The organism is Halorubrum sp. GN12_10-3_MGM, from assembly GCF_005435235.1.
GTDB classification, from domain to species: Archaea; Halobacteriota; Halobacteria; order Halobacteriales; family Haloferacaceae; genus Halorubrum; species Halorubrum ezzemoulense.
Map to the genome: position 1 here is coordinate 1 of NZ_SGUB01000020.1, position 55634 is coordinate 55634.

General features: G+C 70.7%; 58 protein-coding genes and 1 tRNA gene (1 of these 59 running past the window's edge). 29 read left to right on the forward strand and 30 right to left on the reverse strand.

Annotated elements, in window-relative coordinates; genetic code table 11:
* Positions 1 to 169: 169 nt before the first annotated feature.
* From mtnP to EXE47_RS19020, 12 genes are all read right to left on the reverse strand, one after another.
* On the reverse strand, positions 170 to 1048 hold the full coding sequence (gene mtnP / locus EXE47_RS13605; protein ID WP_094519460.1) for an S-methyl-5'-thioadenosine phosphorylase: 879 nt from the start codon (positions 1046 to 1048) through the stop codon (positions 170 to 172).
* 100 nt (positions 1049 to 1148) lie between these two features.
* Positions 1149 to 2147 (reverse strand): YeiH family protein, encoded by a 999-nt coding sequence (locus EXE47_RS13610; RefSeq protein WP_049931496.1) that lies wholly within the window; start codon positions 2145 to 2147, stop codon positions 1149 to 1151.
* Entirely contained in the window at positions 2144 to 2296 is a 153-nt protein-coding gene (locus tag EXE47_RS18770; protein ID WP_176454917.1) for a hypothetical protein, read from the reverse strand. Before EXE47_RS18770 ends, EXE47_RS13610 begins: the two co-directional genes overlap by 4 nt.
* 128 nt (positions 2297 to 2424) lie before the next feature.
* A complete protein-coding gene (locus EXE47_RS13615; RefSeq protein ID WP_137708435.1) occupies positions 2425 to 3093 on the reverse strand; it encodes an HD family hydrolase in 669 nt (222 codons plus the stop codon).
* Positions 3094 to 3105: 12 nt separating this feature from the next.
* Positions 3106 to 3801, reverse strand: coding sequence for a phosphoribosyltransferase (locus EXE47_RS13620; RefSeq protein WP_049931497.1), 696 nt, complete (start codon positions 3799 to 3801; stop codon positions 3106 to 3108).
* Positions 3802 to 3867: 66 nt separating this feature from the next.
* On the reverse strand, positions 3868 to 4833 hold the full coding sequence (gene kdgK1 / locus EXE47_RS13625) for a bifunctional 2-dehydro-3-deoxygluconokinase/2-dehydro-3-deoxygalactonokinase (protein WP_199237904.1): 966 nt from the start codon (positions 4831 to 4833) through the stop codon (positions 3868 to 3870).
* 97 nt (positions 4834 to 4930) lie between these two features.
* Positions 4931 to 5575, reverse strand: coding sequence for a hypothetical protein (locus EXE47_RS13630; protein ID WP_137708437.1), 645 nt, complete (start codon positions 5573 to 5575; stop codon positions 4931 to 4933).
* Complete coding sequence (locus tag EXE47_RS13635; protein WP_137708438.1) at positions 5515 to 6924, reverse strand: DUF58 domain-containing protein; 1410 nt, start codon at positions 6922 to 6924, stop codon at positions 5515 to 5517. The genes EXE47_RS13630 and EXE47_RS13635 overlap by 61 nt, the downstream gene beginning before the upstream one ends.
* The gene (locus EXE47_RS13640; protein WP_086216739.1) at positions 6921 to 7472 is read right to left on the reverse strand and encodes a hypothetical protein; all 552 of its coding nucleotides are present in this window, start codon (positions 7470 to 7472) and stop codon (positions 6921 to 6923) included. The genes EXE47_RS13635 and EXE47_RS13640 overlap by 4 nt, the downstream gene beginning before the upstream one ends.
* 58 nt (positions 7473 to 7530) lie before the next feature.
* Entirely contained in the window at positions 7531 to 8472 is a 942-nt protein-coding gene (locus EXE47_RS13645) for a DUF4129 domain-containing protein (RefSeq protein WP_086216740.1), read from the reverse strand.
* Positions 8473 to 8557: 85 nt separating this feature from the next.
* Positions 8558 to 9607, reverse strand: a complete 1050-nt coding sequence (locus EXE47_RS13650) for an MBL fold metallo-hydrolase (RefSeq protein WP_137708439.1) — start codon at positions 9605 to 9607, stop codon at positions 8558 to 8560.
* Between the two features lie 64 nt (positions 9608 to 9671).
* Positions 9672 to 10232, reverse strand: a complete 561-nt coding sequence (locus tag EXE47_RS19020) for a sensor histidine kinase (RefSeq protein ID WP_394338083.1) — start codon at positions 10230 to 10232, stop codon at positions 9672 to 9674.
* Between the two features lie 95 nt (positions 10233 to 10327).
* On the opposite strand from EXE47_RS19020, the gene EXE47_RS13660 reads away from it, so the two are divergent.
* From EXE47_RS13660 to EXE47_RS13670, 3 genes are all read left to right on the forward strand, one after another.
* A complete protein-coding gene (locus EXE47_RS13660; protein WP_137708441.1) occupies positions 10328 to 10705 on the forward strand; it encodes a hypothetical protein in 378 nt (125 codons plus the stop codon).
* A 455-nt stretch (positions 10706 to 11160) separates the two neighbouring features.
* Positions 11161 to 13449: a phosphoribosylformylglycinamidine synthase subunit PurL gene (purL, locus tag EXE47_RS13665; RefSeq protein WP_094495415.1), complete on the forward strand. Its 2289-nt coding sequence runs from the start codon at positions 11161 to 11163 to the stop codon at positions 13447 to 13449.
* A gap of 159 nt (positions 13450 to 13608) precedes the next feature.
* Positions 13609 to 14796, forward strand: a complete 1188-nt coding sequence (locus EXE47_RS13670; RefSeq protein ID WP_137708442.1) for an ABC transporter ATP-binding protein — start codon at positions 13609 to 13611, stop codon at positions 14794 to 14796.
* A 55-nt stretch (positions 14797 to 14851) separates the two neighbouring features.
* On the opposite strand, the gene EXE47_RS18775 is transcribed toward EXE47_RS13670, so the two are convergent.
* The 3 genes from EXE47_RS18775 to EXE47_RS13680 form a co-directional block, all read right to left on the reverse strand.
* Positions 14852 to 15001 (reverse strand): hypothetical protein, encoded by a 150-nt coding sequence (locus tag EXE47_RS18775; protein WP_167373067.1) that lies wholly within the window; start codon positions 14999 to 15001, stop codon positions 14852 to 14854.
* A gap of 85 nt (positions 15002 to 15086) precedes the next feature.
* Positions 15087 to 17282, reverse strand: a complete 2196-nt coding sequence (locus EXE47_RS13675; RefSeq protein ID WP_137708443.1) for an LUD domain-containing protein — start codon at positions 17280 to 17282, stop codon at positions 15087 to 15089.
* A complete protein-coding gene (locus EXE47_RS13680) occupies positions 17283 to 17789 on the reverse strand; it encodes a lactate utilization protein C (protein WP_049931506.1) in 507 nt (168 codons plus the stop codon).
* A 185-nt stretch (positions 17790 to 17974) separates the two neighbouring features.
* Between EXE47_RS13680 and EXE47_RS13685 the strand changes: the two genes are divergently transcribed.
* Together EXE47_RS13685 and EXE47_RS13690 are read left to right on the forward strand one after the other, a co-directional pair.
* Entirely contained in the window at positions 17975 to 19687 is a 1713-nt protein-coding gene (locus EXE47_RS13685; RefSeq protein ID WP_137708444.1) for an L-lactate permease, read from the forward strand.
* A gap of 69 nt (positions 19688 to 19756) precedes the next feature.
* On the forward strand, positions 19757 to 20035 hold the full coding sequence (locus EXE47_RS13690; RefSeq protein ID WP_137708445.1) for a hypothetical protein: 279 nt from the start codon (positions 19757 to 19759) through the stop codon (positions 20033 to 20035).
* 160 nt (positions 20036 to 20195) lie between these two features.
* On the opposite strand, the gene EXE47_RS19380 is transcribed toward EXE47_RS13690, so the two are convergent.
* The 4 genes from EXE47_RS19380 to EXE47_RS13710 form a co-directional block, all read right to left on the reverse strand.
* Positions 20196 to 20447 (reverse strand): DUF3368 domain-containing protein, encoded by a 252-nt coding sequence (locus EXE47_RS19380; RefSeq protein ID WP_241997588.1) that lies wholly within the window; start codon positions 20445 to 20447, stop codon positions 20196 to 20198.
* A 262-nt stretch (positions 20448 to 20709) separates the two neighbouring features.
* Positions 20710 to 21000, reverse strand: coding sequence for a UPF0175 family protein (locus EXE47_RS13700; RefSeq protein WP_137708446.1), 291 nt, complete (start codon positions 20998 to 21000; stop codon positions 20710 to 20712).
* A 57-nt stretch (positions 21001 to 21057) separates the two neighbouring features.
* Positions 21058 to 21903, reverse strand: a complete 846-nt coding sequence (locus tag EXE47_RS13705) for a hypothetical protein (protein ID WP_137708447.1) — start codon at positions 21901 to 21903, stop codon at positions 21058 to 21060.
* A 101-nt stretch (positions 21904 to 22004) separates the two neighbouring features.
* Positions 22005 to 22586 (reverse strand): hypothetical protein, encoded by a 582-nt coding sequence (locus EXE47_RS13710; RefSeq protein ID WP_137708448.1) that lies wholly within the window; start codon positions 22584 to 22586, stop codon positions 22005 to 22007.
* A gap of 457 nt (positions 22587 to 23043) precedes the next feature.
* On the opposite strand from EXE47_RS13710, the gene EXE47_RS13715 reads away from it, so the two are divergent.
* The 8 genes from EXE47_RS13715 (at position 23044) to EXE47_RS13750 (ending at position 32448) form a co-directional block, all read left to right on the forward strand.
* The gene (locus EXE47_RS13715; protein WP_137708449.1) at positions 23044 to 23781 is read left to right on the forward strand and encodes a hypothetical protein; all 738 of its coding nucleotides are present in this window, start codon (positions 23044 to 23046) and stop codon (positions 23779 to 23781) included.
* Positions 23782 to 23807: 26 nt separating this feature from the next.
* Complete coding sequence (locus tag EXE47_RS13720; RefSeq protein WP_137708450.1) at positions 23808 to 24392, forward strand: hypothetical protein; 585 nt, start codon at positions 23808 to 23810, stop codon at positions 24390 to 24392.
* Positions 24393 to 24467: 75 nt separating this feature from the next.
* Positions 24468 to 24989, forward strand: coding sequence for a hypothetical protein (locus EXE47_RS13725; protein ID WP_137708451.1), 522 nt, complete (start codon positions 24468 to 24470; stop codon positions 24987 to 24989).
* Positions 24990 to 27092 carry a right-handed parallel beta-helix repeat-containing protein gene (locus EXE47_RS13730; RefSeq protein WP_137708452.1) on the forward strand — a complete coding sequence of 701 codons (2103 nt, stop codon included), beginning with the start codon at positions 24990 to 24992 and terminating at the stop codon, positions 27090 to 27092.
* A 180-nt stretch (positions 27093 to 27272) separates the two neighbouring features.
* The gene (locus EXE47_RS13735) at positions 27273 to 28856 is read left to right on the forward strand and encodes a CARDB domain-containing protein (RefSeq protein WP_137708453.1); all 1584 of its coding nucleotides are present in this window, start codon (positions 27273 to 27275) and stop codon (positions 28854 to 28856) included.
* Between the two features lie 64 nt (positions 28857 to 28920).
* Positions 28921 to 29841, forward strand: a complete 921-nt coding sequence (locus EXE47_RS13740; RefSeq protein WP_049932333.1) for a hypothetical protein — start codon at positions 28921 to 28923, stop codon at positions 29839 to 29841.
* Between the two features lie 156 nt (positions 29842 to 29997).
* The gene (locus EXE47_RS13745; protein WP_137708454.1) at positions 29998 to 31161 is read left to right on the forward strand and encodes a signal peptidase I; all 1164 of its coding nucleotides are present in this window, start codon (positions 29998 to 30000) and stop codon (positions 31159 to 31161) included.
* A 3-nt stretch (positions 31162 to 31164) separates the two neighbouring features.
* Positions 31165 to 32448, forward strand: coding sequence for a DUF5305 domain-containing protein (locus EXE47_RS13750; RefSeq protein ID WP_049932335.1), 1284 nt, complete (start codon positions 31165 to 31167; stop codon positions 32446 to 32448).
* A 50-nt stretch (positions 32449 to 32498) separates the two neighbouring features.
* Here EXE47_RS13750 and EXE47_RS13755 read toward each other — a convergent pair whose 3' ends face one another.
* Positions 32499 to 33395, reverse strand: coding sequence for an NAD(P)-dependent oxidoreductase (locus EXE47_RS13755; RefSeq protein ID WP_137708455.1), 897 nt, complete (start codon positions 33393 to 33395; stop codon positions 32499 to 32501).
* Positions 33396 to 33470: 75 nt separating this feature from the next.
* A complete protein-coding gene (locus EXE47_RS13760; protein ID WP_007344879.1) occupies positions 33471 to 33665 on the reverse strand; it encodes a heavy-metal-associated domain-containing protein in 195 nt (64 codons plus the stop codon).
* 156 nt (positions 33666 to 33821) lie between these two features.
* Between EXE47_RS13760 and EXE47_RS13765 the strand changes: the two genes are divergently transcribed.
* Both EXE47_RS13765 and EXE47_RS18515 read left to right on the forward strand, forming a co-directional pair.
* Positions 33822 to 34412, forward strand: coding sequence for an AsnC family transcriptional regulator (locus tag EXE47_RS13765; RefSeq protein ID WP_049932338.1), 591 nt, complete (start codon positions 33822 to 33824; stop codon positions 34410 to 34412).
* A 67-nt stretch (positions 34413 to 34479) separates the two neighbouring features.
* Positions 34480 to 34630: transfer RNA gene (locus tag EXE47_RS18515), tRNA-Gln, on the forward strand.
* A gap of 250 nt (positions 34631 to 34880) precedes the next feature.
* Here the strand turns inward: EXE47_RS18515 and EXE47_RS13770 are convergent.
* Complete coding sequence (locus tag EXE47_RS13770) at positions 34881 to 35306, reverse strand: low molecular weight phosphatase family protein (RefSeq protein ID WP_094521395.1); 426 nt, start codon at positions 35304 to 35306, stop codon at positions 34881 to 34883.
* Positions 35307 to 35454: 148 nt separating this feature from the next.
* On the opposite strand from EXE47_RS13770, the gene EXE47_RS13775 reads away from it, so the two are divergent.
* A complete protein-coding gene (locus tag EXE47_RS13775) occupies positions 35455 to 35943 on the forward strand; it encodes a hypothetical protein (protein WP_137692752.1) in 489 nt (162 codons plus the stop codon).
* A 52-nt stretch (positions 35944 to 35995) separates the two neighbouring features.
* Here the strand turns inward: EXE47_RS13775 and EXE47_RS13780 are convergent, their stop codons facing one another.
* Positions 35996 to 36454 carry a hypothetical protein gene (locus tag EXE47_RS13780; protein WP_049932345.1) on the reverse strand — a complete coding sequence of 153 codons (459 nt, stop codon included), beginning with the start codon at positions 36452 to 36454 and terminating at the stop codon, positions 35996 to 35998.
* A 98-nt stretch (positions 36455 to 36552) separates the two neighbouring features.
* Here EXE47_RS13780 and EXE47_RS13785 point away from each other — a divergent pair, with 98 nt between their 5' ends.
* From EXE47_RS13785 to EXE47_RS13805, 5 genes are read left to right on the forward strand one after another with little or no spacing between them, the layout of a single operon-like run.
* Entirely contained in the window at positions 36553 to 37107 is a 555-nt protein-coding gene (locus tag EXE47_RS13785; protein ID WP_086220313.1) for a helix-hairpin-helix domain-containing protein, read from the forward strand.
* A gap of 59 nt (positions 37108 to 37166) precedes the next feature.
* Complete coding sequence (locus tag EXE47_RS13790; RefSeq protein WP_137708456.1) at positions 37167 to 38828, forward strand: anthranilate synthase component I family protein; 1662 nt, start codon at positions 37167 to 37169, stop codon at positions 38826 to 38828.
* Positions 38825 to 39496 carry an aminodeoxychorismate/anthranilate synthase component II gene (locus EXE47_RS13795; RefSeq protein ID WP_241897931.1) on the forward strand — a complete coding sequence of 224 codons (672 nt, stop codon included), beginning with the start codon at positions 38825 to 38827 and terminating at the stop codon, positions 39494 to 39496. The genes EXE47_RS13790 and EXE47_RS13795 overlap by 4 nt, the downstream gene beginning before the upstream one ends.
* Positions 39489 to 40427, forward strand: a complete 939-nt coding sequence (locus EXE47_RS13800) for an aminotransferase class IV (protein WP_137708457.1) — start codon at positions 39489 to 39491, stop codon at positions 40425 to 40427. Before EXE47_RS13795 ends, EXE47_RS13800 begins: the two co-directional genes overlap by 8 nt.
* Before the next feature lie 56 nt (positions 40428 to 40483).
* Positions 40484 to 40954 (forward strand): Rieske 2Fe-2S domain-containing protein, encoded by a 471-nt coding sequence (locus EXE47_RS13805; RefSeq protein WP_049932353.1) that lies wholly within the window; start codon positions 40484 to 40486, stop codon positions 40952 to 40954.
* Between the two features lie 38 nt (positions 40955 to 40992).
* On the opposite strand, the gene EXE47_RS13810 is transcribed toward EXE47_RS13805, so the two are convergent.
* A complete protein-coding gene (locus EXE47_RS13810) occupies positions 40993 to 41436 on the reverse strand; it encodes a DUF5788 family protein (protein ID WP_049932494.1) in 444 nt (147 codons plus the stop codon).
* Positions 41437 to 41552: 116 nt separating this feature from the next.
* Here EXE47_RS13810 and EXE47_RS13815 point away from each other — a divergent pair, with 116 nt between their 5' ends.
* Entirely contained in the window at positions 41553 to 42347 is a 795-nt protein-coding gene (locus EXE47_RS13815) for a YkgJ family cysteine cluster protein (protein WP_137708458.1), read from the forward strand.
* A gap of 54 nt (positions 42348 to 42401) precedes the next feature.
* Here the strand turns inward: EXE47_RS13815 and EXE47_RS13820 are convergent, their stop codons facing one another.
* From EXE47_RS13820 to EXE47_RS13830, 3 genes are all read right to left on the reverse strand, one after another.
* Positions 42402 to 43307 (reverse strand): dihydrodipicolinate synthase family protein, encoded by a 906-nt coding sequence (locus EXE47_RS13820; protein ID WP_137708459.1) that lies wholly within the window; start codon positions 43305 to 43307, stop codon positions 42402 to 42404.
* A gap of 85 nt (positions 43308 to 43392) precedes the next feature.
* A complete protein-coding gene (locus EXE47_RS13825) occupies positions 43393 to 44496 on the reverse strand; it encodes a polymer-forming cytoskeletal protein (protein WP_137708460.1) in 1104 nt (367 codons plus the stop codon).
* A gap of 38 nt (positions 44497 to 44534) precedes the next feature.
* Positions 44535 to 46139: a cytochrome P450 gene (locus tag EXE47_RS13830; RefSeq protein WP_137708461.1), complete on the reverse strand. Its 1605-nt coding sequence runs from the start codon at positions 46137 to 46139 to the stop codon at positions 44535 to 44537.
* A gap of 91 nt (positions 46140 to 46230) precedes the next feature.
* Between EXE47_RS13830 and EXE47_RS13835 the strand changes: the two genes are divergently transcribed.
* Both EXE47_RS13835 and EXE47_RS13840 read left to right on the forward strand, forming a co-directional pair.
* Positions 46231 to 46887, forward strand: coding sequence for a helix-turn-helix domain-containing protein (locus EXE47_RS13835; protein ID WP_086216530.1), 657 nt, complete (start codon positions 46231 to 46233; stop codon positions 46885 to 46887).
* Positions 46888 to 47002: 115 nt separating this feature from the next.
* Positions 47003 to 47413 carry a TRAM domain-containing protein gene (locus tag EXE47_RS13840; protein WP_049932362.1) on the forward strand — a complete coding sequence of 137 codons (411 nt, stop codon included), beginning with the start codon at positions 47003 to 47005 and terminating at the stop codon, positions 47411 to 47413.
* An 85-nt stretch (positions 47414 to 47498) separates the two neighbouring features.
* Here the strand turns inward: EXE47_RS13840 and EXE47_RS13845 are convergent, their stop codons facing one another.
* Together EXE47_RS13845 and EXE47_RS13850 are read right to left on the reverse strand one after the other, a co-directional pair.
* Complete coding sequence (locus EXE47_RS13845) at positions 47499 to 48218, reverse strand: class I SAM-dependent methyltransferase (protein ID WP_049932363.1); 720 nt, start codon at positions 48216 to 48218, stop codon at positions 47499 to 47501.
* A gap of 133 nt (positions 48219 to 48351) precedes the next feature.
* A complete protein-coding gene (locus EXE47_RS13850) occupies positions 48352 to 48744 on the reverse strand; it encodes a PPOX class F420-dependent oxidoreductase (RefSeq protein ID WP_049932365.1) in 393 nt (130 codons plus the stop codon).
* Positions 48745 to 48895: 151 nt separating this feature from the next.
* On the opposite strand from EXE47_RS13850, the gene EXE47_RS13855 reads away from it, so the two are divergent.
* The 4 genes from EXE47_RS13855 (at position 48896) to EXE47_RS13870 (ending at position 51508) form a co-directional block, all read left to right on the forward strand.
* Positions 48896 to 49168 carry a helix-turn-helix domain-containing protein gene (locus EXE47_RS13855; protein WP_008004753.1) on the forward strand — a complete coding sequence of 91 codons (273 nt, stop codon included), beginning with the start codon at positions 48896 to 48898 and terminating at the stop codon, positions 49166 to 49168.
* Positions 49169 to 49271: 103 nt separating this feature from the next.
* Complete coding sequence (locus EXE47_RS13860) at positions 49272 to 50360, forward strand: glycosyltransferase (RefSeq protein WP_137708462.1); 1089 nt, start codon at positions 49272 to 49274, stop codon at positions 50358 to 50360.
* Positions 50361 to 50406: 46 nt separating this feature from the next.
* Positions 50407 to 51225: an imidazole glycerol phosphate synthase subunit HisF gene (gene hisF, locus EXE47_RS13865; RefSeq protein ID WP_049932368.1), complete on the forward strand. Its 819-nt coding sequence runs from the start codon at positions 50407 to 50409 to the stop codon at positions 51223 to 51225.
* A 94-nt stretch (positions 51226 to 51319) separates the two neighbouring features.
* Positions 51320 to 51508, forward strand: coding sequence for a hypothetical protein (locus EXE47_RS13870; protein WP_137708463.1), 189 nt, complete (start codon positions 51320 to 51322; stop codon positions 51506 to 51508).
* Between the two features lie 298 nt (positions 51509 to 51806).
* Here the strand turns inward: EXE47_RS13870 and EXE47_RS13875 are convergent, their stop codons facing one another.
* Complete coding sequence (locus EXE47_RS13875; protein ID WP_137708464.1) at positions 51807 to 53975, reverse strand: glucan 1,4-alpha-glucosidase; 2169 nt, start codon at positions 53973 to 53975, stop codon at positions 51807 to 51809.
* Positions 53976 to 54079: 104 nt separating this feature from the next.
* Between EXE47_RS13875 and EXE47_RS13880 the strand changes: the two genes are divergently transcribed.
* Positions 54080 to 55634, forward strand: partial view of an alpha-amylase family glycosyl hydrolase gene (locus tag EXE47_RS13880; RefSeq protein WP_137708465.1) — the 5' portion only. The gene runs 740 nt beyond the window's last position; the window shows 1555 of its 2295 coding nt (coding positions 1–1555); the start codon lies at positions 54080 to 54082; its stop codon lies beyond the right edge, outside the window.

Genomic DNA, 55634 nt, shown 5'->3' on the forward strand with positions numbered 1-55634 from the left:
GCCCCACACCGCTCCCGCACCTCACACCGCCTCCGCACCTCACACCTCCCCAGCCTCGTCGGTCGCCCTCCGCGCTGCTCCGGGCGACCGACTCCCTCGCGCGTGCTCCTCGTGGCCGCCGCTTCGCTCCGGCCGCTCACAGGCACGCGCCACCGCACGGCGCGTCTATTTACAAGTAGTCGCCGAGCAGGGGCTCAACGCGCTCCTTCGTCTCCTCGGGGATCGCCTCCGTCGGCGTGTTGACGGTGCCTTCGAGCGACGTGTGCGCGTCACACTCCAAGTCCTCGGGCAGGGTCCGCACGGCCTCCTCGACGGCGGCCTTGATCGCCGCCTGGTTCTGCTCGGCGTTCTCGAGCACCTCTTCGAGCGTCACCTCGCTGTCCGCCTTCCACACGTCGTAGTCGGTGACGCCGGCGATCGTCGCGTACGCGATCTCGGCCTCGCGGGCCAGCTTCGCCTCCGGGATCGCGGTCATGCCGACGAGGTCCCAGCCTTGGCTCTTGTAGAACTCCGACTCCGCGCGCGTCGAGTACTGCGGCCCCTCGATACAGACGTAGGTGCCGCCCTTCACGACGTCCGTGCCGTCGTCCCCCTCGCCGCCGACGGCGGACTCGGCCGCCTCGGTGAGGTGGTCGACGAGCTCGGGGCTGTACGGGTCCGCGAACGGCTGGTGGACGACGACCCCGTCGCCGTAGAAGGAGAGGTCGCGGTGTTTCGTCCGGTCGTAGATCTGGTCGGGAACGACGAGCGTGCCGGGCGCTAACTCCTCCTTCAGGCTCCCCACCGCGTTCGACGCGAACACGTGGGTGACCCCCGCCTGCTTCAGGGCGTACATATTGGCGCGGTACGGGAGGTCGGTCGGCGAGACGCCGTGGTTCGATCCGTGGCGCGGGAGGAAGGCTACCTCGCGGCCCGTGTCGCCGAACTCGCCGATCGTCACCGCGTCGCTCGGCTCGCCGTACGGCGTGTCGAACGCGACCTCGCGCACGTCGTTGAGGGGGAGCGCCTCGTAGATGCCGCTGCCGCCGATGAATCCGATGGTTCCCATACCCCGAGTGCGCCCGCTCGCTACTTATAAGGAGTGAACGCGGTCGGCGGCCGCGGTCGACGGCCCGGCGCGTCGTCGACGGCTCCGCGGAGAACCCGTCTCACAGCAGCCAGCGGACCGCCGCGAGCGCCACCGCGCTCACGGCGAGGAGGTGGACGAGCACCGCGCCCACGGGCGCGGCGCCCACCGCACGCATGTCGTCGACCCGGATCGAGAGCCCGAGGCCGACGAACGCCAGCGCGAACAGCGCGTCCGACACGCGCCCGATCGACGCCAGCGCGGCCGGCGAGAGCAGCCCGCTGTTGGCGACCGCCGCCACGGCGAGGAAGCCGAGCAGGAACTTCGGGAACTCCGCCCACAGCCGCCGGACGCCGGGGTCGGCGGCCGACCGCGCCGCGTACGCCAGCGAGTACGCGACCGCGACGCCGCCAAGGAGCGAGTTGCGCGCCAGTTTCGTCACGGTCGCCCACTGCCCCGCCTCGGGCGAGTAGGCGAACCCGGCGGCCGCGACGGGGCCGGTCGAGAACATGCTCACGCCCGCCCAGACGCCGAACTGTCGACCGGTGAGGCCGAGCCACTCGCCCGCGAGCGGGAACGCGACGAGCGTCGCGGCGTCGAACAGCAGGATCGTCGCGGCCGCGAAGGTGATCGCGGTCCCGCGCGCGTCCAGCACCCGGCCGATTGCGACGACCGCGGAGACCCCGCAGATGCTCGCGCCGGCCGCCAACAGGGAGGACGTGGGCGACCCGATCCGGAAGAGCCCGCGCGCGACGACCTCCGCGAACAGGAGCCCGCCGGCGACGACCGCCACCACGAGCCCGAGGACGGTCGGTCCCGCGGCGAGGAACTCCTCGACCGCCACCGCCGCGCCGAGCAGCACGATGCCGGTCTCTAAGAACAGCTTGTCGGCGCTCACGCCCGGCTCCGCGATCTCGGGGATCCCGACGGTGTTGCCGAGCCCGACGCCGATCCCGACGGCGACGACGAGCGGCTGGAGGCCGGGGACCGCGTCCGCGACGAGCGTCGCGGCGACCGCGCCGCCCGCGAGCAGCGCGAGGCCGGGCAGGTACGCGCGGACCGCCTCGCCGATCCCCGTCACAGCGCCTGCCCGACGAGGTGCGCGGCGACGATCCCGAGCCCCAGCGCGAGCGCCTGCCAGCCGCGGTCGAGCGCGGTCCAGCGGTCGACGAGGCCGGTTCCGGTCGCCGGGCCGTCTGACGCGACCCCGTCGTCGCGGTTCGATGCCATGGCCCGAATCGGTCCGGCCGACACTTACTGGTGTCGCTCGCGCCGGTGACGGTCGAGCGCCGTCCCGTCGATGGCCTCGCAACCGCTGAACGGTCGGGGTCGCGGGCGCTACCGGACTGCGAGAGCGCTTACCGGTCGCGCGCCGCCCGGTACCGCTCGCGGATCGACGCGAACAGCTCCTCCCCGGCGTCGGTCCGGAGCCGCGGCTCGCTCGTCGCGAAGAACTCGTCGAGGTCGTCGTACTCGCGGAACGCATTGGGATCGCCGCGCTCCGGGTCGTACCGGTCGCCGCGCTCGTAACGCAGGGCTTGGAGGCAGGTGTCCAGCAGGTCGCACTCCTTGACGAGGACCGCCTCCGGCGAATTGCGGGCCTCGTACGCCTCCCACGCGTCTCGCACGCGCTCCGGGAGCGGGCCGGCGAGGTCGCGCATGGCCTCTCGCTCGGCGGCGACCTTCGCCTCGCGATCGACCGCGTCCCCGGCCGCGTCGTCGTCGGCCGTCACGTCGGCCGCCCGCGTCGCCACGTCGCCCGTCTCCGCCTCGGCGACGTCGTGGACGACCGCCAGCCGGAGGGCGCGGTCGCGGTCGACGCCCGGGAGGTCCTCGCGGAACCGGTCCCCGAGCGTCAACACGAGGTACGCGACGCCCCACGAGTGGGCGGCGACGGACTCGGGCTCGTCGACCCCGCGGAGCTGCCACCCCGTGCGCCGCTCGTCTTTGAGCGCGTAGGCGTCGAGGAGGGCGTCGAGCGCCGCGTCGTCTGCGGGGTCAGCGTCGGCGTCGTCTCCGGGGGCCATCGCTCGGTCCGGCTACTCGGCGAGCGCCCACGTCTCGTCGCCGACGGGCTCGGCCACGTCCCGCCGGACCATCTCGTCGATGACCTCGTCGAGGCGGCCGGGCTGGGCGACCTCCATCTCGATCCGGCCGATGCCGTGGTACTCCTCTAAGTAGTGCCGGAGGTCCTCCCGCGAGAACGTCGAGTCGTCGGCGCGCTCCATGGCGCCCTCCGTGAGGTCGATCATGTCTTCGAGGAAGTTCCACGGGTAGACGACCCACGTCCACTGTTCGAGCCGTTCGCCCACGAAGTCGGGCTGGAACTCGGAGGTGCCCAAGAGCTGGAGGGTCGCGGTGCGGACCTCGCCCGCGCCGCGGTCCTCGACGTACTCCTCGGCGCGGCTGATCGAGCCGCCGGTGTCGGCGATGTCGTCGATGATGAGGACGTTCTTGTCCTCCACGCTCCCCTCGGGCATCGGGTAGCGGATCTGCGGTTCGTCGCTCTTCTCGGCCGCCCCCACGTAGTGTTCCATCTTGAGGCTAGTGAGGTCGTTGAGCCCGAGGAAGTCGCAGATACACCGCCCCGCGAACCAGCCGCCGCGGGCGAGGGCGACGACCACGTCCGGCTCGAAGTCGGCCCGCTTCACCGCGTCGGAGACGTTGCGGCAGAGCCCGTAGATGTACTCCCAGTTGGTGAGCGTGCAGTCGAAGTCGTCCGGGAGGTCGCTCATACGGGCGTACCTGCCACCCGCGCGCTGATAAGGGTTTAGCTCCGGCGCTCGCCCCGCGCCGGTCGACTACCGATCGATGCCGCCGCCGCCGGCCACCACGCCCTCGACCTCCCCGGGCGTGACGACGGCGACGTCGCCCGCGACGGTGCGTTTCAGCGCCGCGACCGCGGCCGCCCACTCCAGCGCGGCCGGGAGGTCGCCGCCGTCGATCCGCTTCGCGAGGTAGCCCGCGACGAACGCGTCTCCGGTGCCGATCGCGTCGATCGTTTCCGCGTCGAAGACGCCCTGCTCGTACACCTCGCCGTCGCGCAGCGCGACCGCGCCCTCCGTCCCGCGGGTGACGACGACCGTCTCGACGCCGAACTCCGCGGCCAGTCCGTGCGCGATCGCGACCGCGTCGCCCTCGCGGTCCAGCACCTCGCGGGCGTCCCGCCGCGGGACGAACAGCGTGTCGACGTGCTCGAACAGGCCCTCGTAGGCCGCTCGCGCGGTCTCCGGGTCCCAGAGCTTCTCCCGGTAGTTCAGGTCGAACGAGCGAGTGAGCCCCGCGTCGCCCGCCTCGCGCAGCAGCGCGGCCGCCGTCTCCGCGGCGCGGTCGGACAGCGCGGGCGTGATCCCGGAGGTGTGGAACCGGCTCGCGTCCGCGAACGACGCCGTCGACAGGTCCCCGGGCGTCACCGTCGTGATCGCGGCGTCCCCGCGGTCGTACACGACGTTCGACCCCCGCGGCGTGCCGCCGCGTTCGAGGTAATACGTCCCGACGCGGCCCTCAGCCGGGTCGGTCCACGCCACCTCGGGCGTCACTCCGTGGCTCCGCAGCTCGTTCGTCACTCGGCGCCCCGGCGGGGAGTCCGGCAGCTTCGAGAGCCAGACGGCGTCGACGCCGAGCCGCGACGCGCCGACCGCCACGTTGCTCTCGGCGCCGCCTGCCTGAACGTCGAGCGAGTCCGTCGTCTCCAGCCGCTCGCCGCGCGGGGGCGACAGGCGGAGCATCGTCTCGCCGAACGTCACGAGGTCGGTCACGCCGACCACCCTTCGGTTCGCATACTCGGCCGTCGCCGGGCCAGCACAAAAGCGTCCGCGATCGCCGCGCAGCGCGCGCGGCCCGGTAAACCTGGCGCTCGCACTGTCACCGCAGCGCGGAGATCAGCGCGATACCGCCCGCCAAGAGGAGCGCGAGCGCGGCCACGGGCTGGCCGCCGCCGACCGCGAGCGAGACGCCGTACACGAGGCCGGCCGCGAGCGCGCCGACGAGCAGGCTCGCCCCCGCGTGGACCGCGGCGTTCCGCCGGACCCGAGCGCCCCGTCCGACCTGCTCCCCGAGGCCGACCCCGTGGTCGGCGACGTCCCACGCGACCGCCAGCCCGACGGCGGCGACGAGCAGGGCTTCGGGCGGGGCGCCGCGGTACCCCGCGAGCGCGATCCCCGCCACGCCCGCGGTCGCGCCCCACGTCAGGACTCGCGCCGACCCCCGGAGCGAGCCGCCGAGGAACGCGAGCGCGCCGACCCCGACCAGCGCGCCGCCCGTCGGACTCGCTATCAGCGCGGCGGTCGCCGCGACGCCCGCGGCGGCGAGGCTCGCGACGACCGCGACCGTCGGGGGCCGGGCGTCCGCCTCGTGGAAGTCGGCTGGCGCTTCGGACGCCGACTCGTCGCCCCCCGTCGCAATCGCGGATCCGTCGCCAGTCGTTCCGGGCGCCGAGCCGTCGCCGCTCATCGCGACCACCGCCTCGTCGCGGCCGCGACCGCGGCCGGGAAGGAGTCGTCGCCCCACTCCAGCGCGCGGATCCCGCCCGCCCGGAGCGCCCGGAGCCGCTGGCGGCGCTCGAAGGCGGTCAACCGTTCGCCCGCCGTCTCGGCCGTCGTCGGGTCCGGCGAGAGGACCGTCACGAGGTGACCGTGCGCGTCGACGCGCCGCGCGATCGCCGTCGCGGTTTCGTCGACGAGGGGGGTGAAGAAGAGCACCTGCGCGTCGGCCGGGAGCCGCCGCCGGAACCGCCGGAGCCACAGCGACCGGTAGAACCGGTCGTCGCTCGGCGTCGGCGCCAGCGCGGGGTCGGTCGCGAGCGTCTCGCGCCCGCGGGCCGCGTGGACGGTCCCGCTGCCGGGCGGCAGCCAGCAGTCGATCGGCGACAGCGCCGCGATCCCGACCCGGTCGCCCCCGTCGAGGAGCGCGGAGAACGCCTGTCCCGCGGCCGCGACGCTCGCCTCCACCGCCGTCTCGGCGTCCGGGTCGGCGGCGACGTACGCGGACTCGCGGGTGTCGACGACCAGCACGACCGTCGCGGAGCGCTCCTCGCGTAGTTCGACGGTGGACAGCTCCCCCGTCCGCGCCCGCCGGTTCCAGTCGATCCGCTTGAGCGGATCGCCGCGGCGGTACTCCCGGGTGGCGTGGAACTCAACGCCGGCGCCGCCCACGTCGGTCGGCACCCGACCGTGGTGGACGGTCGTCAGCCCGCGCAGCGGGAGGTCGCCGCCGGCGGACAGCTCCGGCGTACAGGCGATCGCGGTCGGCGCGTCGAGCGCGGTCGTGCGCTCGCGGGCGCCGGCCGCGTCGCGGGTGATCGCCGTCAGCGGCTCCCACTCGTGGTCGCCCCGGGCCGCGCGCACCGTGTACTCGAACGTCACCGCCGTCCCGGGTCGCAGCGCCGTCGCGACCCGAGCGGGGCCGTCGACGACCGCCAACCCCGGCGGGACCCCGTCGACGAGCCGGAGGTCCGGCAGGGCCTCCTCGCCGACGTTCTCCGCCCGGACGGTCACGCTGACCTCGTCGCCCGGCTCCGGGGCCTCGTCGCTCACCGTCCGCGTCACCGCGAGCGCCGGCGCCGACGCGTCGCCCGCCCGCGCGTACACCGCGTACCCGGCGCCCACCGAGCCGGCGAGCACGAGCGACGACTGCCGGACGAGCACGCCGAGGCCGACCAGCGCCAGCGCCGCCCCCGCCACCCCCAGCCAGCGCTCCGTCTCGATCGCTCGGCGGTGTTCCCGGTCGCTCGGAGCGCCGGCGGATTCAGTCTCGGTCGCGTCGCGGTCGCGTCCGACCGCGTCGCCGTCTCGTCCGGTCGCCTCACCGTCGGTCGATGCCGGCTCGGACGCGGCGGCGCCGCTTGAGGGGTCGCTCACGCCGCACCCCCCTCTATCCGCTCGATCTCGCCGATCGCGGCGCGGAGCCCGTACCAGTAGTTCGACCGTCCCCGGACCCCGGCGGAGAGCCGGACCCGGACGGGATAGGCGGTCCGGGTGTCGAAGAACGCGGCGGCGGCCGCGTCGTCCGTCCACGTCCCGTCGTCGACGGCCGTCGCCGCCGCCTCCCGCGAGCAGTTGCGGTCGCGGGCGACGGCGTCCACGGCGACCTCCCGGACCCGGTCGCGGAGGGCGCGACGGTTCCGGTAACCCCCCGGCGCCGGACTGGCCACGCGGGCGATCCGCTCGTCGAGGTCGGCACCGGGCACCGCGGCGGGCGCGCGCCGCTCCGGCTCTCCGGTGTCTGTCGGCATCCGCCGGCGGTCCCGACGCGCGTTCGCGTATCGAATCCCCTGAACCACGCCGAGGACGCCGATCAGCGTGACGACCGCCGACGTGGGGGAGAGGACCGACGCCACGCCGCGGTCGAGCGCCGCGAGGATGCCGACGGCGACCGCCAGCACTCCCGCGACGGCGAGCGGCCGCACTACCGACCACCACCGTCGGTTCCCACCGTCTCGCCCGCGCTCTCCGTCAGAGCGCGCGTCACGAGTCGCCTCCGTGCCGCTCCTCGATCCGACGCAGCGCCTCGACGGCGCGGCGCTCCCGGTCGTCGGTCGCGTCCTCGCCGCCGTATCGGACCCGCTCGAACACCTCGGTGAGCGCGGTCACCGGCTCCTCGGCGACGCCCGCGTCGACCGCGGCGGCCGCGAACTCCGCGGGCGTCGAGGAGTCCGGCCGGTCGACGTCGAGGACGTCGGTCATGTCGCGCCACGCGCGGTACACCTCGTTGTCCGCGTCCGAGGACTCGATCCGGTCCGCGACCTCGCCGGCCGTCCGCCCGACCGCGGCGAGGTCCGGCGGCTCCTCGACCGGTTCGTCGGTCCGGTCGCCGCCGCCGTCCGCCTCGTCGTCGCCGCCGGCGAGGAGCAGCGCGGCGACGCTCGCGATCACCGCGGCGACGACGACGACCGCGAACAGGATCTGCGGCGCCGACGCCGCGCCCTCGCCGCTGCCGAGCCCGCCGCCGGCCGCGCCGGTCGACAGTAACTCCGTCCCGTTGCTGCCCATCCCGAGCGAGGTGGAGACGTTCTCCGCGACCGACCGGCACGTCGACAGCACCCAGAACAGGACCGCGATCGGGGCGCCCATCACGCCGGCGACGGCGACGCTCGCGAACGGCGACCCGGTGTCGCGATAGGTGACCCCCGCGAGCAGCGTCAGGCCGACGAGCAGCGCGATCACGGCGGGCGGCTCCCTGAGGAACGGCAGACAGAGCCCCGGCGCGGAGAAGTCGCCCGCCTCCCCCGACGACGTGAGGACGCCGGGGTCGCCCGTGTCAGATCCGACGCTCGGGGCGTCTCCGCCGCTCCCGCCGAACCCGCCGCCGCCGGTGTCGACGGCGGTGTCCAGCGTCGCGGCCGCGACGCCGAGCGCGACGAGGGCGAGGAGGGCGACCGCGACCGCGACGAGGGCGTCCCGCTTCACGTCCCGGACTACGCCGGCCGCCGGGAATAGCTTTCGGCGGCGGTCGGTTTCGGGGTCGCGCCGGAACGCCCCCGGTTCTCTCCGCCTACGCGTCGTCGCTCCCGTCGACGACGTCGTCGAGCGGCGTCGTCGGGAACAGGGCGCCGACGTCGGGGTCGGGGTCGACGAGTCGGTAGGCGGTCCCGTCGGGCTCGACGACGCCGGCGTCGGCGAGGTGGTCGAGGTGCGAGAACGCCTCGCCGGGACCGTGGAGGACGTGGATGTCCTCCAGCGAGCCGAACAGCGCGGCCGACACCTCCCACGCGGTCGCCGGCCCCGAGTTGTCGAGGACCCCGATCACCCGGCGGGTCCGGTGCCGATGGTGGTCGAGGATCGTCGCCGCGCGGCGGCTCGGCTCGTCGATCCGCTGACGGTGCCCCGGATGCGCGGCGTCGAAGTCGCGGTCGACGATCCGCGCGAGGCTCTCGGCGTAGGCCGCGAGCGCACCCTCGACGCGGATGTCGGCGCCGCCGACGTTGGGGGTGTACTTCGGGAGCAGCGCGTCGCCCGTGAACGCCTCCTCGGTCGCGTCTTCGCCAGCGATGGGGTCGTGGTCCGACACAGCCCGCGGGTCGAACGCGAACCCGGAGAGTCCCGCGGTGTGGCCGGGAAGGTGGAGGGCTTCGAGTTCGACGCCGCCGGCCTCGATCGCGTCGCCGTCCGCGAAGGTCGTCACGTCGGCCGGTCGCCCCGAGAGGTCCACGCTGACGGCGTCGAAGAACTCGGTCAGCCGCTCCTGGTCGGCGGCGGGCATCCCCCACCGCTCGAACGTCTCGCGCTGGAGGTCGCGGTCGGCGAACAGCGGCGTCTCCGTTCCGTCGACGAGGCCGGCGTCGGCCTCGTGGACGTACACGTCGGCGCCGCCCTCGGCCTGGACCTCGCCGGCGAGTCCCGCGTGGTCCGGGTGCCAGTGGGTGAGGACGACCGCGTCCACGTCGCCGAACGCGTGCCCGTACTCGGCGAGGCCGTCGGCCAACTCCTCGCGGACCTCGGGGAGCGCGACCCCGGTGTCGACGAGCGCCGTCGTCTCCCCGTCCAGTAGGTACACGTCGTTTTCGCCCTCGAAGACGGTGTTGCCGAGCTGAATCCGTTTCACACAGCCACGTCGGCTGCCGGGCATTTCACCGTTTCCACCGCCGGCTCCCGCCCCGGCGGCGCCGTCACTCGATACCGACGCCGGTGAACTCGGAGCGCGCCCCGCCGTCCGGACCGTCGGTGACGCGTACTGCCCAGCCGTGCGCCTCGCCGACCCGCTCGACGATGGCGAGGCCGAAGCCGGTCCCGTTCGAGTCGGTCGTGTGGCCGGCCTCGAAGACCTCGCCGCGCTCGTCTTCGGGGAGTCCGGGGCCGGCGTCCGCGACGTAGAACCCGCCGTCGAGGTCGCCGACGGTGACCGTCACGTCCGCGCCGCCGTGCGAGACGGCGTTCCGCAGGAGGTTCTCCAGCACCTGTTTGAGCCGACTACGGTCCGCGCGGACCGTCGCCGTCGCCTCCGCGCGCACTGTCGCGTCCGCGGTCTCGACGCTCCGCCAGCACTCCTCCGCAATCGCTCCGAGGTCGACCGGTTCGAGCGACTCCAGTATCGTCTCGTACCGTCCCAGGTCCCGCGCTCGACGGTCCGGGTCTCGGTCGCCCGTCGCGTTCGATCCCCCGTTCCGGGCGGCCGATAATGAACCGTCGCTCGGCGTCGGCGAGTCGAGAGACGAGCGTCGGCCGGTCAAGCGACGGGCGTCGGCGGGTCGGTCGCTCGGGGGTAGCGGTACCGGTCGCCGGAGCGATCCGTTGAGGCTTTGCTTCTGCCGCTCTTTCCGATCCCATGGAGTATCAACCGGGCGTGTGTAACATCGGACCGACACAGCAGCGACGGCGGCTCCTCCTCGGCGTCGGGTCGCTCGCGCTCGCGGCCGCGTTCGTCGCGGCGGCCGTCTCGTTCGCGTGGCCGCGCTGGTCGCTCATCCTCTCCGTCTTCCCGCTGTACGGCGCCGCGATGGGCGCGTTACAGTACCGCGAGCGGTTCTGTATCGGCTTCGCCGGCATCGGCGTCTTCGACGTGGGCGGGGGGACGAGCGAGATCGAAAACGAGGAGGCGCTCGCCGCCGACCGCAGGAAGGCGGTCAAGCTCAACGCGAAGGCGATGGCGCTCGCCGCGGCCGGGACGGTCGTCGTCTTCGCCGCGGTGACCGTTCTGGCATAAATCTCGCTCGGCGTTCCGGCCGTTTAGTTATAACCAGACCACTCTGGCTAAATCGCCGTCGGCAGACCGACGACGAACACTGCTGACGATCCGGCCGGTCATTCGTGACTGATTGCCGGCGGATCGGTCGTGGGAACCTCCTCGAAAGCTCCACCCGCTCGGCTATAGATCGTTGCGGCCGTGAGAGCCTCCTCCAAAGCCCAGCCTCCCGGCTGCCCCTTTGAGTCCCACTCCGCACAGCCCCGCACCTCACACCTCCCCAGCCTCGTCGGTGGTCCTCCGCTTCGCTTCGGCCCACCGACTCCCTCGCGCGTGCTGGCTTCGCGGCCGCCGGTGGCGGCCGCTCGCAGGCACGCGCCTCCGAGACCGCTAACTGTGCGGGATCCCGCTCGGGGTATCACCACGAACGTGCGTATAGAAAAGCATTAGAACCGGCTCGATGACCACGTAAGTGAATGAGTCTGTCCGATGCGGACCACGAGCTCGTGACCGCGGAGCTCGGCCGCGAGCCGACGGCGGCGGAGGCCGCGCTGTTCGAGAACCTCTGGAGCGAGCACTGCGCGTACCGCTCCTCGCGGCCCCTCCTGTCGGCGTTCGACAGCGAGGGCGACCAGGTCGTGGTCGGCCCGGGCGACGACGCCGCGGTCCTCGCGCTGCCCGAGCCGGACGCGGCTGACGACCCCGCGGCCGAGCGCGACGCCGACGACTACGGCGACACCTACGTCACCTTCGGCGTCGAGAGCCACAACCACCCCTCCTTCGTCGACCCGTTCGACGGCGCCGCGACGGGCGTCGGCGGCATCGTCCGCGACACGATGAGCATGGGCGCGTACCCGATCGGCCTCCTCGACTCGCTGTACTTCGGCGGCTTCGACCGCGAGCGCTCCCGGTACCTCTTCGAGGGCGTCGTCGAGGGCATCTCCCACTACGGCAACTGTATCGGCGTCCCGACGGTCGGCGGCAGCGTCGCCTTCCACGGCGGCTACGAGGGGAACCCCCTCGTCAACGTCGCCTGCGTCGGCCTCACGAACGAGGACCGACTCGTCACGGCGACCGCACAGGAGCCCGGGAACAAGTTGGTCCTCGTCGGGAACGGCACCGGCCGCGACGGGCTCGGCGGCGCGTCCTTCGCGAGCGAGGACCTCGCCGAGGACGCCGAGACCGAGGACCGCCCCGCGGTCCAGGTGGGCGACCCCTACGCCGAGAAGCGCCTGATCGAGTGTAACGAGGCGCTGATCGACGAGGACCTCGTCCGCTCGGCCCGCGACCTCGGCGCGGCCGGCCTCGGCGGCGCCTCCTCTGAACTCGTCGCGAAGGGCGGCCTCGGTGCGCGGATCGACCTCGACGCGGTCCACCAGCGCGAGCCGAACATGAACGCCACCGAGATCCTGCTTGCCGAGAGCCAGGAGCGGATGTGCTACGAGGTCGCCCCGGACGACGTCGAGCGCGTCGCCGACCTCGCCGAGCGGTTCGACCTCGGCTGCTCGGTCATCGGCGAGGTGACCGACGGCAACTACGTCTGCGAGTTCGCCGGCGGCGCGGACGGCGAGGGCGGCGCGGACGCCGACGGCGCGACCGACCGCGACCCCGAGACCGTCGTCGACGCGCCCGCCGAGTTCCTCGCGGACGGCGCGCCGATGAACGACCTCGAAAGCGAGCCGCCGAGCGAGCCCGACCGAGACTTGCCCGCCGACGAGCCCTCGCTCGACGAGGCGGTCGCGGCCGTCCTCTCGGCCCCGTCCACCGCGAGCAAGCGCTGGGTGTACCGCCAGTACGACCACGAGGTCGGGACGCGCACGGCCGTGAAGCCCGGCGACGACGCCGCGCTGCTCGCGGTCCGCGAGACGGAGCCGACCGACGAAGCGAGCGAAACGGCCGCCTCCGCCGACGGCGTCGGCCTCGCGCTCGCCTCTGGCGCGAACCCGAAGTGGACCGCGGTCGCGCCGTACGAGGGCGCCCGAGCCGTCGCCCTCGAGAACGCGACGAACCTCGCCGCGACCGGCGCGGTCCCGCTCGCCGCGGTCGACTGTCTCAACGGCGGCAACCCGGAGAAGCCCGACGTGTACGGCGCGTTCGAGGGGATCGTCGACGGCCTCGCGGACGCCTGCGCCGCGCTCGACGCGCCCGTCGTCGGCGGCAACGTCTCCCTGTACAACGACAGCGTCGAGGGGCCGATCCCCCCGACGCCGACGCTCGCGGTGCTGGGCACGCGGCGCGGCTACGACGCCCCGCCCGCCGCGCTCGACGCCGACCGCGCGGCCGACTCCGTGCTTCTGCTGGTCGGGTCCGGCGGCGACGCGCTCGGCGGCTCCGAGTACCTCGCGCACGCCGGTGGCGGCGACCGGTTCCCGACCCTACCCGACGAGTCCGGGGCGGCCGACGACCTCGGGGGCCTCGTCGCGTCGCTCGCGGCCGCCGCCCGCCACGAGTCGACGCTCGCGGCCCACGACGTGAGCGAGGGCGGGCTCGCGGTCGCGCTCGCCGAGCTCGTGACCGACGACGCGGGCGTCGACGCGACCCTCCCGGACCGCGTCGCGGCCTTCGACGAGACGCCCGGCCGCCTGCTGGTCCAGACGACCGAACCCGAGGCGGTCGCGGCCGCGGTCGGCGACCTTCCCGTCTTCCGGCTCGGCGACGTGACGACCGACGGGGCCCTCTCGCTCACCGTCGGCGACGAGTCGGTCGCGCTCTCCGCCGCGGCGGTGCGGGACCACCGCGACGTGATCGAGCGCGAACTGGCCTGAGCCGTCGCTGTGCGCGCGGTGAGCGGCGAGACGGTGCTACATCACCGCGCGGTCACTCGATTTCGACGCCCCGAGAGCGAGCGATACGCTTTTAGGTGCTCCTAAAGTATGTGGCGGCAACCGCGGGACGCCGGCCATTCCGGTGCCCGCCCCTCATCGATGGCATCCACGGAACCAGTCGGCACGACGCGCTCGACCGAGTCGGACGACGCGACGGCCGATCGATCGGACGACTCCGCGACCGACCACCGGGCGAGCGCCGCCGCCGACGACGGGGCGACCGCCGCCGCGGACCCCGTCCTGTCACTGTCCGAGGTCACGAAGGTGTTCGGCCCCGAGACCGCCGTCGACGACGTCTCGCTCGACGTGCGGTCCGGGGAACTGCTGACGTTCCTCGGCCCCTCCGGGTGCGGCAAGACGACGACGCTGCGCACCATCGCCGGCCTCGAAGAGCCGACTGAGGGGCAAATCACCCTCGGCGACGAGGTCGTCGCCGGCGACGGGTCGTTCGTCCCGCCGGAGCGGCGCGACGTGGGCATCGTCTTCCAGAACTTCGCGCTGTTCCCCCACCTCACCGTCCGCGAGAACATCGCGTTCGGGCTGACCGACGCCGACGCCGCCGAGAGCGAGGCGCGCGTCGACGAGCTGCTCGAACTGGTCGAGATGACCAACCACGGCGAGAAGACGCCCGACCAGCTCTCCGGCGGGCAGAAGCAGCGCGTCGCGCTCGCGCGTTCGCTCGCCCCCGAGCCCGAGGTACTCCTCCTCGACGAGCCCTTCTCGAACCTCGACGTGCGCCTCCGCGTCGAGATGCGCGAGGAGGTCCGCCGCATCCTGAAGGAGGCGGGCGTCACCGCCGTCTCGGTCACGCACGACCAGGAGGAGGCGCTCTCCATCTCCGACCGCGTCGCGGTGATGAGCGACGGCCGGATCGAGCAGGTCGGCCGCCCCGAGTCCGTCTTCGAGCGCCCCGAGTCGAAGTTCGTCGCCTCCTTCCTCGGGCGGGCGTCGTTCCTCGAAGGAGAGCTCCGCGACGGGAAGGTCGACACCGGCATCGGCCGGTTCAACGCCGTGACGCTGGAGGGATACGACACCGTCTACGACGGCGCGCCGGTCGACGTGCTCGTGCGCCCGGACGACCTCCGCGCGACCCCCGCGACCTCCGAACTCGCCGACGGCGTCGTCACCTCGCGGCAGTACGTCGGGCCCTCCTTCGTCTACCGGGTCGAACTCGACTCCGGCGAGGCGGTCCACTGCCTCCACAACCACGTCGAGGAGTTCGACCTCGACGAGCCCGTCTCCCTCGAACTCACCGCGGACCACCCGCTCGCCTGGTACCCGCGCTAGGCGAGTCGCTGCCGGCGGCCGAACGACTACGGAAAAACGCGACGAGCGACGGCGTTCAGAAGGTCGCGAGGAACGGGACGGCGTACGCGATCAGCAGGCCGACCAGCGTGACGGCCGCGCCGACGCCGACCTCGCGGCTCCCGAATTCCTGCATCGGTGCGGTCACGCGCTTGTCCGGGTCGGGCTCGTGCGAGTGGTCGTCCATAGTCCCGGATCCGACCGGGGAACATATAAGCCCACCTGAACTCGACGGCCCCGACTCGCGGAGCGACGCGCCCGGAGCGGGCGCGTCAGCGACGGTCACGCCGCGCGTCGAGGAGCCGGACCGGATGCGCGGGCCGCCGCGTGAGCAGGGCGTCGAGCTGTTCGAGACAGGACGTGCCGCTGGCGACCACCGTCCGGTCCGCGGTCTCGTCCGTCGTGAACTGGTCCGCGAGCGTCTCGCCGACGTCGACGCTGAGGTCGTAGTACTCGGACTTGTAGCCGAAACTGCCGGCCATTCCGCAACACTCCACGTCGGAGGTCACCACGTCGAACCCCGCGTCGTCGAGGACCGCCGTCGTGTACGGCTCCAGGTCCAGCGTGCGCTGCTGGCAGTGGCTGTGGTAGGCGATCCGTTCGCCGTCGCCGTCGGGGAGCGCGCCGAGGGCGGCGCCGTTCTCCAGCAGGCCGTACACGTACTCCATCACCTCGTAGCTGCGCTCCTTCAGCGCCTCGTGTTCCTCCGTCGGGAGGAGCCGACCGTACTCGCGGTGGAACATCGCGAGGTCGGAGGGCTCGATGACGACGACGTCCCGGCCCGCCGCGACGGCCGGCGCGAGCGACTCGTACACGGCCTCGGCGTTCGACCGCGCGGTCGCGACCATCCCCTGCGAGAGCGGCGCGCGTCCGCTCTCGCCGGCCGCCGGCACGTCGACGTGGACGCCGAGCGACTCGAGGACCCGGACGGCCGCCTTCCCCCGCTCGGTGCGCACGTAGTTGGTGTACGCATCGGGGTACAGCGTCACGCGCTCGCGAGCGGCGTCAGAGTCGACCCGCGAGCCCCGGTCCGCGAACCAGTCGACGAGCGACTCGCGCTCGAACCGCGGGAGCTCGCGGCGGCTGTCGACGCCGAGCGTCCGTTCCAGCACCGATCGGGCGGGCCCGGCCTCCGCGACCCAGTTCGACAGCGGCGCGAACGCCGACCCGAGCTTCGCCAGCGTGTCGAAGTTCCCGAACAGGCGCTTCTGGAGGTCGATCCCGCCCGGATCCGCGTCCGGCGTGAGCCCCTCGACGAGGAAGTCGAGGTCGCTGTCCGTCCCGCGGTTGATGCGGTCGCGGACGACGGTGTTGATCCACGGGATGTCGATCTTCACCGGACACTGGTTCACGCACCGGCTACACCCCGTACAGAGGTCGTTGAACTCGGCGGCGCTCTCCTCGCCGTGGACGCCCGCCTCCCAGCCGGTCGCGATTCCGCCGGAGTACGTCTCGCCGCCGAAGGCGTGGCCGCCCACGTGCTGGAAGTTCGCACAGGAGTTCGCGCACGCCGAACACCGGATGCAGTACAGCGTCTCCCGGAGCTGGTCGTCGTCGCGCATCTCCATCCGGCCGTTGTCGATTAACACGAGATGGAAGTCGCGCTCGTCGCCGGAGCCGAGCGCCTTGTCGCCGAACGTCGGGGAGTCGGTCGGCGGGGTGAGAAGCGAGACGTAGGAGGTGATGTCCTGGCCGGTCCCCGACCGACCGATGAGCTCCACGAACGGCTGGAGGTCCTCGACGCTGGGGATCACCTTCTCGACGCCCGCGACCGCGACGTGGGTGTCGGTCGCCTGAACGCACTTCCGGGCGTTGCCCTCGCTCGTCACCAGCGCGAGCGTCCCGGTGTCGGCGGTGACGAAGTTCGCGCCCGTCATCCCGACGTCGGCGTCGCGGATCTTCTCGCCGAGGTGTTCGCGGGCGAACCGGGTCAGCTCCTCGGCGGTCTCCGGGGGGTCCTCGGGCTCGAACACCTCGTCGAACAGCGCGGCGATCTCCTCCCGCGACTTGTGGATGGCCGGGGCGACGATGTGCGACGGGGCCTCGTCGGCGATCTGGAGGACGAACTCGGCGAGGTCGGTCTCCCACACGTCGGCGCCGTCCGCCTCGAGGGCCTCGTTCACCTCGATCTCCTCGCTGGTCATCGACTTCGACTTCACGGCTGTGCGGCCGTCGACGACCTCCGTGATGTAGCGGTTCGCGTCCGCGGCGTCGTCGGCGAGGTACACCGTGCCGCCGTTGGCCTCGACGGCCTCGGTCACCTCGTCGATGAGCTCCGGCAGCCGCTCGATCGCGTCCTCCTTGATCGCCCGCGCCTCGTCTTTCAGCCGCTCGTAGTCGTCGAGGCCGCCGGTCGACTCGTAGCGTCCCTCGTTGAACACGCGCGTGTTCTGCTGGACGCTGTCGCCCTCGGTGTCGAGGATGTGGCGGATGTGTTCGGCCTTCCGCCGTCGGTTCTCGGCGCTCATCTACCTGTCCTCCACCAGCACGACGGTCACGTCCATCGGCCCGTGCGCCCCCTTCACGAGCGCGCCCATGTCCGCGGTGGCGCTCGGTCCGGTCGCGATGATCGACTGCCCCGCGCCGTCGCGGACGTCCGCGGCGAGGCGGTCGAACGCGGCGTCCATGTCCGGCAGGACGTCGTCCGCGGCGACGACCGCGACGTGCTCGTCTGCGTACAGGCTCACCGGCTCCTCGCCGGCGGCCCCGCCCTGAATCACCACGGAGCCGTAGTCGGCGATGCCGTATCCGGCGGCGGTGACGCCCGTCGCCGCGGCTTCGAGCTCGGCGACGGTCGGGTCGGTGTTCACCGCGTCCGGGAGCGAGACCCCGTCGAACGGGAGCGGCGCGCCGACCGCCGGGTCGTCGAGCAGCGGCGCCAGCGCCGACTCGAACCCGTCGGCGGTCGTCCGGACGCACTCGACGCCGACCTCGTCGAGCGACGACTCGAAGGTCGCGATTGACTCGACTGACATACGCCGTGGTTGCTGTAACAGCCTAATGGGTGTTTCCCTATACGCAGTTTCCTAACGGGATACATAACGTATCTTTCTCATCGGACGCCCGGCCAGTACCCAACTCCTCGCCAGTAATATCGTCAAAAAAGAAAGTTACATATGGATCGTTGTGAGACGCCCAAACACGGTCGAAAGACATACTCATGACAAACGTACTCTCACTGGCGTTCGTCGGCGTCATTCCGATCGGCGTCGCGTTCGTCCTGCTCGCCGGACTCAGGTGGTCCGCCGCCCGCGCGATGGGGGTCGGGTGGCTGCTCGCCGGGGGGATCGGACTCACCTACTGGGGCATGGAGATCGACTGGCTGGCCGCGTCGGCCGTCTACGGTGCGTTCCAGGCGGTCGACATCATCCTGATCGTCTTCGGCGCCATCCTCCTGATGAACTACCTCGAGGGGAGCGGCGCCATCGCCACTATCAGGTGGTACTTCGGACAGATCGAAGAGGACAGACGCATTCAAGTCCTGCTCATCGGGCTCGGCTTCATGACGATCATCGAGGGCGCCGCCGGGTTCGGGACGCCCGGGGCGCTCGCCGCGCCGCTCTTTATCGGCCTCGGCTTCCCGCCGCTGGCCGCCGCGGTGTTCGGGCTGTTCTTCAACGCGCCGAACCCGCCGTTCGGCGCCGCGGGGACCCCCGTCATCGGCGGCACCGGCGCCGTCATCGACCCGGCGCTCTCCGGCTCGATGGGGGTCTCCGAGTTCCTCTCGATGGTCTCCGCGTGGTCCGGCATCGTCACGGGCGTGACGTACGTGTTCTGGGGGCTGCTCGGCGTGTTCTTCCTGACGTACTGGTTCGGTGACGCCGACGGCGGCCGGAGCGTCGGCGGCGCCGTCCGCGACACGCTCCCCATCGCTCCGTTCGCGCTCCTCCTCGGCGGCGTCACCGGCGGGACGCAGCTGGTGGTCGCGTGGTTCGTCGGGCCCGCGCTCCCCGACATCGCGGCCGGGTTCGTCGTCCTCGGCGTGGGGCTCCTGCTCGCGAACAACAATATCCTCATCCCCGACCGCGAGTGGGACTTCCCGACCGACTCGCAGTGGAGCGACACCTGGCTCGGCGGCCTCGAACTCGACGAGATCTCCCGCGACCAGCCACAAAAAGAGATGTCGGTGCTGCTGGCGTGGACGCCGTACCTCCTCGTCGCGCTCGCGCTGCTCGCCACGCGGTGGCCCGACCTCACGGTCGCCGGCACCGCCGTGCTCCCGTGGATCCAGAGCTTCACCGTCGGCATCGACTCGATCCTCGGCACCGAGCTCGGGTACACGCTCCAGTACCTCTACCTCCCGGGCACGATGCCGTTCATCCCGATCGCCGTCCTCACGGGCCTCATCCACAAGATGAACGTCGACGAGATGGGCGCGGCGTGGCGGCGCTCTGCGGAGCAGGTCGCGCCCGCCGCGCTCACGCTGATCATCGCGGTGTCGATGACGCAGGTGATGATCCAGTCGCAGACGAACACCGCGGGCCTCCTCGGCATGATGGAGGCGCTCAGCCGCGCGCTCGCGATCGGCGCGGGCGGCCTGCTCCCGATGATCTCGCCGTGGATCGGCGCCATCGGCTCGTTCATGACCGGGAGCAACACCTCCTCGAACATCCTGTTCAGCGTGCTCCAGTACAACGCCGCCGAGACGGTCGAACTCTCCCGGACGATCGCCGTCAGCCTCCAGAACGTCGGCGGCGGCCTCGGCAACATGGTCTCGGTGCTGAACGTCGCCGCCATCTGCGGCGTCGTCGGAATCACCGGCCGCGAGGGCGACCTGCTCCGGAAGGCGATCGTCCCGATGGCCCTGTTCGCGCTGTTCGCCGGGCTGTTCGGAATGCTCCTGAGCTACGTCCTCGTGCCCGGGCTGTTCTGATCCTCCCGGAAACGCTTTCCCGCGACCGCCTCGGAAGACAGGTCGAACGACTCGACGTCGAAGACCGCTATGAGCGACTCACGAACGCCTGAAGAGGGCCCGGCCGAAAGCGATGACGGCCCCCAGCGACCGCCCCGCTACGAGCAGGTGATCCGGTGGGCCGAGTACATCAAGGCACAGCCGCCGGAGGTGTGGGGTCCACAGCAGAACGCGGTCGTGAACGGCCAGATCGAGAGCGCGCAGGCGGTCGACGTGAGCGTCGAGGAGAAACAGGTGATTCGGGAGTTCGCGGACGAGACGTTGCGGGCCGAAGGTGAGCCCGACGAGGAAAATAACGGCGAGGAGTAGATCGACGCCCGAGCTCAGCCGTAGAGTCTCTCGTCGATGTCTGCCTCGTCGGTCGCGACCCCGGAACTGACTCGGCCGCGCCGCATTCGTTCCTTTTCTTCCTCTGATAACGGGAGCGGCGATGCCATAGCAAGGACTCTCTCACGAGCCGTACTAGTCGTTACTCGAACGACTCCAGTTTCCCGACGATCCTCGTGTACACGTCCGGCGCGACGTACCAGCTGTGGTCGATCATCGCGTCGATTGCGTCACGCCCCTCCGCTTTCGACAGCTGCCCGCCTTTCACGGCCGCGAAGACGAGATACGCGGTCCCGCGCGTCTCGACGCCCTCCACTTCGGCCGCGGAGCGCCCGGCGGACTCGTCCATCACGGCCACCGCGTCGCGTGCGTCCGCGCAGGTGAGGACCGCCACGTCCGCGTCGCTCAGTCCCGGGTGTCGCGCGAGCCGCGTCGCGACCGGCGAGTCGTCGAAGTCGACCTCGACGACGTTGAGGCCTCCGTCCTCGGCAGCCCGCTCGATCCGTCGCGCGTCGTCGCAGCCCGCTTCGATCCCCTCGGTTACGGCCTCGTGGTCACCCGTTCGAGGACGAGTCGGGGTTCCGAGAGGGTCTCCACGACCCCGAGTCGCTCGACTTTCGCGAGAGAGGTCAGTGGGGTCGCGTCGAAGACCCAGCTCACAGGTCGTCGAGGTCGGCTTCGAGGTGGTCGTCCGAAACCCACGGGCGGTCGGACGCCTCGGCGAGCCGCGCGAACTCCCAGACCGACAGGTCAGCGAGCTCGGCCGCTTTCGCGAACGAAACTTCGCCGTCCGCGAACCGTTCGAGCGCCCGCTCTCTGCGCCACTCGTCGAGCCCCTCCGAGAGGAGCTTCCTGACCGCCGTGCTCCGGTCAAGGCGCTCGAACTCGAGGTACGCCTCGAGTTCGGCTTCGAGGTCGTCGGGGATTCGGGTGGAGATTGTGGGCATAGCGTTTGCTGTGTGTGCAATGTACACAAATGTTCGGACGGCCAATCGCAGGGAAGCTTAGGCCGAATCGTCTTCGGTGTTATCGACGATGTTCCCACTTCCGGGATCTGGATTCTCGAAGGTGCCGCCCCCGTCAATCTCGACTTTTGCTATCGGTTTCTCGAGATCATCATCGTGGAAATCGTCGATCCACACATCCGTGTTTACTTGGACTTCTTCGAAGTTCTCGCTAACGTTTTTTCCTTCGTCACCGCAGTACAGCTTTGCATCAACGACACCCCCTATCCCGTTGCCCCCGCCTCCGTTCTCGGTCGTGAGGATACGGACCTTCTTGCCGCCCCCGGTGAACTTCACTCTCTTGACGTGATCTTTCACGTTCTCCTCTGATCTGTTACTGTCGTCGTCCTCGTCGCACCCGACCGTAAACGTCCGTGTCTTATCGACGGTCGTTCCGGTGTTTACGACCTCGCCCGAGAAGGTGAATGTGAGGCCTAGCGTTCCGCCGCTGTCGCATTCGGCGGTCACGTCGACGGAATTCCCTGTGCCTATCGTAACGTCGGCACGGTTGTCGCCGTCCGATGCCTCGCCATCCTCGCTACCTTCGTCCGACTCGCCCTCGATCTCGACCTCGATATCACCGTCGTCCGCTTCGACCCCAACCGCTCCGGTCGCCGATTCGAGTTCTGCGGTGACGGTTAGCTCGAGTTTTCCGGCAAATTGATTCTTGATTCGTACAACACCCTCCTTAATTTCCCCCTCAAGCCCCAGATACGCCTTCTCGTCCTCGACGACGTTCACGCTCACTCCTCGCTCGGCCTCGACACTGCTGAACGCGCCGGTGCCGACGCTCATCGCACCGGAACTCGCGCCGCCGAGCAGCAGGATGAGGGTTCGTCGTTTCATACTGAGGGTGTCGTCACGCGTCGTTTGTCGTTTATAGCCCGTTTCGATCCTAAGTTATGCGGCGCCGGAACCGCAGAAGGCACCGCCTGAACCGCTGCGCCCTACGTCAGTTCCGGGGGTTCCTCGGGTTCGCCGACCTTCATCTCCGCGGTGTAGTACTTGTGCGTGATCGCGGAGAACGCGAACGCGACGACGATGGCGACCGTCCACGCCATCTCGGGCAGGAGGGTGAACGGCCACGCGCCGAGCCACACCGCGCCGGCGAGCGCGGCGGCGACGCCCGAGAGCCCGAGATAGTAGTCGCTCCACGGGATCTCCTTCCCCTCGACCACGTCCATGTACAGGTCGACGTTCTGAAGCGCGGGCGTCGGCTCGACGATCCCCCGGTCCTTGTTGAACTCGACGACGCCCGCGTCGTCCATCTTCGGCAGGTGAGACTGCTGGAGGGCGGTGTACACGCGCTTGCGCTCGTCGCCCGTGATCTCCGCCGTGTCGGTCCCGTTCTCCCACGCCGCGATCTGCTCGGCCATGTCGCCGATCTCGAGTTTCTCCGCCTCCTCCCGCTTCAGCAGATGGACCGCGAACCGCCGGCGCTGGTTCGCCAACACGTCGAACAGGTCGTCTTCTGACACCTCTGTCGTCGGTTCTGCCCCCCGACCGTCCGGCCGCTGTACCGACGCCATTTCTGTCTGACATATATGAACACGCCAACATAAATCCCGTGGTTATGATAATCTGCTAAACTTTCTCGCCGTTCACTCGCGGGTCAACACGAACGCGTGAGTCGGATTTTGACGGTCTAAGAAGCAGATACGTGGCGTAATACGGATTCTATTCGCGGGCACTCTAGCCGTTATTATAAGGTTTCAGTAACTACCACCCTCGTTACACGGGCGACGATCGCCGCTTCAGGGCGGGCTTGAACGGGGTCTCAGGACCGGCCTGAACCGATCGAACCGGGGTTCAGGCGGGGTCGGAACGGAGCGGGCGGGGCTTCAGTCCCGCCCGGAAGTGTTTCTGGAAATTCATAACGATATGGGATAGGCCCCATGGGATGAAGTAGAGCGACCCCGGGTGACGCGGGATGTCCCGCGTTGGCGGTCCGCGGGTCGCGTGCGGACACAACGAGGTTACACAACTATGGCAAACCGACGCAAGTTCCTCGCCGGACTCGGCGCATTGGCTTCAGGTAGTGCGGCTGCGGTGGGTACGGGCGCGTTCACAAGTGTACAGGCGAACCGCGACGTCAGTGTTGCTGTCGCTGGTGACAGTAACGCGTACTTGGCACTAGACACCAACAGCGCGACGAACTCTGATTATGTGAGCGCGAGTGCCGGTGAAATTAGCATAAATATTGACAGTGCCGTTTCCGGCTCCAATACCGGCTCTGGCGTTAACCCTGATTCCACGACACAGATCAACGATCTGTTCAAAGTGAGGAACCAAGGAACGCAGGCAGCAGTTGTCTATGTGGATCCTGAAAGTATTGCTTCCGGAAACCGCACATTCGGTGGATCAGGTATCACGATTGATCCTCAGGCTTCAAATCGGCCGAACGGCGACTACCAGAATACCGGCTCGCTGGGCAGTGGTGTGGAGGACGATCAGATCTCCTTGACTGGAGGCTTCAACGGGCCTGAGTACAGCGCATACCGGACGAGCGACAGCAGTAAAGATACGAATGGGAGCGGCGGTAATGACGGTACCCCGGCTGACGCACTTGAGGAATTTGTGCTTGAGCCTGGTGAGTCGTTCGATTTCGGACTGTACGTCTCTACAGACGATACCGTTGACAGCGACTCGTCTATCAGTGAAACTATCGAAATAGTTGCTGACGCCACACGCGTCCCAGACAACTACGCTGGCGACGGCAGCTAAGAGATCACATAACCTAGTAGAATCATATGAATCGACGCACCATAATTGCCGGCCTCGGCAGCCTCACGGCGAGTAGTATGCTGGCCGTAGGTACGGGTGCGTTCACGAGCGTCAGTGCTGAGCGCCGACTGACGGTCGAGACCGCCGGTGACAACAACGCGCTCCTCAGGTTGAAGCAGCTCGGTGACGGAAGTGAAGTGTTCCGTGCCAGAAGTCTCGAAGGAGGCTCTCCGGAACAAGTTGGATTCAGCTTCCCCGGTACCGGAGAACTCGATGAGAATCCGGACCTCGGTCTCGGACCCGACTCAGTGTACGAGTTCGATCGAGACTCCGGAGAATCGGACGACCCAGCACCGACCGAAGGCCTGCTTCGGATTGAGAATCAAGGGACCCAGCCGGTGGAAATCTACTCTAACCACGAGACTGACTCAGAGTTAGAAATCGAACTCTATGATGTTAGTGACGCTGACAGAGCGGCTCTTCGCGATGATCCGGCTAACCTTGACGTAGGCGATTCCGTTGACGTGGGATTCCGAATTCGGACGTTCGGAACTGATGTCGGCACGTTTGAGGAGACGCTGACAATCGTTGCTGAGCGAGTCGAGGAGTAATCGTCGGATCTACCCATTTTGGCTTTCGGCGGTTCGACTCCGTCGGTGGGCATCGCCTGAGAGGGCAGATCAGACATGAACCGAAGACAGGTCTTGGCGACGATGGGAGCACTCGGCGGTGGGGGCGCGGTAGTCACCGGTACGGGTGCGTTCACCAGCGTGGAGGCGAATCGGGATGTCTCCGTTCAGGTGGCCGACGACACGGACGCCCTCTTGCGGATGGCGGCCGCAGGCGAGGGTAACGACGAGTACGTCACCACCAACGGCGGTGAACTTGGGATCAATCTCACGAGCAGTAACCCGACCGACGCAGGGGGACAGGGCGTCAACGCGAACGCGACGACGGTGATCGCGGACCTGTTCGAAATACAGAATCAGGGTACTCAGGAGATCGATGTCGAAGTGACGCCGCTGTCGTTCATCGACACTGGAAGCGGTAACACCCTAGTCGTGCTCGTTGTCCCGCAGACGGGATTCCCGTCGGTGACGCTCGGCGTCGGCGACACCGAGACGTACTCCCTGTTAGTCGACTCGTTCTCTGGCGGGGGCAACCTCCAGATCAGCGATACGATCACCGTCACGGGGGAGGCGATCTAAATGCAGAACGGCCCATTGCGGATCGAAGACTTCGTCGCACAGACGGACGGCGTAAACCTTTCTGACCTTCCCCCGGCGGCCCAAGAACGCCTGAATGATAAGCTCGCAGACCTGACCGGCGGCTCTGACGGGTCAGGAATCTCTCAGCGTGACACCGACGGGATCCTCGTCAGCAAGGACCTCGACGGTAGAGAGGGATTCGAGACGATCGCCGACGCGCTCGCCGGTCAAAACCTACAGAACGCGGGCGATCAAACCGGAAGCCCGCCTGACTCAGACGCGGCAATCCTTGTCGAACCGGGGACGTACGACGATGGCCCACTACAGATCGAGACGACGGGACTCACGCTTCTCAGCCGCGAGGGTCCGGGTGAGACGACCGTTGAGTCCCGGGTGACTGTTAGTGCGGACGACGTGACCGTTGCCGGTCTTTCAGTCTCTCCCCCTGACCCAGGCGACGCACAGGGTGCGGACGAAGCAATTCGAGTTGACAGCAGTGCCGATGACGTGACGATCACTGATAACGTGGTTGAGGACTTCGCACGCAACACTGGGACAGAATTCACCGGCGTTGACGGGATCAATATCTTCGGCGGTGACGGCACGGACGCAGTCGAAAACGTCACTGTGCGGGGGAACATTATCCGCCAGCTACAGAATACGGGTAATGAAGAAACTGATTATCCTGGCGGTGCCGCAGGGATCAGCCTCCAAGGAAACGTCCGGAACCCGACTGTCGAGAACAACACCATTGAACAAATCGGAGAGGAAGTTACTAATTTCGGGTTCGGAATTGTGGTCCGAGGAACGGGGAACAACGATCAGACTCCGACTGAAGTCACGATTGAGAACAACGATATCGACAGCGTCCTCTCGGACCCTGACAGCGCGACAGTTGGTGTCGGTATCGGTATCGGTCTCAAACCCGGTGGAGCCAGCGACGTGACGTTCGCCGGCAACGACATCAGCAACACCGAATTCCTGTTCGAGGATAAGACTGCGACGGTTGATCTCGGGAGTTTCGTTGAGGATAACACGGTTGATCGAGGGGCACTTGTTGAAGACGGAGACTTTGAGGGTGTACCTGGCGGTGCTCCTGAGCGAAACGTCATCTCCGACAGCATACAGTTCGCACTCAACTTCGCTACGACCGGCTCCACAGTGGAAGTCGTGCCCGGGACTTACGACGACGAGAAGACGTTCAACGGCGTGAACGGTCTCCAGATCGGATCGCAAGACGCGGGAACAGATCCTGAGTCGGCGCCGCTAGCTGACATCAGTATCGTCGGAATTAATGGGCGACCGAATATCCCCGGCTGGGTCCAGATTCTCGACCCCGGGGTTACGTTCGAGGGGTTCGAAGTCACTGACGAGGTCAACGGCTACGGTCTCGCCGCCTTCGAGCCTGACGTAACGGTCCGCGACGTGACGATCAGTGACGTGACCAACGGACTGTTCGTTCCGTCGGCGGCGGACGTGCTCATTGAGAATTGTACAGTTGAGAACTACTCGTTCTACGGCGCGGTCGTTTCCGGACGCGGTAGCTTCGGCGGCGCCACGCCGACGATTAGTAATACTATCTTCAACGGCGCATCCGGTGGTGGTGCGGTCGGCGTCGGTGTGGTCGAGACTGAGGCCACCCTCCAGGGTAACGAGATTACCGGAAATGAGTTCGAAGGCGAGGACGGCGCTGGCGTCGGTATGTTTAGTGGGGCGGCGGCCACGGTCCAGGAGAACGTAATCGCGAACAACGATGATGGGATCTTCGTCGCTGGCGGAGCTTCCGCCAGCGATGTGGCTGCTACCAGCAACGACATCGTGGATAATCGCGTCGGTGTTGCTAACGAAACTGCGACGGCAGTGAACGCGAATGGCAACTGGTGGGGGGACCAAGGTGGCCCCTCCGGAACGAATGAGGAGCCGAACCAAGGGCCGGTTACGGCCGATTCATGGTCCACACAGTCCGGTCCCGACTGGAACACAAACGGGGGAAGCACGAGCGCGGGAGCGACCGGGTTTTCGATAGCCTCAACCGAGACGACCCGAACGGCCGAATCTTGGGGCGGACCGATGCCACCGGCCGAGCCGGATCGAGCCGAGTAACTAGCAATCTCTCGGTCGGTAATCTCTGTTCGCCACCCGACGTACCTAAGCAGCACTGTTTGTTTACGCTGGCCATGGATGTACTTGCCTACCTCCTGTCCTACTACAAGCAACCCCTTCAATCGCTTCAAGTACCGCTTTATCAAGTCCCTTGAGCCATAACGAACGACAGACGTACCGATGTCCACCACCCGTCGCACCCTAACTCTCGCCCTCCTCCTCGTAGCCGCGGGGTCGCTCGCGTTCGCCACGGGTGCGGCGGTGATCGACGGCGACGCGGACACCGTCGCCGACGGCGACCTCGCGATCCAGCCGGCCGACGGCCCGAACGGTCGGTACGCCTACCTGAACGACGACGACGAGATCGCGATCGACGTGTCGGCGTCAAATCCGAACATCGAGGATCCCTCCTTCCAGGGCGTCAACGTCGACACGACCGGAAGGATCGACGACGTGTTCACGATCACGTACACGGCCGACCAGTACGCGCACGTCTGGATCGGGGACGGAAGCGAGAACGTCACCTTCGTCGCCGACGGCGACTCGATCGAGGGCGAGGCGAACAACGTCACGCTCGCGCCGAACGAGACCGTCACGATCGGGCTCGAACTCGACACGCGCGGGACGGCCGCCGGGGCGCAGCTGGGCGCCGACGAGTTCTCGATCGAGGCGAAGATCGCGGAGCCCGAGGAAGTGGACGCGACCGCGACGGGCGCGTCGACTCAGGGGACCGGCGACGGGGGCCTGACAAAGACGGTCGCCTCGCCGAGCGCGGACCGCCGCGAGTTCGTCGCGAGCGGTATCGAGTCCGGCGAGGAGGTCCGGTTCCTCGCCGACGGGATGGCGATCGACCGCGACAACGTCACGCTGGAGGGGATCGACCTGGCGGGCGTCCGGAACGACCGCGTCGAGCTGAACGCAGCGGGGAGCCCGGTCCCCTTCGCGAACGGGAGCGCGCTGACCGCGCCCACGCGTCCCCGTCCGGTCGGGTACCTCTCGCTCGCGCACGAGTTCGCGCCCGACGCGGTCGACGCGATGACGATCCGGCTCAGCGCGGACCGGGACTACCTCAACGCGACCGGGACCGACCCCGCGGAGGTGACGCTCTACCGGCAGACGGACGCGGGCGACTGGGAGGCGGTGTCGGTCGAGGTCGTCGACGAGGCGGTCGTCGATATCCTGGGGCTCCCCGAGGACCGCGTCCACTTCCGCGCGACGACGACCGAGTTCTCGACGTTCGCGGTCGCGACGCGCGAGCCCCGGTTCGACGTGACCGCGGCGACGGTCGCGCCCGAGGCGATCGACCCCGGCGAGAACGTCACCGTCAGGGCGACCGTCCGGAACGGGGGCGGCGCGGCGGGCGAGCGCGCGGTGACGCTGACCGCCGACGGTAACTCGGTCGCGAGCGAGACGGTCGCGCTCGCGCCCAACGAGACGGCGACACTCTCGTTCGACGAGACGGTCTCGGCCGCCGGCGCGTACGACCTCGCGGTCGGCGGGACCCCCGCCGGGACCCTGCTCGTCGGCGACCCCGGCGGCGACCCGGCGGGCGGTGAGGGGAGTAACTCCGAGGCGACTGGCGGCGACGGGGAGAGCGCCGAGACGGCGAGCGGCTCCGATGCGGCGAGTAGCGCCGCCGACACCGAGGCCGGGCCGACCGAGGAACCCGGGGGGATCGAGTTCGTCGAACTCGGCGGGCTGCTGGCCGCGCTCGCCCTCGCGGTGGCCGGACTCGCGCTGTTCCGCCGGATGCCGCGGTCGTGAGCCCCGGGCCGCATCCGGGGCGCGCGCCGACAGGTCTTAACCGCTGGTCGACGACCCACGGGCCGTGAGCACGTCTGCGACCGACGAGCGCGATCGCTCCGTCGACGGCGGCCCGTCGGATCGCTCCGTCGACGGTAGTCGGCCGGACCGCACGTTTAGTCAGGAGATGCTCGCCGGCGTCCGCGCGACCGACCTGCTCGTCCTGCTCGCGGTGCCCGCGGTCCTGCTCGCGGTCTTCGCGCTGCCGGAGGCGACTCGCCGCTCGCTCGCGTTCGCGTACGCGGACCCGACGGTGCCGTCGGCGTTCGCGGCGCACTACGTCCACCTCGGAACCGATCACCTCCTCGGGAACCTCGTCGGATACGGGCTCCTCGCCGGCGTCGGCTACGCGCTCGCCGTCCTTGGCGGGCGACGGCGGCTCTTCTTCACGTCGCTCGCGACGTACCTCGGCGCCTTCCCGTTCGCGCTGTCCGCGCTGAACCTCGCCGTCCCGCGGGACGCGATCGGCTTCGGCTTCTCCGGGATCAACATGGCGCTCGCCGGACTGCTCCCGATCCTGTGGTACTGCTACGCCCGCGAACACTTCGCGCCTGCGGCCTCGCTGCGCGCGCTGCCGGCGGTCTTCTTCGCGCTCGTCGGGTGGATCGCGCTCCTCGCGCTGCCGGTCTCGACGACGGGCATCGGGGTCGCGGGGCTGGCGATCGGCGTCGCGGGCGCGCTCCTCGCGGTGCTGTACGCGGCCAGCAGCGAGGTCCGGTTCCCGCCCGCGGTCCGGACGCACGCGGCCGCCGTCGCGTCGCGTCCCGGCTACGGGGAACTGCTGGTCGTCGGCGGGCTGGTGGCCGTCGGCTACCCCGTTGTCGGCTTCCCGTCCGACCCCTCGGGTGGCGGGAGCGTCGTGAACCTGTATGTCCACCTGCTCGGGTTCTGCCTCGGGTTCATCGGCCCGTTCGCGCTGCTCGCCGCCGGCGCCTTCGACGAGTAGGGCCGACGGCGGCCGCCCGATCCGGTTCGCCGCCACCCACGAAGTTATAAGGACACGCCGCCGTTCAGCGATCGACGACTACCTGACGGCCGCGCGACAGGTACCGCCTCGCGGCGGTCGCCGCCCCGAGTCCGTCTCCGAGCCGAGTTCGACACCATGTCACTCAAACGAACGCTGTCCGTCGCGCTCCAAGCGGCCGCGGTGCTGGTCGTCGTCTCGCTGGTCGTCGGACAGCTCCTCGGCCAACCGGTCCTCCTCAGCTACGTCGAGACCGGGAGCATGCAGCCGACGCTGGCTCCCGGCGACGGGTTCGTGGCGATCCCGGCACAGCTCGCGGGCGGGATCGGGCCGGGCGACGTGGTGACGTTCGAGGCACAGGAGATCCAGGGCGGCGGGCTGACGACCCACCGGGTCGTCGAGGAGGCCGAGCGGGGCTACATCACTCGGGGAGACAACAACCCGTTCACCGATCAGGACGGCGGCGAGCCGGTCGTTCAGGACGCGGACGTGGTAGCGAAGGCGCTCCAGATCGGCGGCAGCGTCGTCGTGATCCCGCACCTCGGGACCGTCGCTATGGGGTTCCAGTCCGCGTTACAGTCCGTCCAGACGTGGCTCGCGGTGACGTTCGGCGTCCGTTCGTTCCAGGGAACGCAGGGGCTCGCGTACATCATCTTTGGGCTGTCGCTCGTCGCCTACGCGGTCGACTGGTATCTCAACGCCGGCTCGCGCGACCGCGACTCGCGCGACCGGTCGCGCGACGACGGCACCTCCGTGCTGGCGATCCTCGGCGCGCTGGCGCTGGTGCTGATGGCCACCGCGACGGCGGCGATGGTCCTCCCGGCCGGCACGCAGGAGTACGGCGTCGTGAGCGCCGAGTTCGAGTCCGAGAACCCGACCGTCATCGAGCGCGGCACGAGCCAAGAGATCGAGTACGTCGTCCCCAACGCGGGGCTCGTCCCCGTGTACGCGTACGTCACGCCGGCGAGCCCGGGCGTCGACGTCGAGCCGGAGCGGCTCTCGGTCGCCAGTCGCGGCGAGGCCTCGACGACGGTGACGCTGTCCGCGCCCGACGAGACGGGATACTATCGGCTGTTCGTCGTCGAACACCGCTACCTCGCCGTGCTGCCGCCCGGCATCGTCGACGAGCTGTACGGCGTCCACCCCTGGGCGCCGCTCGTCGTAATAAACGGGCTGCTCGGCGGCGGTATCGTCGGCGTCGGCCTCCTGCTCTTACGCGGCGAGCCCGCGCGGATCCGGTCTCGCGACTCCCGCGAGCGCCCCCCGCTCTACAAGCGACTCCTCCGCGAGCTCTACAGGTAACACATGTCTTCAGAACCAAACGAACGTCGACTCAGACTCCGCGCCGTGCTGAACGCACAGTCCGCCGCGATCCTCGCGGTCTGCCTCCTCCTCGCCGCGGCCGGCGCGGGGCTCGTGTACACGACGCACGTCGACCCCGGCACGGAGACGGAGCGCCGGACGGTCTCCTCGCTGACCGTCGAAAGCGAGTACCGCCACAGCGCGACCGTGACGGAGCCGAACACCGTCTTCGAGACCGGCGCGGTGCTGGACGGCCGCGACACGTACTTCACGCGGATCGCGCCCGAGCTCGACGTGAACGTGACGACGAGCTACGCGGCGTCGACCGCGGAGAACGTCACCGTCCAGCTCGACTCCGCACTCGTCATCCGCAACGTCGGCGATGAGGGGACCGTCTACTGGCGCGAGACGGAACCGATCGCGTCGGAGACGGCCGCCAACGTCGCGCCCGGCGAGACGGTGGACGCCTCCTTCGAACTCAACAGCACCGCGATCGACGGGCGCGTGGCGTCGATCGAAGAGCAGCTCGGCGCCTCGCCGGGGGAGACGGAGACGTTCGTCACGACCGAGGTGGCCGTCGACGGGTCGATCGGCGGGGTTCCGACCGCGTCGACGCAGACGCTCGACATGACGGTCACGCACGGGGGCGACACCTACTCCGTCTCCGAGCCCGGCGTCCGGTCCGACACAACCGAGCGGACCGAGTCGGTGAGCGTCGAGCGGGAGTACGGCGTGCTCCGGTCGCTCGGGGGTCCCCTCCTCCTGCTCGCGGGGCTCGTCGGCGCCGGCGGCACCGCGTACGCGACGCGGGAGTTCGACCTCGCGCTCACGCCCGCGGAGCGCGCGTACCTCTCGTACCGCGACGACCGCTCCGAGTTCGCGGAGTGGATCACGACGTTCCGCCTCCCCGCGTCGGTCCACGAGCGTCCGACCGCCGAGGCGGGGTCGCTCCGCGACCTCGTCGACTTCGCGATCGACAACGACACCGGCGTCGTGGAGGACCCCGAGACCGGCGCGTTCCACGCCGTCGCCGGGGAGTTCGTCTATACCTATCGCCCGCCCGAGCCGACGGTCGAGGACGGTGACACTGCCGACGAGGACACGGTCGGCGGTGAGGGAGCGATCGGCGATGAGGAGACGGTCGACGACGCGGGAGCGGTCGGCGCCGCCGACTCGATGACGGCCATGACCGAGGGTGCGGACTCGACCGCGGCCGGCGCGGCGCCCGCCGAGGACGGCGACTCGCCGGGCGACGCGGCCGACTCGGAAGACCCGGCCGACGACTGAGCCTGACGTCCCCCGAACACCCCGGCTCGACCGCGATCCCCCCGCCTCGATCACCCGTCGTCGCGTTCCGCTCCCCGCTCTGCGCCGTCGCGCCACGAGTGGTCCGGTTCCCACCCGAGCAGGCGCTTCGCCTTCGAGCAGTCGAAAATCGACTCGTCGCCGTCGAGGTCGCACTCCGCGGGGAGTTCGCCGCGGACCCCCTCGATCGTCGCCGCGGTGTCGCGACCGAGGAAGTTCTCCGCGGCGACGATCAGCACCGCCTCGTGGCCGTCGACCGCTGTTTCGGGGTCGATCGCGGCCTCGACCGCCGCGACCACGTCGCGCACGTCGACGTACGACCAGCAGTTCCCGCTCGGAGCCGCGGTCGCGGGGTCGAACGTCTCGCGCGCCTCGCGGCGCCGCTCGTCGCCCGGGAACGTGACCCACGAGAGGCGCAGCGAGACGGCGGAGACGCCGTGTCGGCGGGCCGCCGCGGCGGCCACCTCCTCGCCGACGACCTTCGAGAGGCCGTACGGGTCCTCGGGCTGGGTCGGCGTCTCCTCGTCGATCGGGAGCCGGTCGGGCAGCCAGTCGTCCGCCGCGAAGACCGTGCCGTAGCAGCTCTCGCTCGACGCCCAGACGATCCGCGCGCCCGCGGCCCCGGCGGCGTCGAAGACGTTGTACGTGCTCTCGACGTTGTTCGCGAACACGCGCGACCCGGCGTGGTCCTCGGGGTGCGGGATCGCGGCGAGGTGGACGACCGCGTCGGGCGCGGCCGCGTCGACCACCTGTCGGGTCTCGCCGTAGTCGGTGAGGTCCGCCGCCACGTAGTCGACGCCGTCCCGGCGCTCCTCAGTCGGCGGCGCTTCACGGTCGACGGCGACGACCTCGCGGCCCGCGTCGGCGAGCGCGTCGACCGTCCACGCGCCGACGCCGCCCGCGCCCCCGGTGACGAGTACGCTGTCCATGTCTCGGCGAGCGCGCTCGGGCGAAAAAAGTCGGCGGTTCGGGGTGTGCGGTGCTCCGTCCGCACGTCGGGTCTCCTACGCCGACGCCTCGTAGCCGGCGTCCTCGATGGCGGCCACGACCGCGTCCACGTCCACGTCGCCCTCGACGGTCGCGGTGCCCGCCTCGTGGTCCGCGCTCGCGGACTCGACGCCCGGCAGCTCGCCGAGCGCGTCGGTCACGTTGTCCTCGCAGCCGGTACACGACATCCCGTCGACGTCTATCGTCGTCATGGGCGCCCGTTCGCGTCCCGGGCACAACTGCCTTTCCGTCGCCCCCGACGCCGACCGGTTTCCCCGCCACCGTCCCGTGTTCCCGACGCCGACCGGGTCCCGCGACCGCCCGCCCCTCCCGGACGCCTTTTGCCCGCGCCGGGTGAACGCTCGCCCATGCGAACGCTCGACGAGACGGACCGGGAGATCATCCGGTTGCTGCTGGCCGACGCGCGGCGCCCGTACAGCGATATCGCCGAGCGCGTGGACCTCTCCGCGCCCGCGGTGTCGGACCGGGTCGACCGGCTACGCGAGGTGGGCGTCATCGAGGGATTCACGCTTCGGATCGACGGTGACGCGCTCTCCGACGGGCTGCGGGTCCTCGCGACGCTCGCTGTCGCGCCCGCGGACGCCGAGCGCGTTCACGCGGCGGTCGCGAGCCACGAGCGCGTCGAGCACGCGTTCCTCACCGCAGACGGCGAGGTGACGGTCGTCGCACGCGTCGAGGAGGGGACCGCTCGTGACCTCGTGGACGACGCGGTCGGACTGGCGGCCGTGCGCGACCTGTCGGTGCGGCTGCTCGACGCCCACGAGTGGTCGCCCGCGGTCGGCGACGCGGACCTCGCGGTCGAGTGCGTCGAGTGCGGCAACACCGTCACCGCCGAGGGGGAGTCGGCCCGGATCGACGGGACGCTGTACCACTTCTGTTGCGGCTCCTGTCGCGAGAACTTCGAGGAGCGGTTCGACCGGATCGAGGAGGGGGCGTAGCCGGGGCCGTCCCAGTCTCGTCGCGGAGAGTAACGTACTTGAGTGCCCGTCGGTTAGCCGAATACGAAGTCCCGTGGTGTAGTGGCCAATCATAATGGCCTTTGGAGGGAATCCGTCCGCGTCTGCGGCTCACGCGCGGCTGTCGGGTGTTCCATCAAGAACGCCCGTCGGATGCCCGAAGTCAGCCATTGACGGCGGTTCGAATCCGCCCGGGACTATCCTGCGGCGAGCAACTCCGCGAGCCGCAGGTGTCCGAATTGATTCGAGCCCAGAGGACGAGCGAAGCGAGTCCTCGCGGTTCGAATCCGCCCGGGACTATCCTGCGGCGAGCAACTCCGCGAGCCGCAGGTGTCTGAATTGATTCGAGCCCAGAAGACGAGCGAAGCGAGTCCCCGCGGTTCGAATCCGCCCGGGACTATTTCCGTCGAGAGAAACCCCCGAGTCGCACGGATACGCGGCCGGAGCCGCCTACTCCTCGTCAAAGAACTCATCGAAGAGGTCGCGCACGCGCCCCTCGACCTCGTCGCGGATATCCCGGACACGATCGATATCCTGCCCGTGCGGGTCGTCGAGCGCCCAGTCGCGCCCCTCGACGCCGTCCGGGAGCGTCAGCGTCGAACAACCCATCGTCGCGACCACGTCGCACGCGTCGAGCTCCGCGGTCGAGACCTCGCGGGGGACGCGGTCGGAAAGGTCGATGTCCACCTCCGCCATCGCCGCCACGACCTCGGGGTGGACCTCGTCCGCGGGGTGGGTCCCGCCGGTGACGACCTCCACGCGGTCGCCGAGGTCGCGCTCGCGGCGCTCGCGTTCGGCGAACGCGGCCGACATCTGGCTGCGACCGGCGTTCTGTACACAGACGAACCCGAACGTGGCGACGTCGTCTTCGCTCACACCTGCGCGTCCCGTCACGCCCGATTAAGGGTTTCTAAGAGGGATATAGAGTGGTATATACCCGACGCGGAAGACGCCGGGTCTCGCGGACGCCTTCCGCTCCGGAGCTACCTGTGTCATTTTTTACCATGCGGATCGTGGACGACCTATGGACATCCCAACCTACCGGGAGGCGGTCGCCGCGAACCGCCGCCGACACGGCTTCGAGGCGGTCGACGCGGACGTAGACGGACTCGACCACCTGTGGGAGAGTCGCGAGACGGACGACACGCTCGGCGACGTGGCGGTGTTCGCGGCGCTCGTCGAGGCGGACGAGACGGACGCGGAGACGCTCGTCGACACCGCGTCGGCGTTCCGCGACGTGCTCGTCGACCGGATCGACGCCCGACCCGAACGCGCCGACGGCGGCGAGTCGGCCACCCCGATCGGCTACGTGACGTTCGCGACGCCGGACCCCGACGCGTCGCTCCTCGGGGCGATGTCCGGATTCACGGTCGCGAGGGGGCGGACGAACGTCTTCCCGCTCGTGTACGACACGGCGGCGGAGCGGCTCCACCGCCACGAGGTGCCGCGGCTGAAGGGGCGCGGGATCTACCGCCGACAGGCGGACGACGCCGAGCGGCTCTTCGAGGCGTAGCCCGGCCGGTGCGGCGCGGACATCCGTCAGCGACCGCCGCCGCTCGCGCTCCTCAGAACAGTCCCGGGCTGGCGAGCAGCCCCGCCGTGACGATGAGCCCGACGGAGACGGCGGACGCGCCGTAGAGGAACGGCTTGGCGTCGCGGGCGGGCTCGCGGAGCTTGTCGACGTCGAGCCCGTCGGCTAGCTTCGAGCCGGCGACCTCGACGAGGCCGGTGCCGACGAACCACAGGCCGAGCATCGTCAACACGAGGTGGCCGCGGGGCGTTCCCGTCAGCCCCTCGAAGGTGTACAGCGTCCCCGCCATGTGACCGCCGGTGAGGACGAACGCGAGGGCGCCGATCCGCGTGATCCAGCGCAGGCGACCGACGACCGAACCGAGCGCGGTCGTGCCGATGTCGCCCCGGAGCGCGGCGGGGAGAATCGCGAGGGTGACGAACAGCACGCTGCCGACCCAGAGGACGGCAAAGCCGACGTGGACCGACCACATCACGGGGTTGAGAACGTCCATACCGCCGGAACGGCCCGATCCCACTTATAAACACGCGAGACGGGACGACCGGATCCCGGCGACGGTTTTTAAATATCTCGCACGTGTAGCCGCGGGCAATGGCCCTACTTCAGAAGCTCAAAGAGAAGCTCGGCTTCGGGAGCGGTTCGAGCGAGCGGGAGTCCGGCGAGACAGAAGTGACCGTCGAGCGGGAGTCGGAACCGGCCGCTGACGCGACGGCTACGGAGCCGGCCGCCGGGAGCGAGTCGGCGGCCGCCGCGGACGAGGGCGACCCCGCGGCGACCGACGCCGACGACGGAGACGCCGAGGCCGACGCGGAAGCGGTCGCCGCCGAGACGGAGGCCGCCGCCTCGACCGGGTCGCTCGTCGACGGCGAGGCGTCCGAGCCCGATGAGGCCGCGACCGACGAGGCGGCCGAACAGGCGGAGGCCGCGGCCGGCGAGGAGGACGCAGTCGCAGTCGACGGCGACGACCGCGGGCCGAGTGTCGAGGAGATCAAGGGCATCGGCCCGGCGTACGCCGAGCGCCTCGCCGGGATCGGGATCGAGACGATAGACGATCTCGCCGCGGCGGACGCGGCCGCCGTGGCCGAGGGGACGAGCGTCGGCGAGAAGCGCGCCGCGACGTGGATCGACCGCGCGAGCGAGTTCTGACGGCCGGGACGAGTCCGGTCGACCGCAACTGTTTCACCGCCACCGTCGAAGAGAGTCGCATGAACCGAACGGTACGCACCGACCGGGGCCGGTTCCGCGCGGTCGCGGCCGCGGCGCCGGACGGCGCCCGGGTCCCGGTCGAACTCCGGGTCGACGTCGACGACCCCTTCGCGGCCTACCGCCGGGCGCGGCGCGGCCCCGGTGGCGTCTTCTACGAGACGACCGGCGGCCAGTCCGGATGGGGCTACTTCGGCGTCGACCCGGTCGAGCGGCTGACCGTCTCCGACGAGGCGGTCGTCGCGACCGCGAGCGGCGAGGGGAAGGGGTCGGGCGGCAACGGGCGGACGGCCTCCACCGGCGACTACCGGCGCCCGTCGCCCTCGCTGACGGCGCTAGAGGGACTCCTCGACGGCGAGACGCTGGCCCGCGGCGACTGCGACGTGCCGTACCCGTGCGGCGCGTTCGGCTGGCTCTCCTACGACGCCGCCCGCGACCTGGAGGACTTCCCGCCGCCGGCGTCCGACGGTCCCGGAGCGGTCGACGACCGCGGCCTCCCGCGGCTCCAGGCCGCGCTCTTCGACCGGATCGCGGCGTGGGAGTGCCCTGTCGACGCCGACGGCGGTTCCGAGTCCGTCACGCTCCGAGTCACCGCCTGTCCGCGCGTCCCGGCAGGACTCGACGACCCCGACGCCGACCGCGACGCGCTCGACACGGTATTCGACGGGGGCGTCGAGCGGGCGGCGGCGCTGATAGACCGTATTGAGGGTGGAGACCCGAGTTCGGGGCCAGTGCCCGACCCGGCCGCGGCCGGCGCGACCTTCGAGAGCGACGTGGGCCGCGAGGGGTACGCCGACGCGGTCCGCCGGGTCAAAGCGTACGTCCGCGAGGGCGACACGTTCCAGGCGAACGTCTCCCAGCGGCTGACCGCGCCCGCCGCGGTCCACCCGCTCGACGCGTACGACGCCCTGCGGACGGTGAACCCGGCCCCGTACTCCGGGCTGGTCGAGTTCGGCGAGCGCCCGAGCGGAGTCGACCTCGTGAGCGCGAGCCCGGAGCTCCTCTTGGAGCGCGAGCCGACCGACGACCCCGACCGCGGCGCCCGCCTCGTCACCGAACCGATCGCGGGGACGCGCCCCCGCGGGGAGACGGAGGCGGCGGACGCCAGGCTGGAGACCGAACTGACCGGCGACGAGAAGGAGCGCGCCGAACACGCGATGCTGGTCGACCTGGAACGCAACGACCTCGGCAAGGTGTCGCGGTTCGGTACTGTCGAGGTGAGCGAGTACCGTCGCGTCGACCGCTACAGCGAGGTGATGCACCTCGTGAGCCTGATCGAGGGGGAGGCGCGGCCCGACGTTGGGCTCGCGGACGCGGTCGCGGCCTGCTTCCCCGGCGGGACGATCACGGGCGCGCCCAAGCCCCGGACGATGGAGATCATCGACGAGCTGGAGCCGACCCGACGGGGCCCGTACACCGGGTCGATGTTCGCGGCCGGGTTCGACGGACGCGCGACGCTGAACATCGTCATCCGGACGCTCGTGCGCCGCGCCGCCGAGTACCACCTCCGGGTCGGGGCCGGGATCGTCCACGACTCCGACCCGGACGCCGAGTACGAGGAGACGCTCGCGAAGGCTCGGGCGCTGGTGAGCGCGGTCGACGAGGCGCTCGTCGCCGGCGAGATGGCGGTCGACGAACCCGCTGAGGGGGTGGCGGAGCGATGACGGTGGACGAGGCCGAGACGGGCGCTGGGCCCGATTCGGAGCCCGCGGCGGCGGGAGCCGGCTGGCGTCCCGGCGCTGGCGACGCCGACGCGCGGGTGCTCGTCGTCGACAACTACGACTCGTTCGCGTACAACCTCGTCCAGTACGTCGGCGAGGTCGCCGGCGCGGTGACGGTGCGCCGCAACGACGCGGTCGACCTCGCGGGGATCCGCGCGCTCGACCCGGACGGCGTCGTCGTCTCGCCCGGGCCGGGAACCCCGGCTGAGGCGGGCGTCTCGACGGCCGTCTTCGCGCTCGACCGCCCGGTGTTCGGCGTCTGTCTCGGCCACCAGGCGCTGTGCGCGAGCCGGGGGAGTCGGGTCGGCCACGCGCCGGAGGTCGTCCACGGGAAGCCCTCGACGATAACCCACGACGGCGAGGGCGTCTTCGCCGGCCTCCCCGACCGGCTCCGCGTCGGGCGGTACCACTCGCTCTCCGTCGAGCGCGAGGCCCTCCCGGACGAGCTGGTCGAGACCGCGCGAACCGACGAGGAGCGCGAGGTCGTGATGGGCGTGCGCCACCGCGAGAAGCCGCACGTCGGCGTCCAGTTCCACCCCGAGAGCATCCTCACGCCGCGCGGGAAGCGCATGGTCCGGAACTTCGTGGAGGTGTGCGAAGAGCATGAGTGACGACACCGACCGCTCGGCGGCGACCGGCGACGGCGAGCGACTGTACCACGTCGACGGCGACCTCGTCCCGGCCGCGGAGGCGACCGTCTCGGTGGAGGACCGCGGGTTCGCCTACGGGGACGCCGCCTTCGAGACGATGCGCGCGTACGGCGGCGACGTCTTCCGGTGGGACGCGCACGCTGCCCGGCTCGCCGACACCTGCGAGACGCTGAAGCTCGACCACGGGATCACCGACGCGGAGCTGAAACGCCGCGTCGACGAGACGCTCGCCGCGAACGACCTCGCGGACGCCTACGTCAAGCTCTCGATCACGCGCGGGACGCAGCCCGGCACGCTTGACCCGCGGCCCGAGGTCGACCCAACCGTGGTCGTCATCGCGAAGCCGCTCTCCCGGGGCGGCGTCGGGAGCGATCCGGTCCACGGCGGGCCCGCCGCGCTCCAGACGACCAAGACGCGCAAGCCCGCGAGCCGCGCGCTCCCGGCCGCGGTGAAGACGCACAACTACCTCAACGGAATCTTGGCCCGGCTCGAACTCCGCGTCACCGGCGCGGACGAGGCGCTCATGCTCGACCCCGACGGCAACGTCGCGGAGGGCGCGACCGCGAACCTCTTCTTCGCCGACGGGACAGCGCTCAAGACGCCCTCGCTGGACGGACCGATCCTGCCCGGTGTCACCCGGACGACGGTGATCGAACTCGCGGAGTCGGAGGGGATCCCGGTCGAGGAGGGGACGTACGCGCCGGACGCGGTCCGCGAAGCCGACGAGGCCTTCCTCACGAACTCCACGTGGGAGGTCCGCCCCGTGGCGACCGTCGACGGCATCGCGGTCGACGGCGACGGCGAGGGGGTCGCCGGCCCGCTCACGACGCTCCTCTCGCGGCTGTTCGACCGGCGCGTCGAAGAGCGGTACTACGACGGTGAGCGGCTGTGACGGGCGGCGGCCGGGGAACGCGCAACGTTCAAGCCGGTCGCCGGCCTCCCACGGACATGGACGAGAGCCGCCGGATCGCCGGCGTCGAGGAGGTCCCGGAGGAGAGCACGCTGCTCGCGACGCTGCGCCCTGTCGACTCCGAGGCGGTCGACGAGGGCGAGGGCGACCTCGGCGAAGGCGAGGACGGCGCGCCGGAGGTCGAGGCGGTCCTCACCCGGGCCGCGGGCGAGGTGCGCGCGTTCCGGAACTACTGCCAGCACTGGACGGACGTGCGCCTCGACAAGGACGACGGGGCCTTCGTGCGCAACGGCGAGGTGTTCTGCCAGAAGCACGGGGCCACGTTCGAGGCCGACGGCGGCTACTGTAACTTCGGGCCCTGCGAGGGGGCCGTCCTCGAGTCGGTGGGCGTCGCGGTGGCGGACGACGCGGTGTACCTCGACGACGACGCCTACGAGTTCGTCCGGCTCGGCCCCTCGGCCGGGAAGGGCGACGGTAGCGGCTCGCGGATCGACTTCACCGGGAACTGAGCCCTCGGCCGGCGAGCGCCGCCGACGCCGCGCCCCGATCAGAAGCGCGTCCGACCGCCGCCGCCGGCGTCGTCGCGGCCGAGCGCCTTCTTCAGGAAGTTCATCCAGCGCTTCCGGTCCGCGGCCTCCTGCCGCTTCGCTTCCGTCTCCGGATCGGGGGCGTCGAGCCCCTCCAGCGCCTCCAGCGCGCGGTCGATCCCGATGATCGACGACGCCAGCGCCTCGCCCTCCTCGTAGCTCACCTCGTTCTCCTCGATCGGTTCGAGCCGGTCGAGGCGCTCGCGACGGAGGTTCCGCTTCGCGCGGTCGACGCGGTCGCGCTCGCCGGGCGGAATCGAGTCGCGGCGCTTGATCTCGAAGACGAACGACCGGAGGTCGATCGCCTCGCCCTGGATCTCGATCGACTCCGGGATTTCGACGCCGACCGTCGAGGACTCCCGGTTGACTCGTTCTAGGAGCTGTTTTCGCTCGTACTCCTTCACGCCCCCTCGGTAGGCAGCGGCCGCACTTCGCTCCTTCGCCCGGAGCGCGCCTGCCACCGAGGCGCCCCGGTGATCGGAAGGGACGAGGTTAACCGCGAGGCGTCGCAACGAGGCGTATGGAATCGCTCGAAGCCGAACTCGCCGCCGCCCGCGACCTCGACGTCGCCGATCTCGCGGACGCCATCGAGTCCATCGGCTTCGAGTGTACGCGCTGTGGCGGCTGCTGTACCGGCTACGCCCCCGACGAGCCGGGCGGTGCGCCCGCGGGTGAGGGAGTCGACGAGACCGAGTCGGGCTGTCACGACGGTGCCGGTTCCGAGTCGGGCTGTCACGACGACGACGGCGACCGCGAGCCCCACACCGCGACCGTCTTCCCGGACGAGGTCCGCCGGGTCGCCGACGCCGCCGAAGCGGATTCCGGCGAGGCGTACGACTGGCGCGACGTGGCCCGACCGATGCCGTTCGGGCTGGAACCGGACGCCGACGGCGAGCCGCGCGGCGAGACGTTCGAGTGGGCGCTCGCGACCGACGGCTGCGGCGACTGTACCTTCTACGAGGAGTCGGACGGCGAGGGCGCGTGTACGGTCCACGACGCCCGGCCGCTGATCTGCCGGACCTACCCGTTCAGCGTCGCCCTCAACGGGACGAGCCAGCCGATGGGCGAGGCCGTCGACGAGGCGGGCGTCGTCCGCGCCCACGAGTGCGAGGGGCTCGGCCGCGACATCTCCCGCGATGACGCCGAGGAGCTGGCCGCCGCATTGAAAGAGCGCGCGGTGCGCGAACTGGAGGAGGCGATCGGCGTCCGCGACGGCTACGACCCGACCGCCCGCGAGCGGACCGACGGCGATGTCGTCGTCTTCGACTCCGAGGGCCCGAAGGCGGCCGACGGGACACTGATCGGCGACGGGTAGCGGGCGAGGTGCGGGCGCGGGCGCGGTCGTTCGGAGGGCCCGTCCGCAGCGTTCTCAGACCACGTCCAGCGCCGCGTCCACGTCCGCGCGGATCTGCTCGCGCTCGGCCTCGTCCGGGAGCGTGAGCGGCGGCCGGACGCGGGGGTCGGGGACGAACCCGCGGTGCGCGGCCGCGACCTTCGTCGCCGGCGCGAAGCCGTGGTCGGCGCAGCGGGCGAAAAGCGGCGCGACCGCGCGGCGATGGCACGCAAGCGCGCGGTCGTCGTCCCCGTCGCGGATCGCCTCGGCGAGCGCGACGAATACCTCCGGGATCACCTGCGAGAGGGCGTGTATCCCGCCGTCGACGCCGATGCTCGCGCTCGGGTAGAGCTGCGCGTCGACGCCCTGGAACACGGCGAAGGAGTCCGGCGTCGCGGCGACCTTCGCTTCGAGGTCGGTGAGGTCGCCGGTCGTGTCCTTCATGCCGACGACCGACTCGCGACGCGCCAGGCCGGCGAGGGCGTCGAGGTCGATCGACTCGCCGACCGTCGCCGGGATGTCGTACAGGAGCACCGGGAGCGGGGCGTCGTCGACGACGGCCTCGAGGAACGCCCGCTGGCCCGCCGGTTCGGTCGACGCGTGGTAGTACGGGAGGGTGACGAGCCCCGCGTCGGCCCCGGCCGCCGCGGCGGCCGACAGGTGGTCGCGGACCCGGGAGACCGCGGTGTCGGCCGCGCCGGCGATCACCGGGACTCGGCCGTCGGCCGCGTCGACGACCGCCTCGACCACGGTCCGGCGCTCGCCGTCGGAGAGGCTGGCGAACTCGCCCGTCGTCCCGCAGGGGACCATCCCGTCGAGCCCGGCCTCGACGAGCGCGTCGACGTGGTTCGCGAGGGCATCGGCGTCGACGCCGCCGTCGGCGTCGAACGGCGTGACGATCGGGGGCGACACGGCGGCGCGCGGGAGGTCCATCTCGTCCATGCGCCCCGGTTCGACGGGGTGAGAAAAAGTCCTTGCCGCCACGGAGGGGAGCGTCGGCGTCGAAAGCGCGACCTGGACCGCGCCGTCAGTCGACGCTCACTGCCCCCGGATCGGGGTCGGTTCCGCGGTCGCGACCGCGGTACCCGTCGTACAGTCCGAGCCCGAGCGAGCCGAGCCCAAGGAGTAGGACGAGCAACTCCGCGATCCCGCCGACCCACGGAACGAGCCCGATCAGCGCGACCGCGACGACGCCGACGAGCAGGGCGAGCCACCGGCTCGGGCTGCCGAGCCGGCCGAGGATCAACGAGCCGAGGGCGTACTGTCCGTAGACGGACCCGACCCAGATCGCGACGCCGTAGGCCGCGAAGCCGACGAGCGCCACCGGGAGCCCGACGATCGTGATCGCGAGGAGCAGGAAGGCGACCGGGGCGACGACGAGCGCGAGGATCCCGACCCCGCCGCTGACGAGCGGGTCGGTGCCGACGCGGTCTCCGACTCCCCGAGAGAATCGGGGGAACGCGAACAGGAGGAGCACACCCAGTACGAGGTTGGCGACGGCGCCGTAGACGGTGCCGACCCACGAGGGCAGGAGGTCACCGCCGCCGGCGATCCCGCTCCCGCCGCCGTCGCCGAGGCTCGGGTCCTCCACGACGCCGCCGGCGACCGACGCGTCCGGACTCCGGGTGAACGTCTCGGCGTCGTACCGGAACTCGCCGTCGACGGCCGCGTTCGGACCGAGGACGACCGAGTCGGCGCCCGCACGGACGTCGCCGCCAACCGCCCCGTCGACCGTTATCGAGCCCGCGCCGACGTCGAGCGAGCCGTCGATCCGCCCGGACTCCGTCAACTCGAAGGAGCCGGCCCCGACCTCGGCGTCGCCGCCGACCGTCCCCTCGACGACGACGGTCCCGGCGGCGGCCTGAACGTTCCCGCCGACGCGGCCCGTCTCGGCGATCCGGATCGACCCGGCCGCGCCGGAGACGTCCCCCTCGACGGTGCCGCGCACGACGATCGTCGCGGCCACGGTCTCGACGCCGTCGACCGTCTCGCCCTCGGCGATGACGACTGACCCGGAGGGGCTCTGTACCGACTGGGCCGCCGCGACTCCCGTCGCGAGCGGCGAGAGGAGCGCCACCGCCGCGAGGACGAGGGCGATCCGACGGCGCGTGCTGCTGTCTGAGCGGACCATACGCGAGGAATCTCTGTCGAAGTACATATGTGTATTTGTCAACTGGTATCGGACGGCTCGTTCGCGTCGAGCGGTTCCTCCAGCGTGCGAACGCGGACGCGGACCGGTCCGTCCGGTCGCGTGTTCACGCTCGCCCGCACCGAGAGGTTGGTCGTCACCGGCTCCAGCCGCAGCCGCCGGAGCAGCGTCGCGGTCGCGAGTCGGAGCTCCTGTCTCGCGAAGCGCATCCCGATACAGTGTCGCGGGCCGCCCCCGAACGGGAAGTACGCGTACTCGGGGCGCTCACCGACCGCCGGACCGGGAGCCTCGTCGCCGTGGACGGGCCCTCCCGCCTCGTCGCCGTCGGCGGGTCCCGCCGCCCCATCGCGCAGCCAGCGCTCGGGGCGGTACGCGGTCGGGTCGTCCCACCACCGCCCGTCGCGGTGGACCGCCCACGGCGAGAGCGTCACGACGACCCCCGCGGGGACGCGGTATCCCCCGAGCCTCACCGCCTCGGTCGGCTCTCGGAAGAAGGTGTGGACGGGCGGATACAGCCGGAGCGCCTCGTCGACGGCCGCGGTCAACGCCGGGCACGCCCCGAGGTCGGCGGGGCGGGGGTCGCCGTCGAGCGCCGCGACCTCGCGCCGGACCCGCTCCTGAAATTCGGGTCTGTCGGCGAGACAGTAGAGCGCGTACGTGAGCCCGAGCGCGCTCGTCTCGTGGCCGGCGAACAGGAACGTCACCGCGTTGTCGACGAGCCGGTCGTCGTCCATCGCCCCGAGCTCCGCGGCCGCGACGAGCGTGCCGAGGAGGTCGTCCGCGGCGCCCGGGTCGGCGGGCGGGCCGGCCGCGCGGCGCTCGGCGACGAGCGTTCGGATCGTCGACCGGAGCGCCCCGATCCGCCGCCGGTACCGACGGTTCGCCGGGGTCGGCACCCATTCCGGGAGGAACGAGGTCATCCGCCCGGTGTCGAACCGCTCGGTGACGCTCTCGGCGGCCGCCCGCACGGTCTCGCGCTCCCGTTCGACGTCGCTCCCGAGCAGGCTCTCGGCGAGGACGGCGAACGCGTAGTCTGTCGCCACGGCGTGGACGTCGACGACTTCGCCGTCGTCCCACTGCGCCGCCGCGCGGCGCGCGTGGTCGACCATCGCGTCGCCGTACTCGGCCACCCGCTCGCGGAAGAACGCGGAGCGTACGGTCGTCCGCTGCTCCCGCCAGTCATCGTCCTCCGCGAGGAACAGGCCGTCGCCGAGGAGCCCGCCGAGCCGGGATCGGGGCATCTCGCCCTTCTCGTACCGGTCGTGGTCGTCGACGAGCACTCGGCGGACGGCCGCGAGATCGGTGACGAGGTAGCTCTCCGTCCCGAACACGTCGTACCGGACGACGCCGCCGTGGGCCGCGGCGCGGCGCCCGTAGAAGCCGAGCGCGTCGCTCGCCAGTTCGTGGACGTTTCCGAGCAGCGGAAGCCCCCCGGGCGCCGGCGGACGCGGCGCGTCGGGTTCGGCGCCGGCGCCGCGCTCGGCCAACGGACCGGAGCCGTCGGCGCCGCGATCGGTCGCGGGGCTGGAGCCGTCGGCGCCGCGATCGGTCGAACGACCAGCGTCGTCGGCGGTGCGTCTCGGCGGCGGTTCGGCGTCGTCGACTCGCGTCGGCTGCTCGCCCATACGGATCGATCCGCGGCGCGGCGGACTGAGTCTTGGCACGCATCTGTCCGTGTATTTTAAAACGAAGCGACCGGCACCGCGTGAGTGACCCATGCGCTACGTCCACGTCGACTTCGAGTTTCCGCCGGGAGTCAGACACCCGATGCACGACTTCCTCGACGGCGGCGACGACCGGCGGAGCGAGCTGGTGACGTGGCGGCGGCTACCCGACGAGACGCTCGCGACGCTGTTCCGGGTCGCGGCCCCGCGCGAGCGGTACCTCGACCGGCTGCGGGATATCGCCGCGATCGAGCGGTTCGAGACGTCTCCGGGCGAGCCACCCTTCTACCTCAAGGCGTACGAGCGGCTGGGCGGGCCGACGGAGACGTTCCTCGACGCGTTCGTCGACACCGAGTTCCTCTCGGTCCCGCCCGTCGTGTTCCGGCCGGCGGGCCGGCTGTCGTTCGGACTGGTCGGCCCGCCGGAGCAGCTGCGCGACGCGCTCGCGGCCGTGCCAGACCGGATAACCGTCGAGGTCGATCGCATCGGGTCGTACGGGGGCGGGCGACGGCTGGCCGGGGTGCGACTCACGGAACGCCAGCGGGAGGCGCTGCGGGCCGCGAACCGCGTCGGCTACTACGAGGTCCCGCGGACCGGGTCTGTGGAGGACGTCGCGGCGGCCATCGACTGCTCGCCGTCGACCGCGGGCGCACACCTCCGGAAGGGCGAGGCGGCGCTGGTCGACGCGTTCGTTGGCCGGAGGGAGTAGCGTCGCGACGCGCGATGGGTATATCCGGTCCCGATCGCGACGCGGGTCGATCCGGCCTGACTGTGTCGGCGGTACAACTATACTGGCCCGCGACTAGCCTCCGATGGAGTCTACTATGGAAATCTCCGAGAAGCTCCTCTGTCTGTTCAGCGCGGAAGTTCGCGAAACGGACGACGGCGAGTACGTCGTCGACGTCCCGAACCGAGAGATCGACGCCGGATCGCTGGAGCCCGGCGAGACGTACCGCGTCGCGCTCGTCGCCCGCGACGGGACCGAGGCGTCGGCTGGCGACGCCGACGAGACCGCCTCGCAAGCGGACGACGGGCCGCAGCCCCCGGTCGAGCCGGGTGAGATGCGGTACGTCGAGATCGAGGACCTCGGCAAGCAGGGCGACGGGATCGCCCGCGTCGAGCGGGGGTACGTGATCATCGTCCCCGACACCGAGGTGGGCGAGCGCGTGAAGATCGAAGTGACGGAAGTGAAGTCCAACTTCGCCGTCGGCGAGGTCGTCGAAGAGGCCGGCTGACCGGCGGCGAAGCGGGGAAGTGCCCCGGTGAAAACGAGACGGCAGGCCGCGGTGTCGTCGACGGGACAGGCCTGGCGCGTCGCGCTCACTCCTCGTCCGTCACCCGAGCGTCCCAGTACGACACCGAGGCGACGTAGTCGCCCGGAATCGTGTCGCCCGCGAGCTCGTCGAGGACCCGGAACGGCCTCGCGACCGGGCCGGGGAGTTCGCGGTAGAAGCCGTACGGTAACACGAAGTCGTGTTCCTCGTTCGCGAGCGTGAGACCCGCCTCGCCGAGCATCGCGGCCACCTGTCGCTCCGAGTAGAGCCGCGAGCCCATCGGGAGCAGCCAGGTGTACAGCGTCCGCAGGCTGCGGCTGTTGAACGTGTCGAAGAACACCTGATCGCGGCTGACCCGGCGCAGTTCCTCCGCGAACGGGACCGGGTCGTCCATCAGGTGGAAGAAGCGCATTGCGACGACCGTGTCGAAGTGGTCGTCCGGGAACGGGAGCCGCGAGGCGTCGCCGCGGAGGAACTCGACTGCGTCGGCGTGGCCGGCGGCGGCGACCTTCTCGCGGGCCTGTTCGAGCATCTCGCGGGAGACGTCGAGGCCGACCACGTCCGCGCCCTGGTCGGCGAGCATCGTCGTGAACCGTCCGGTGCCGCAGGCGACCTCCAGCACGCGGTGGCCCGGATCCATCGGCCCCAACGCGGCGAGGACGGCCTCCTTCTCCCGGCGGTCGATGAGCCGCCCGCCTCCCGAAAAGCGGACGTCGTCGTACTCTTCGGCGACCTCGTCGGCCTGGTACCAGTCCTGTCCCTTCACGTTGTCCGTGATGAACGCCGGACCGACAAAACCGTACTGGATGCGGTCCGGCGCCGACCCCGGTGCGGTCGGTCGGCTTCGACGCGACGGCGGTCGGGGCGAGCGCTCGAACGTTCGCCGAGAGCCCGGACTGTCAGCCGCTCGTGGCGACGTTCTCGGCCGGAATCTTGACGATGACTCGCGCGCCCTCCTCCTCGTCGTGGTGGGGGTACTCGTCGACGCCGAAGTACCGACGCGCGAGCTCGTCGATGTGTTCGCGCGCGCCCTCCTCGGTCAGCTTGGCCTCGCCGCGGACGGAGACGTACCGGTACGGGTCGTCGGGGTCGAGCACGCTGACGCCGACCTTCGGGTTCTCGCGGACGTTCCGCTCCTTCTGCCGCCCGCGGGCGGTGTTCACAAGGACGTACTCGCGGTCCTCGTGGTCGACCCACACCGGCGTCACGTGCGGGAGGCCGTCCGGCCCGACGGTCGCGAAGTGGGCGTACGACTCGGCTTCGAGGATGTCGACGTGAGACTCGGGGATCACGGGGTGAATGACGGGCCGCCCCCGGAAAACTCGCCTGATCGATCGTCTATGATAGCCCGGTGAGACGTGATATTAACACATTATATTATCACAGGCGGATTCCCCTATATGTAGCCAACCTTTACCACTACCCGTGGGATTCGTGTGAGACATGAGTACCAGTCCCGCGGAGACCGCTGACCAAGACCGCCTGTCCGAGTCTGAGTACCGCGACCGCCTGCGCGAGCTCCCCCCGAGCGCGAAGCTCGTGGCGAAGGTGCTGGAAGGGGACGCCCCCCTCTCGCAGGGCGGCCTCGCCGACGAGTCGCTGCTGCCCGACCGCACCGTCCGCTACGCGCTCAACCGCCTCGAGGAGGAGGGTCTCGTCGACTCGCGGTACAGCTTCAAGGACGCGCGCAAGCAGGTGTACTACCTGACCGTCTGAGCGGCTCGCGCGTCGTTGTCCCCGGCCCGCGATCGGTTCGGAGCCGACGCGGACCGGACACACACGCAGTCCTTTTTACCTCCTCGCCCCGATAACGAGACGTATGGACCTCTCGGTCGTCGTCCCGACGCTCAACGGTCGGGACCGGTTGGCCGCCTGCCTCGACGCGCTGGCGGCCGACGCGCCCGACGCCGAGGTGATCGTCGTCAACGGGCCCTCGGCCGACGGCACGACCGGCATGGTTCGCGACCGCGACGACGTCGACGTGTTGGTCGAGATCTCCGACCGAACGGTGAACGTCGCCCGTAACGCCGGCATCGAGGTTGCGACGGGCGACGCGATCGCGCTGGTCGACTACGACAACCGGATCGAGCCGGGGTGGCGCGACGCGGTCGACGACGGCCTCGACGCGGCGCCCGTGGTCTCCGGGCCGGTGACGCCGATCCCGCCGGGCGGGACGAGCGCCGCGGAGCCGGGAATCGAGGCGGACGCGGTGGAGTCGGGGGGCGGGACCGACGCCGCGAAGACCGGGTCGGCCATTCCGGACGTCCCGGACGCCGGCGACCGGAGCGCGCCTGAGCGTAGCCGGATCGCGGGGCAGAACGTTACCTACTTCGAGAGCGGGAACGTCGCGTTCCGGCGGGACGCCCTCGACGAGCTCGACGGCTTCGACGAGTACCTCCGGGTCGGCGGCGCGCGCGACGCCGCGCACCGGCTCGCCCGCATGGACCGCGAGGTGGCATGGCGGCCGGGACTCGCCGCGCGGGAGGAGCTCCCGACCCCGACCGCGGCGGACGGCGGACGCAGCGCGAGCGAGTGGGGCTGGAAGTACCGGGGGCTCGCCTATCGGCTGCTGAAGAACTACGGCGCCCGCCCGACGGCCCTCCTCCGGACCGGGTCGCACGCGCTCGCCGACGCGGTTGCCGCGGCGAAGGACGTGGTCCGCGGCGAGTCGACCCCCACGCGGTGGGCCGCGACCGGGCGCGACGTACTCTTAGGCCTCGCCGGCGGGACCTCCGACGGGCTGGTCGCGCGGCGCCGGGACCGCGGCCCCGCCCGGAACCCGAACGGCATCTCGACGCGGGCCGACCGCGCCGTCGCGAAGTACGACCGGCGGGCGGAGCGGGACCGCGGCGAAACGGAAGGAGCGGAGGACGGCGACGAGCGGGCCGCGATCGACGACGCCGAGTGAGCCCCGCGCATTTTAACCGAGGGCGCGGTCAACGAACCGACAACGAATGGGACTCACGAAGCGTATCATCCCCTGTATCGACGTCGACCTCGACGAGGACGGCGACGCCGCGGTGTACACCGGGGTCAACTTCGAGAACCTGGAGTACACCGGCGACCCCGTCGAACTGGCGAAGAAGTACAACGAGGCGGGCGCCGACGAGTTCGTCTTCCTCGACATCACCGCCAGCGCCGAGGGGCGCGAGACGATGCTCGACGTGGTGAACCGGGTCGCAGACGAGTGTTTCATCCCGCTGACGGTCGGCGGCGGTATCCGCACCAAGGCGGACATCAAAGAGACGCTCCGGGCGGGCGCGGACAAGGTCTCGATCACGACCGGCGCATTGGAGCGCCCGGCGCTCATCGAGGAGGGCGCGGCCGCGTTCGGCAGCCAGTGTATCGTCATCTCCGTCGACGCGCGGCGGCGGTACGACGACGCCGGCGAGCACTTCTACGAGGACGAGGACGGGGAGACGGTGTGGTTCGAGTGCACGAAGAAGGGCGGCCGCGAGGGAACCGGGATCGACGCCGTCTCGTGGGCGAAGGAGGCCGAGGAGCGCGGCGCGGGCGAGCTGTTCGTCAACTCCATCGACAAAGACGGCACGAAGGACGGCTACGACATCCCCCTGATGAAGGCGGTCGGTGAGGCCGTGTCGACGCCGCTCATCGCCTCCTCCGGCTGCGGGAGTCCCGAGGACATGTACGACGTGTTCACCGAGGCGGACGCCGACGCCGGCCTCGCGGCCTCCATCTTCCACTTCGGCGACTACTCGATCGCGGAGACGAAGGCGTTCCTCGACGAGCGCGGCGTGCCGGTCCGGCGCTGAACGCGGCCGGTGCGACGCTAACTACGGTCGTAGTTTCTATTTTTCACCGATTGAAACCAACAGCTATTATCCGACCGCGAACCAAGCGTAACGTATGTCCACGTCCACGTCATCCGCACGTGTTCGCGACGGGTCGCCGGAACTCGTCTGTAAACGGACCGACGACGGCGACGGCGGCGGCGAGGTGACGTTCTTCGAGCGGGACATCGACCCGGACGAGCGGACCACCCGGTGGATCACGGTCCGGGAGGAGGACTGCGTGCCGCGTGACGACTGGCGATAAGCGGCTTTCGTCGTCCTTGTGTTTTTATTTATAACCCGCTGTCAGCGGAGCGACTGCGATCACCCCGGAGCCTCAGCCGATCGCATAGCAGTCGTGAGTTGACGACCGACGGAGGCGACCTCCAAAGCTCCGCCCCGCACAGCGACCGCACCTCACGCCTCCCCAGCCTCGTCAGTCGCCTCCGCTTCGCTCCGGCGACTGACTCCCTCGCATGCGCACCTCGCGGCCGCCGGTGGCGGCCGCTCGGCGGCGCGCGCCGCTCCGCAGATCTGATGTGTAAATAGTCGCCGGGGTTCGGTCAGTCGTCCGCGGTCGCAGCGTCGGCGAACTGCGGCAGTTCGTCGTCCAGCAGCGCCACCGTGGCCAGTCGGATCGCGTGCGGCCAGCCGAGCGGCGTCGCGCTGTCGGGCGTCCCGTCGTCGAAGTACTGCTCGGGGAGGTACGTCGTCGGCTCACAGAGCGACCCGCCGGGCGAGACGTGCGCGAGCAGGTCGCGGGCCCGGGCCGTCATCTCCGCGGCGCGCGGGTCGTCGTGCGCCGCGAGCAGCGCGGCGAGCTCCGCGCAGGCGTTCGCGCCCCACGCGGTCGAGACCGTCCACACCTTCTCCGAGAGCTGGTCGGCCCGCCGCCAGCCGTCGCCCTCGTACCGGATCAGGCCGGCGATGTCGTCGGTCTCGTGGGAGAGGCCGTCGATGACCGTCTCGACGTGCGAGACCAGTCGGTCGAGGCGCTCCTCGTCGACCGCGCCGCCGGCTCCGGACCCGTCGCCCGCCGCGCCGAGCGCGTCGAAGGAGCGGTGCGCGGCCGCGAGTCCGAGCGTCGCCGAGTCGAGCCGGTCGTCGATCCCGCCGTCGAGCGTCTCGCGGACGGCGTAGCAGCCGCGCTCGGGGACCCAGAGGTCGTCGAGCGCGTCGTACACCTCGCGGGCCCGGTCGCGGGCGTGCGCGGCGAGGTCCTCCGGGAGCGACGCCACGCCGGGGACGGCGTCGGGGTCGTCGAGCGCGTCGACCGCGAGCCCCGCGCCGTGGCGGCCGAGCTCGCTGTACGCCTCGAGGAACGTCGCGGCGGTGTGGGCGAACCGGCCCGCGGAGTCCTCCCACGCGTTCTGACAGACGACCGGGCGGCCGTCCGGTTCGAGCGTGCGGTCGAGCCCAGCGAGCGCGGCGACGAGGGTCGAGTCGAGCCCCTCGACGTCGACGCCCGCCTCGCGGGCCCGCGCGAGGTACGCGACGACGCTCCCGGTCTGATCGGCCTGATAGTCCACGTCCGGCCCGTCCTCGATGCGAGCGTTCGCCCACCCGGGGGCGAGCGCGCCGTCGCGGGGCCACACCCGGTGGGGCCACGAGCCGTCGGGCCGTTGGGTGGCGACGTACATTTCGGCGGACCGCGCGTGCCAGTCGTCGAGGTCGAGGTCGACCGCGTCGGCGGCCCCGAGCAGGAAGCCGGATATCTCCGCGTCGTCGCGGAACCACGTGTAGCCGTAGCCGCCGGAGTGCTCGTAGTACGGGTCGAAGTCGGGGCCCGCGATCCGGAGCCCGGACGGCGCGGAGAGCAGCGAGAGGACCCGGAGGTCCGCGACGACCGACTCGCGGGCGGGAGCCGACTCGGGGACGGCTGGGAGCGCGTCCGCGGCCGCGTCCGCGAGCGCGTCGACGTCGTCGTGGTCGGCGAACAGCGCGTCGAGGCGCTCGCGGGCTGCCTCGCGGTCGGTCTCCGCGCGGTCCGTCAGGAGCGTGGCGACCGTCGCGACCCCGTCGTCGAACGGCACGTCGGCGATCACCTCGCCGGAGAGGCGCTCCTCCTCGTACCGGTCGCCGTCGCGGTCGCGCGGGAGCTCGGTCGGGTCGTCGGCGAGCAGCTCGGGGAACGTGGTCGGGAGCTGGCCGCGGAGGTCGGCGAAGCCGGTCGCGCTCGCGAGGAAGTCGTGCTCGTCGGCGTGGTACACCTCGACGGCGTCGTCGTAGCGGAGCTGCCCCACGCGGTCGTCGCGGCCGTCCGGCGCGAAGCGGGCGTAGACGACGAGCGACGCGTCCGCGGGGTCGACGGCGGCCCCGTCGTCGCCCCCGTCTTCCGCGCCGTCGTCCCCGCTGCTCGCGCCGTCGAACTCGACCGCGGCCCGCGTGAGGTGCGCGTCGCCGAGCGTCACGTCGTGGCGGGTGACCGTCGCGCGCGGCGTCTCGTGGACCGTCTCGACCAGCGCGGTGTCGCCGACGTACCGCTGCGTCGTGTCGGCCTCGTCGAGCCACGTGACCTCGTCGCCGACGGCGAGCCCGATCCGGGACCGAACGAGCCCGGTCCGACCGGTCAGCGGGTAGCCGAAGTCGCGGAGTTCGCCGTCGTCGCCGACGTGGACGAGTCGACCGTCCCCGCCCGAAAACCGGCCGGAGACGGTGCGCCGCTCGCCGGGGAAGCGCGTCCCGTCGCCGGCGTGGCGCTTGTAGTCGTCGAGCGCGTCGCGAAGCTGCATTACGCGAACACACGCCGCCGCTCCGTATGAAGCTTTGGTGTAATTATTGTTCACGCGTTTGCCGAACGGAAACCCTCAAATCGCGCCGCGCCGACAGGCGGGTCGTGTACGAACCCGGCCCCCCGCGAACGACGAGCGTCGGCGAGTCCGTCGAGCTGGCGGCGCGGTCCCCGGACGCCGACGGCACGTACCGCTGGCGCGTCCGCGACGCGCCCGCTGACAGCGCGCTCTCCGCCGGAGACGGCCCGGACCCAGACGCGACCGGCCCGCCGAGCACGGCGACGGCAGCGGGTTCGGCGGCCTCGACCGCGGTGCTCCGCGCGGGCGAGACGAGCCGCGACGACGACCCGGTCGTCCACCTCGCGCCCGACGCTCCCGGCACGTACGTCCTCGCGCTCGACGCGCCCGACGGGACGCACCGACAGCGCGTCCGGGCCTTCCCGGACGAGCGACGGGAGACGGAGATCCGCGTCCCGGCCGCCGACATCCCGACGGACGGCGACGACGAGGTCGACCGCGTCTCCCTGCTGTGGCCCCACAACGAGAACCGCCTCGGGCTCGACCGGGCCGAGCGCGACGGCGACGAGTGGGTCGCGACGGTGCGGGTCCCGCCCGGACGCCACGGCTTCGGCTTCGTCCCCGACGGCGACCGCTCGGCGGCGTACCACGGCGACTGCGAGGTCCCCGGCCCCGGGCGACCGCGGATATCGCTCGACGCGGCCGTCGTCGAGGGCGACGGCCCCGAGGAAAGTGACCGGCTCCGCCTGACGGCCGAGATCGAGCCCGCGCCCGCCGTCGACGACGTTGAGCGCGCCGGCGATCCGGACGCCCTCGACGTGACGTTCCTCGTCGACGACCGCGACGCCGACCCGGAGACGGTGGCGGCGATCGAGTCGCGCGCCGACGGCCGGACGCTCTCGGTCCCGCTCGACGAGCTCCCGGACTCGGTCCGGATCCGCGCGGCCCCGCACGGTGAGCGGTACGGGGCTGCGGAGACGGTGCGGGTGGAGACGGACGCGAGCGACGGAGACGCTGCGGAGGCGACGGCCGCGTCGGTCGCGGTCGCCGACCCGAACCCGACGCCCGAGTGGGCCGAGTCCCCGACGATCTACGAGGTGTTCGTGCGGTCGTTCGCGGGCGACACGCTGCCGACGACGTTCGCGGAGATCGAGCGCCGAGTCGAGTACCTCGACCACCTCGGCGTCGACGCGCTCTGGCTCACGCCCGTCCTCGCCTCGCTGACGGACCACGGCTACCACGTCACCGACTACTACGACACCGCCGCGGATCTCGGCTCGCGTGAGTCGTTCGAGTCGCTCGTCGACGCCTGCCACGACGCCGGCATCCGGGTCGTCTTCGATCTAGTGATCAACCACACCTCCCGCGACCACCCCGCCTTCCAGCTCCACTCGGCCGGCGTCGACGCGTACGCGGACCACTACCGCCGGACCGACGCGGCCGCCGACGTGACCGGGATCGACTGGGCCGAACTCGGCGACGGCGACGCGCCCGACTACTACTTCGAGTGGGGCCGCATCCCGAACCTCAACTTCGACAGCCCGGCGGTCCGCGGGTGGCTCCTCGACGTGGTCGACGAGTGGGCCGGCGTCGTCGACGGCTTCCGCGCCGACGTGGCGTGGGGCGTCCCGCACGGCTTCT

Coding starts and splice junctions, on each gene's coding strand:
- mtnP (WP_094519460.1), bottom strand. CDS start 1,048: ATGGGAACCATCGGATTCATCGGCGGCAGCGGCATCTACGAGGCGCTC.
- EXE47_RS18770 (WP_176454917.1), bottom strand. CDS start 2,296: ATGGCATCGAACCGCGACGACGGGGTCGCGTCAGACGGCCCGGCGACC.
- EXE47_RS13615 (WP_137708435.1), bottom strand. CDS start 3,093: ATGGCCCCCGGAGACGACGCCGACGCTGACCCCGCAGACGACGCGGCG.
- EXE47_RS13620 (WP_049931497.1), bottom strand. CDS start 3,801: ATGAGCGACCTCCCGGACGACTTCGACTGCACGCTCACCAACTGGGAG.
- EXE47_RS13660 (WP_137708441.1), top strand. CDS start 10,328: ATGGAGTATCAACCGGGCGTGTGTAACATCGGACCGACACAGCAGCGA.
- purL (WP_094495415.1), top strand. CDS start 11,161: ATGAGTCTGTCCGATGCGGACCACGAGCTCGTGACCGCGGAGCTCGGC.
- EXE47_RS13670 (WP_137708442.1), top strand. CDS start 13,609: ATGGCATCCACGGAACCAGTCGGCACGACGCGCTCGACCGAGTCGGAC.
- EXE47_RS18775 (WP_167373067.1), bottom strand. CDS start 15,001: ATGGACGACCACTCGCACGAGCCCGACCCGGACAAGCGCGTGACCGCA.
- EXE47_RS13675 (WP_137708443.1), bottom strand. CDS start 17,282: ATGAGCGCCGAGAACCGACGGCGGAAGGCCGAACACATCCGCCACATC.
- EXE47_RS13680 (WP_049931506.1), bottom strand. CDS start 17,789: ATGTCAGTCGAGTCAATCGCGACCTTCGAGTCGTCGCTCGACGAGGTC.
- EXE47_RS13685 (WP_137708444.1), top strand. CDS start 17,975: ATGACAAACGTACTCTCACTGGCGTTCGTCGGCGTCATTCCGATCGGC.
- EXE47_RS13690 (WP_137708445.1), top strand. CDS start 19,757: ATGAGCGACTCACGAACGCCTGAAGAGGGCCCGGCCGAAAGCGATGAC.
- EXE47_RS13700 (WP_137708446.1), bottom strand. CDS start 21,000: ATGCCCACAATCTCCACCCGAATCCCCGACGACCTCGAAGCCGAACTC.
- EXE47_RS13705 (WP_137708447.1), bottom strand. CDS start 21,903: ATGAAACGACGAACCCTCATCCTGCTGCTCGGCGGCGCGAGTTCCGGT.
- EXE47_RS13710 (WP_137708448.1), bottom strand. CDS start 22,586: ATGGCGTCGGTACAGCGGCCGGACGGTCGGGGGGCAGAACCGACGACA.
- EXE47_RS13715 (WP_137708449.1), top strand. CDS start 23,044: ATGGCAAACCGACGCAAGTTCCTCGCCGGACTCGGCGCATTGGCTTCA.
- EXE47_RS13720 (WP_137708450.1), top strand. CDS start 23,808: ATGAATCGACGCACCATAATTGCCGGCCTCGGCAGCCTCACGGCGAGT.
- EXE47_RS13725 (WP_137708451.1), top strand. CDS start 24,468: ATGAACCGAAGACAGGTCTTGGCGACGATGGGAGCACTCGGCGGTGGG.
- EXE47_RS13730 (WP_137708452.1), top strand. CDS start 24,990: ATGCAGAACGGCCCATTGCGGATCGAAGACTTCGTCGCACAGACGGAC.
- EXE47_RS13735 (WP_137708453.1), top strand. CDS start 27,273: ATGTCCACCACCCGTCGCACCCTAACTCTCGCCCTCCTCCTCGTAGCC.
- EXE47_RS13745 (WP_137708454.1), top strand. CDS start 29,998: ATGTCACTCAAACGAACGCTGTCCGTCGCGCTCCAAGCGGCCGCGGTG.
- EXE47_RS13750 (WP_049932335.1), top strand. CDS start 31,165: ATGTCTTCAGAACCAAACGAACGTCGACTCAGACTCCGCGCCGTGCTG.
- EXE47_RS13755 (WP_137708455.1), bottom strand. CDS start 33,395: ATGGACAGCGTACTCGTCACCGGGGGCGCGGGCGGCGTCGGCGCGTGG.
- EXE47_RS13760 (WP_007344879.1), bottom strand. CDS start 33,665: ATGACGACGATAGACGTCGACGGGATGTCGTGTACCGGCTGCGAGGAC.
- EXE47_RS13765 (WP_049932338.1), top strand. CDS start 33,822: ATGCGAACGCTCGACGAGACGGACCGGGAGATCATCCGGTTGCTGCTG.
- EXE47_RS13775 (WP_137692752.1), top strand. CDS start 35,455: ATGGACATCCCAACCTACCGGGAGGCGGTCGCCGCGAACCGCCGCCGA.
- EXE47_RS13780 (WP_049932345.1), bottom strand. CDS start 36,454: ATGGACGTTCTCAACCCCGTGATGTGGTCGGTCCACGTCGGCTTTGCC.
- EXE47_RS13785 (WP_086220313.1), top strand. CDS start 36,553: ATGGCCCTACTTCAGAAGCTCAAAGAGAAGCTCGGCTTCGGGAGCGGT.
- EXE47_RS13790 (WP_137708456.1), top strand. CDS start 37,167: ATGAACCGAACGGTACGCACCGACCGGGGCCGGTTCCGCGCGGTCGCG.
- EXE47_RS13795 (WP_241897931.1), top strand. CDS start 38,825: ATGACGGTGGACGAGGCCGAGACGGGCGCTGGGCCCGATTCGGAGCCC.
- EXE47_RS13800 (WP_137708457.1), top strand. CDS start 39,489: ATGAGTGACGACACCGACCGCTCGGCGGCGACCGGCGACGGCGAGCGA.
- EXE47_RS13805 (WP_049932353.1), top strand. CDS start 40,484: ATGGACGAGAGCCGCCGGATCGCCGGCGTCGAGGAGGTCCCGGAGGAG.
- EXE47_RS13815 (WP_137708458.1), top strand. CDS start 41,553: ATGGAATCGCTCGAAGCCGAACTCGCCGCCGCCCGCGACCTCGACGTC.
- EXE47_RS13820 (WP_137708459.1), bottom strand. CDS start 43,307: ATGGACGAGATGGACCTCCCGCGCGCCGCCGTGTCGCCCCCGATCGTC.
- EXE47_RS13825 (WP_137708460.1), bottom strand. CDS start 44,496: ATGGTCCGCTCAGACAGCAGCACGCGCCGTCGGATCGCCCTCGTCCTC.
- EXE47_RS13830 (WP_137708461.1), bottom strand. CDS start 46,139: ATGGGCGAGCAGCCGACGCGAGTCGACGACGCCGAACCGCCGCCGAGA.
- EXE47_RS13835 (WP_086216530.1), top strand. CDS start 46,231: ATGCGCTACGTCCACGTCGACTTCGAGTTTCCGCCGGGAGTCAGACAC.
- EXE47_RS13840 (WP_049932362.1), top strand. CDS start 47,003: ATGGAAATCTCCGAGAAGCTCCTCTGTCTGTTCAGCGCGGAAGTTCGC.
- EXE47_RS13855 (WP_008004753.1), top strand. CDS start 48,896: ATGAGTACCAGTCCCGCGGAGACCGCTGACCAAGACCGCCTGTCCGAG.
- EXE47_RS13860 (WP_137708462.1), top strand. CDS start 49,272: ATGGACCTCTCGGTCGTCGTCCCGACGCTCAACGGTCGGGACCGGTTG.
- hisF (WP_049932368.1), top strand. CDS start 50,407: ATGGGACTCACGAAGCGTATCATCCCCTGTATCGACGTCGACCTCGAC.
- EXE47_RS13870 (WP_137708463.1), top strand. CDS start 51,320: ATGTCCACGTCCACGTCATCCGCACGTGTTCGCGACGGGTCGCCGGAA.
- EXE47_RS13875 (WP_137708464.1), bottom strand. CDS start 53,975: ATGCAGCTTCGCGACGCGCTCGACGACTACAAGCGCCACGCCGGCGAC.